Below are 40423 nucleotides of genomic sequence, written 5' to 3' on the forward strand. Positions count from 1 at the left end.
AATCTAAACATTAGGAAGTTAAGGGTAGTTAAGAAATCAATTAAAACACCTTAACCTTTCTTAAGGCCTTAATGATAGTTATGACAGTGATCAAATTAATCTAAGCATTAGGAAGTTAAGGATAGTTAAGAAATCAATGAAAATAACTTAACTTTTCTTAATACCTCATGTTAGTTGCCAACCCAATCAAAACATTTAGGTTATTTGAGATGCAGATACTTCATCTTCCATTAAAAAACATTATATTTAATTGATCTTCCATAACACATCCCTTTTAATAAATCTATTATGACTAAAAGGGAAATTACTGAATTATCTTATGCCATCACTGGCTGTGCAATTAGGGTTCATAAGAATTTGGGACCTGGCCTATTGGAAAGTGTTTATGAAAAATGCCTTAAATACGAGTTAGAAAAAGAAGGATTCATGGTTCAACAGCAACTCAATGTTGAGCTGTTCTATGATGATCTGATAATAGATACTGCTTTAAGAGTAGATCTCTTTGTCAATAATTTGGTAGTGATTGAACTTAAAACCGTAGAGAGAATAATGCCTGTTCATGAGGCTCAATTGATGACCTACATGAAATTATTAGTTGCCCCACAGGGATTACTTATTAATTTTTATACTGACAATATCTCCAAATCACTTAGAGCTCTTGTGAATGATTTCTTTAAAATCTTACCTCCATAAAAAAAGTCCCAACTTTTGGTTGGGACTTTTTACGATTTATGTAATTGAGTTCTATTAAGCTACTTTAACATTTACCGCGTTTAGGCCTTTTCTACCTTCTTCTACGTCGTAGGTTACGGTATCATTCTCGCGAATGTTGTCGATTAAGCCTGAAGCATGAACAAAGATTTCGCTATCACCGTTAGCCGGTACGATAAATCCAAAACCTTTAGTTTCATTAAAAAATTTTACTGTTCCTTGTTGCATTATATTGTATTTAATTTGTACAAAGGTAGCTTTAAATAAATCGGAAACCTACTAATAAATGTATTGTTTTTTCAAATGTGCCATAAAAGACAAATGGAGGGTATTTTGCCTCTTGATTTAGGCCATCTGCGCTCGATTTATTACCTGCTTTAATGAGCAAAGCCCTTTCAAAACAGGCCTTTGCATCAGATATTCTGCCTGAAAACTGCAAATCACAGCCCAGCATACCATTACCATGATAAACGAAAGGATAGAGGCCAAATATCTTTGCAAAATCTTTGATTGCAACTCCATACCTATTGTAAAGCATAATGCCTGCCCAGTAATTGGCTGGTGTATTTTAGGGGCTAATTTCAGAATGCTTGTGTAGTGTCTTGTATCGATGGCCTGACGCTAAGAGCCCAAATGGCCAAATTTCGAAAAATTAGCTACAAACCAATTCTTCGCTTCTTTCGTAATTAATTACCAAATCACTTGTCATCTGCAATAAAAAAGGTTCGTTTTCTTCTAACAAATCATAACTTAAAACCAATGCATCAGCAATAATTTCATGAAGCACCAACTTTGGGCTGGTATAAGTAAGCGATACTACGTGTGCACCCTTATTCATTAAATCGGAACTACAAATCTGAAATTCAGCATGATCAAATAAAATAGATTGTCCCTCTTTATTCTTCAAATTTGGCATCTGGTTTTCTAAAGCTTCAATGCTATTTATTACAGCATTATTCAATTTATAATTTAAGGAGATGGCTTTTTCATTGTAATCGCACATTTGTGCAAACGTGTGTAAGCGCTGGTTTAAACTATAGACTTTAGATTTCTTTTGAAACTCACGGTAACTATCATGGAAAATTCGTCTTTCAAATTCGGTTTTACACATAAAATTGAAATATTGTTTCGTGCTAATGTTGATGTAAGCTAAAGCCATAATATTCGGTTTTTATTGCTGATTCAAATATGCTTAGTTTATAATTTTAAATTTATACTTTATCGGTAAACAATGTTTATCTATCGGTAAATAGCGAAACTAAAAGCTAATGATGAAATTCTGATGAATAACCAATAGCGGCGATGTTCATTCTTTTTTAAAACCGTTTAAATTTCAGTCGGTTAATCCTATAACAGAACATTTTTAACTTAAATTTTACCGATATGGAAACCAGAAGTTATAACGCCTTAATCCAAACTTTATTAGATTGTGCTTTAGCCTGCGAACACTGCGCATCCTCCTGCTTAAAAGAGGAAGATGTAAACATGATGGCTAATTGCATTAAGATGGATAGAGACTGTGCGGATATCTGCTTACAGGCTGCACGATTATTACAGCGAGACTCGGTAATTGCACATCAATACCTGCTCTTATGTGAGGAAATTTGCAGGTTATGTGCAGAAGAATGCAGTAAACACGATCATGAGCACTGTAGACAATGTGCTGCTGCCTGTGAAGACTGTGCGGAAGCCTGTTACCAAAATCATGAGCCTATAGATCAGGATTAGGCAAAAAAAAACGCCTCCGGGTGTCGGAGACGTTTTTTTTTATTCGAACATCATTATTGAGCTGGGAAGCTGAAATTGAAAGTTCCTTGTGCACTAACACCAGACATGTAAATCATGTTATTTCTGGTTTGAGGCAATGCTTTTTGTACATCAGCTACGCTGTTTACAGGCACCCCGTTTACTTTAGTGATGATTAAACCTTTTTCAACACCAATGTTATCAAAAGCTTTTCCAGTAACCACTGAGCTTACAACCACACCACTGTTGATACCGAATTTAGTTTTTTGTGCTGCAGTTGCAGGAACAAAGGTAGCACCAAGTTTGGAAACCTCTACAGCTTTGGCTGTATTTGCAGCTACCACACCTACACTCGATTCACCTTTTAAAGTAATGGCATAATCTTTTAACGAACCTTCTCTTAAAACGGTCAATTTAACTTTATCACCAGGATTTAATCTTCCGATTTTTTCCTGAAGATCTGGGGAATCAAAAACAGTAACACCATCTACTTTTTTAATGATATCGCCTGCTTTAATCCCCGCTGCTGCTGCTGCACCATTTGGAACTACGTCGCTAATATATAAACCTGTAGTTTCTGTCGTTTTAACATCTTTATTGTTGTAATCGCCACCCAGAGGAGCAAAACTTACACCGATATAACCTCTTTTAACTGAGCCATATTTCATAAAATCATCAACAATTTTTCTGGCCAGGTTAACTGGAATAGCAAATCCATAACCTTGATTATAACCACTTTGCGAAGCAATTGCAGAGTTAATACCAATTAATTCTCCATTGGCATTAACTAAAGCACCTCCACTGTTACCAGGGTTAATCGCCGCATCTGTTTGAATGAAAGACTCAATACTGCTGTTCATGGCCGAAGCAGGTAATTTTCCTGTGCGGTTAAACTGCTGTACTTCTTCTTCAGAAAGGTTTTCTAATTGTTCTTGTTGTTGCTCACGACCAATAATTCCAATGCTACGCGCTTTCGCACTCACAATACCAGCCGTAACAGTAGTATTTAAATCTAAAGGATAACCTACTGCCAAAACCCATTCTCCAACCTGCACATTATCAGAGTTACCCATTTTTACAACAGGCAAATTTGTTGCATTTACTTTAATTAAAGCTAAATCGGTATTTGGATCACGGCCAATTACTTTAGCTTCCACCTTGCGTCTGTCAGTTAAAATAACTTCTACCTTATCTGCATTTTCTACTACGTGATTATTCGTAACGATATATCCATCCTGACTAATAATTACACCAGATCCTGATGCCGCTCTTGGCTGTCTTTGTTGTTGACGACCACGGCCACCAAAAAAGTCATCAAACATCTCAAAGGGAGATGAACCACCACCCTGCCCACCTTTTGCAGCATATGTAGTTTTAATGTGAACTACCCCTGGTGCAACCGCAGCGGCAGCCTGGGTAAAATCTGCTGTTCCAGCCGATGATATTTTTAATGGGTTATTGGCAAAATACAAATCTTGTTTTTCAGAAATTGTCCCACCAATCTGGTTACGTTCAAATAATTTGTAACCCCCGACTGCTGCTGCACCACCTATAAATGCAGCTAACACTGTAATTCCTAATATTTTTTTCATGTGTCTTGATATTTATTCTTTTTTAAAAAAGATTGCGAGAGCATATTATTCTCTTTGATTTAAGCAGATTGCTCTGGCAGTTTTTATCTGCTCAAATTTTCTTTATTTAGTTTATTCAAATTTAATACCATATAAACGATATTTGCATATCTAAAGCACTCAGTTTGGTGTTAAAAAATGTTAAATTACAAAACCCCATCCGCATAATGCTTTTTTGCAACTCAAATATTGCATTTTAAAATGAAGATTAAATGAAAATTAATTTCTTTAAATACCAGGGCGCCGGCAACGATTTTATCTTAATAGATCACACCGAAAGCCCCATAAAAAACATTGACAATGAACTTGTTGCGAATCTTTGCCACAGAAGATTCGGAATTGGTGCAGATGGATTAATGTTCCTTACCGCACATGATCAATATGATTTTGAAATGCACTATTTCAATGCCGATGGGAATTTGGGCAGTATGTGCGGTAATGGTGGCAGATGTATCGTTGCCTTTGCTAAACACCTGGGTATCATCAACAAGGAAACAAACTTTTTGGCAGTTGATGGTCCACACTATGCCAGAATTTCAGAAAACGGTGAATGGGTTGACCTACAAATGATTGATGTAGCTACCATTGACAGAGATAAGGAAGCATACGTATTGAATACAGGTTCGCCGCATTACGTGGCCCTGAAAACTGATTTAAAGAACCTTGATGTTTTTCAGGAAGGTAGAAGTATCAGGTACAATGAAACCTATAAAGAAAAGGGCATCAATGTAAACTTTGTGGAAGACAAAGGCGATCATCTTTTTGTACGCACCTACGAGCGTGGTGTAGAAGATGAAACCTATGCATGCGGCACAGGAGTTACAGCGGTAGCCATGGCCATGGCCAAACACAACGAACAAACTGGTCACGTTAAAACGGATATCAAAGTTTTAGGCGGAGACATTAAGATCGAATTTGATTACGATGGAGAAACCTTCAGTAATGTATTTTTATGTGGCCCCGCTAAACTCGTATTTGAGGGCGAAGTTGACTAAGTCATATACTGCCGAAAACAAAGCGCCCTGCTTAGTGTGTAAAAAGGACACTAAGCAGGCTGGTTTAGTATACAATAACCCACAGTTTAGTGTGAATAAAACTGAACATTCCTAGCGTTCTTAACAGGTTTTAACATCTGTCTCAATATATTTACACTCCCATTTTTACTAAATAAAACACACATACAAGCCTCTGAAAGAGCTATTTAGACTCCAAACAACCATTTTTCAATCAAAAAATAAATCAATCGATTGATTAAATGACAGAATTTGGACAGATTTATTTTTTTTTAGGCGCTATTTTTGGGCGGTTATTTCGAGATCAGATCCCCATTCCTTGATAGCGCTTTTAACCTCAAAAATTTAATTTAAACAGACAAGAATAATCCATGAGAAAAGTAAAAACTCTCTTATTTAGCTTAAGTATAGGCATGCTATTGGCATCGTGTGGAAACAATGATGAGGCAAAAAAAGCCGCTGCAGCAGCTGCCGCAGGTCCACAGGCCTATCCGGTTTTCACCGTAACTGCACAATCAACAGAACTTAATTCAGACTACCCTGCTACCGTAGAAGGTATACAAAATGTAGATATCCGCCCTAAAGTAGATGGTTTTGTAGAAAAAATATTCGTTGATGAAGGTGCCATGGTAAAGAAAGGACAACTACTTTTCACTATCAATGCTCCACAATATGAACAACAGGTTAGAACTGCTAAGGCTGCAATTAGTAGTGCAGAAGCAGATGTAAACGCCGCACAACTTCAGGTAAACAAAACCAAGCCACTGGTAGAAAAAGATATCATTAGCAAATATGATTTACAAGCTGCTCAATTAACATTACAGAGCAGAAAAGCGGCCCTGGCACAAGCCAAAGCCGAACTGGTAAATGCTCAAGTTAATTTAGGATATACTAGAATTACCAGTCCGGTGGGTGGAGTTGTAGGTAGTATTCCTTTTAAAGCGGGTAGTTTAGTAAGCAGCAGCAGCACAGAACCTTTAACTACCGTTTCCAATATCTCGAAAGTATATGCATACTTTTCTTTAAACGAAAAACAGCTGTTAGATTTTTCTAAAACCTATAAAGGCAAAACACTTGCCGAGCAAATGAAAAATATTCCTGCGGTAAGCTTAGTACTTGCTGATGGAACACCATATGCCCAAAATGGTAAAATAGAATCTATCATCGGACAAATTAACACCACTACCGGTTCTGTTAGATTAAGAGCAACTTTCCCTAACCCAATTGCCTTGTTAAAAAGTGGTGCCAGTGCATCTGTTCGCATTCCAAAGGCTGTAGAAAATGGGATTTTAATTCCTCAAAAATCTACAATGGATTTACAGGGAAAGAAATTCGTTTACGTTTTAGGAGATTCGTCTAAAGTGATCAGTACTGAAATTGAGATCATGGATTTGGCTAAAGATAAGTTCTATGTAGTTACGAAAGGCCTTAAGCAGGGTGACAAGGTAGTACTTGAAGGTTTCCAATCACTAAAAGATGGAACTAAAATTAAACCGGAAGAGCAGAGTGCAGATGCCGTTTATGCTGATTTAAAGAAATAATATCCGAACATACCGATGAATACGTCGGAAGAAATGAACATATATGTTTAAAAAATTTATAGAAAGACCCGTTCTATCAACGGTAATTTCAATTATCATAGTTATCCTAGGGGTACTCGGTTTAGCCACTTTACCGGTATCTCAATATCCTGAAATCGCGCCACCAACGGTTCAGGTTTCTACCTCTTATCAGGGTGCAAACGCTGATGTGGTAATGAACAGTGTGGTTGTTCCGCTCGAAGAGCAGATAAATGGTGTTGAGGATATGACTTACATGACCTCAACTGCCAGTAATGATGGTTCGGCAACGATTACAGTAAACTTTAAACTGGGTACAAATCCCGATCTGGCCGCGGTAAACGTTCAAAACAGGGTAGCCAGGGCAACAAGTTTATTGCCTGCAGAGGTAACAAAATCTGGGGTAATCACTGCTAAAAGACAAGCGAGTAACGTATTGATCTTCGCCATCTATAGCGATGATCCTTCTTACGACCAAACATTCCTACAGAATTACGCCAACATTAACATCATTCCGCAAATTAAACGTATTAACGGTGTGGGTGATGCAAGTGCTTTTGGTACGCTGGATTACACCATGAGGATATGGTTAAAACCCGATGTAATGGCCACATACGGTTTGGTTCCAAATGACATTAACGTTGCTTTAGCCGAACAAAATATCGAAGCTGCACCAGGTCAATTCGGTGAACAGGGCAATCAGGCATTCCAATATACCCTTAAATATACCGGAAGACTAAAAGATGAAGTAGAATTTAGTAACATCATCATTAAAGCAGATGCGAATGGCCAGATTTTACGTTTAAAGGATGTTGCGAGAATTGAGTTAGGTGCTCAAAGTTACGCCAGTTCTGTTAAATTTAATGGCAAGCCTGCATTAGGTATTGCAATTAACCAAACTGCTGGTTCAAATGCGAAGGAAGTTATCGAAAACTCGATCAAAACTTTAGATGAGGCACAAAAATCTTTCCCTAAAGGAGTTCATTATACCACCCTGGTAAACGTAAACGACTTCCTGGATGCCTCTATTGAAAAGGTAATTCACACCCTTGTCGAAGCCTTTATATTGGTATTCCTTGTAGTTTTTATCTTCTTACAGGATTTCCGTTCAACATTGATCCCAGCGATAAGTGTTCCGGTAGCCATTATTGGTACTTTCTTCTTCCTGAGTTTATTTGGCTTTACCATTAACTTACTTACCTTATTTGCTCTGGTACTGGCCATTGGTATTGTGGTGGATGATGCCATTGTTGTGGTGGAGGCCGTACACGCCAAACTAGATGCGGGTTATAAAGATGCCAAAAAAGCAACTATCGATGCGATGGATGATATTAGTGGAGCCATTATTTCGATCACACTCGTAATGGCTGCCGTATTTATCCCGGTGAGTTTTATTCAGGGATCTTCGGGGGTATTTTATAAGCAATTTGGTTTAACACTTGCGATCTCGATTATCCTTTCGGCAATCAATGCCTTAACTTTAAGTCCGGCACTTTGTGCGCTTTTCTTAAAACCACATCAGGAAGATCACCAAAAGTCGAAGAACTTCTTACATCGTTTTTATGATGCATTTAACACCTCTTTTGATGCTGTAACTGCGAAATATAAAAAATCAGTTAGTTTTCTATCCAAAGCTAAATGGGTGGTGGGGCTAATTATCGCATTCTTTACTGTAGCCTTAATCTGGACCATGAATACTACGCCTAAGGGTTTCGTTCCGAATGAGGATTTAGGAACTGTTATGTCGGATATTTCATTACCAGCCGGAACATCACAGGAAGAAACCAATGTCATTATCTCAAAAATTGACAGCGTTGCCAAAACTGTTCCGGAAATCAAGTATGTACTTCGTGTTGTTGGAAGAAGTATGATTAGTGGTTCGGGTAGTTCTTATGGTATGGTTATCGCTCGTTTAACCCCTTGGAATGAAAGAAAACGTGATGTTAAAGCAATTATTGGAGAGTTATTTGCAAAAACTGCAGGTATAAAAGGTGCCAGAATCATATTCTTTGCGCCGCCAACTATTCAAGGTTTTGGTACCAGTGGAGGTTTTGAATTTCAGCTACAAGACAAGACTGGTGGCGATATCAAAAAATTCAATGAAATTGGTAATGGATTCTTAGCTGCATTAAGTAAGCGCCCGGAAATTCAATATGCTTCAACTTCCTTTAACCCTAATTTCCCTCAATATCAAATTGAAGTAAATGTAGCCAAAGTAAAACAGGCTGGTTTAACTGTTAATGATGTTTTAGGTGTGTTACAGGGTTACTATGGCGGTGTTTATGCTTCTAATTTCAATAAATTCGGTAAACAGTTTAGGGTGATGTATCAGGCAGATGCCCAATATCGTGCTAATCAGCAAAGTTTAACCAGTATTTTTGTAAGAACAACGACAGGCACTATGGCTCCGGTTTCAGAATTTATTACTTTAACTAAAGTTTACGGACCGCAAGCCATATCTCGTTTCAACTTATTTACATCCATTTCGGTTACGGGTAACCCTAATCCAGGATATAGCTCTGGTGATGCTCTGGCAGCAGTACAAGAAGAAGCAGCAAAACACTTGCCTGCAGGATATGGTTATGAATTCTCTGGTTTATCCCGTGAGGAGATGAGCAGTGGTAGCCAAACAATTTTTATCTTCTTACTTTGTGTAATATTCGTTTATTTCTTGTTAGCGGCGCAATATGAAAGTTATATCCTACCGTTAGCGGTATTAATTTCATTACCTGTAGGTTTGGCAGGTGTGTTTGTTTTCGATAAAATATTTGGTATTGATAATAACATTTATACACAGATTACGCTCATCATGTTGGTTGGACTACTGGCCAAAAATGCGATTCTGATTGTAGAATATGCCGTAGACAGAAGGAAGAAAGGAATGAGCATTGTGAATGCGGCGATTGATGGGGCAACTGCTCGTCTTCGTCCAATCTTAATGACCTCTTTTGCCTTTATCTTAGGTTTATTACCATTGATGCTTTCTTCAGGTGTAGGTGCTTCCGGTAACAAATCAATTGGTACAGGTGCCGTTGGGGGGATGTTAATTGGAACGATCTTCGGGGTATTCGTAATCCCGGCATTATTTATCGTTTTCCAAACTTTACAAGAAAAAGTGAGTAATAAATCTCCTTTCGAAGAAGGTATAGACCGTGAGCAAACAGAAGAAGAGTATGAATTAGCTGTTAATCGCGAACATTAATTTTAAAAACATGAAATTCAGATATAAGCATTCATTTTTAATAGGTTTTGCCATCCTGAGCTTAAGCGCATGTGTAACTAAAAAATACAACCGCCCTCAAGTAACCAGCGAAGGTCTTTACCGAGACAACAATACCAGCGATACCGCAACAATGGCTGATATTCCCTGGAAAAGTCTTTTTTCAGATACTACATTACAATCCCTTATCCAGGAAGGTATTAATCAGAACCTGGATTTAAAGCAGGCTATAGAACGCATTAAGATCTCTGAAGCTACCCTTCGACAAAGTCGTGCAGCCTTTTTGCCAAGCTTACAGGGCGATTTATCGGTTACGGATGCAAAACAATCCGCTGCAGCATTAAACTTCCCGCCGGGGATTAATATTAATCTGGAAACACAAACCTACAGGGCCCAGTTAAGTACAGCCTGGGAAGCCGACATTTGGGGTAAATTAAGCAGTGCGAAGCGCGCTGCATACGCCACCCTAATACAAAGTGATGCGGCCAAGAGAGCTGTTCAAACGCAGTTAATTGCAACGATTGCAAATAGTTATTATACCCTTCTTGCTTTAGACAAGCAATTAGCGATTACACAAGAAACCATTAAAATTCGTCGTAAAGATGTAGAAACCGTTAAAGCCTTAAAAGAGGGTGCTGTGGTTAATGGGGCGGCTGTTGTACAAAGCGAAGCCAATTTGTACGCTGCAGAGGTAAGCTTACCTGACCTTAAACGCAGTATTAAAGAAGCGGAAAACGCTTTAAGTGTAGTTTTAGCGAAGGCACCTGGGGCCATTAACCGTACAACCATCGATCAGCAGGTTCCTTATTCCAATTTGCAAACTGGTATCTCGGCTCAATTGCTACAAAATCGTCCTGATGTAATTGCGGCTGAGTATGGATTCAGATCAGCATTTGAGAACACCAACGTTGCTAAAACCTATTTCTATCCTGCTTTAACTTTAACTGCATCAGGGGGTTTATCCAGCCTCCAGTTGAAAAACTTTTTTGACAACTCTATCTTTTATAATTTAGTTGGCGGAATTACTCAACCCATTTTTGCTAAAGGACAAAATAAAGCCCGCTTAAAAACGGCACAGGCTCAGCAGCAACAAGCTTTTTATACTTTCCAGCAAACCTTGTTAACTGGTGGACAGGAAGTTTCCAATGCTTTGTATGCGTATCAAACAGCAGTTGAAAAAGAGGAAGCAAGAGCAAAACAAATTGCTTCTTTAACTAAAGCGGTAGATTTTACGAAAGAATTATTGCGCTATAGTTCGGCAACGAATTATACTGACGTTTTAACTTCTGAACAAAGTTTACTTACAGCTCAATTGAGTGGTATAAACGATAAATTACAAAAACTCCAATCGGTGGTTAACCTTTACCGTGCCCTTGGTGGCGGTTGGAAATAACTTCTTACCTCCCATAATTTTACTTCGGCATCCTGATTTCAGGGTGCCGTTTTTGTTTATAATGAATCTCATTATTGACCAAGCTTTTTTACTATTTTTGCCGCCATGATATCATTTTTCGAAGCCTCGCTAAAACACCTTTCCATTCACCATACGGGTAATAAATTAGTAGAAGAGTATTATAAACTGAGTGATGCTCCCTTAAAAATAGAGGATGAGTTGCTGGGAAACCTTCTAATGCAATATTTTCTTAAACCCTTCGAAAAAGTAAATGAAGTCTATCATCTTTATCACCCCAACGATAATTTGAATCTCAATGAAGTATATCATTTCGTTCATGAAATTTTCGAAAACAACGCTCTTTTTCATGAAGATTCTCAACAGCTTGCCAAGCACTTATATGAGGTAGCCAACCATCCCAAAATTAAATCGGGAGAACTTTATGTGGCCTACTTTGAAAAAGTTCAGATAGAAGGAGAACAATTGGATGTAATAGGGATTTTTAAATCAGAAAATAAAGATACCTACCTTAAAGTTTATCCGGAACAGGATGGCTTTGGGATGAGTTACGAGCAGGAAGCCATTAGCATTAATAAACTCGACAAAGGCTGTTTGATTTTTAATACCAACGTTGAGGAGGGGTATAAAGTTGTGGTAATTGACCAAACGAAAAGCAATAATGAATCGGCTGTTTACTGGAAGGATGAATTCCTAAAACTCAGGGTTCGAAATGACAGCTATAACCAAACGAACAATGTGCTAGGCGTTTATAAAAATTTCGTCACTCAGAAACTAGACGATGAGTACGAGATTAGCAAAGCTGATAAAATCGACCTTTTAAATCGCTCAATGAAGTATTTCAAAGAGAAGGAAACATTTGATATTGAAGAATTCGGCCAGGAAGTTATCGGTAATGATGAAGGCATAGAATCTTTTAAAAACTTCAAAAAGAGCTACGAGCAAGAATTTGATAGCCCCATTGCAGATAGCTTTGAAATCGCCGAGGCCGCTGTTAAGAAGCAGGCGAGGGTTTATAAAACTGTATTAAAGCTCGACAAAAACTTCCACATTTACATTCATGGCAATAAAGAACTGATTGAAAAGGGCTATGATGATGACAAATCTATGAATTTTTATAAGGTGTATTTTAGGGAAGAGGAGTAATTTAGTCCTGAGTCTGGAGTCTGGAGCCTCCAGTATAGCGTATCAGCAATCGACTTAGGACTGAGGACTTTAGACTCCGGACTAAATTCAATCCTGTCCGTCGAGTTCCGCAGGAGTTCTACGGATTGTTTAATGGAGAGAGTCTTTGACTCGGTTTAATTAATGTTGAGTTATGAAACTCAACGCTATGTTGTAATCCGTAGAGGCGCTGCGCTTAACTCTACGGACAGGCTAGGGAGTAGTTTAGTTCTGAGTCTGGAATCTGGAGCCTCCAGTATAGCGTATCAGCAACCGACTTATGACTGAGGACTTTAGACTCCGGACTAAATTCAATCCTGTCCGTCGAGTTCCGCAGGAGTTCTATGGATTGTTTAATGGAGGAGAGTCTTGGACTCGGTTTAAGTAATGTTGAGTTATGAAACTCAACGGTATGTTGTAATCCGTAGAGGCGCTGCGCTTAACTCTACGGACAGGGTAGTTAAGCACGTACTTTGATGAGACTCAGGACTAATTACTTCAGACTCCAGACTAAATTCATTCGGTCCTCAGTCTGGAGACCAATCTAGCGTCTCTTATCTCATATCTCACATCTAAAAAACACTAAATCCGCTGTCTGGCTTTAAGTGCCAAATATTCGTTAACCACATTAACAGTTAGATCTTGCGGTGCTGTGAGCAGGCTTAAAATGCCATGTTTAGCTAATTCTTTAACCATTACCTTTTTCTCATAAGCAAATTTTTCAGCTATAGTTTTAATATAGATTCCTTCCACATCTGCCGCAGGTTCCTGGCTTAGCGCCTTTAATGTTGTATTCTCAAAAAATACCACTAAGAGCAAGTGGAATTTGGCAATTCTTTTTAAGAAGGGCAATTGTCTTTCCAAGGCAGACATACTTTCGAAATTGGTAAAGAAAACCACCAGGCTTCTTTGCTTTAGTGTTGACCTTACACTCATGTACAGTGCCTCCATATCTGTTTCTAGATATCTTGTTTTCTCCTTGTACAGCACCTCCATAATTCGGTTGAGCTGCGTAGGTTTTCGATCTGCAGGCACAATACTTCCGGTTTTTTCAGCAATAGTAATCAGTCCTGCTTTATCTTCCTTAACCAAAGCTACACTACTTAAAATCAAGCTGGCGTTAATGGCATAATCCAGCAATGATAATCCCTCAAAAGGCATTTTCATTGCCCTCGATTTATCAATCACACAATAAATATGCTGGGCCTTTTCATCGGTATAAGAATTAACCATCAAATCGCCTTTTCTGGCCGTTGCTTTCCAGTTAATGGTACGGTAATCATCTCCGGCTACATAATTTTTAACCTGATCGAACTCCATGCTATGCCCTATTCTCCGGATTTTCTTTAGCCCAATCTCTGTTAACCGGTTAGAAACGGCTAATAATTCATATTGCCTCAATTTCAGGAAAGAAGGATATACGGGAACCGTTTTGTAAACCCCAATATTAAATCTTCTGTTGATTAATCCAATAGGCGATTGAACATACAATCTGGTCTGGCCAAACTCGTACTCGCCCCGCTTGGTTGGTTTTAGCTGATAGCTGATTGTTTTATTTTCTCTGGCCGCGAGCGAAGTGGAAAACCACAAATCCCGTTTTTGAAACTGGAAGGGAATTTCGTCGATAATTCCAATTTTCACCTCAAAAGCATAAAAATTTTCCAGATAGATTTTCAGCTCATTATCATCCCCATTGCTTAAACGCTCGGGAATCTCCCTACGCAAGAAAACAGCCTTTTCTGTACAATACAATAATAAAAGATCAACGCAGAGCAGGATGAGCAGTACGCCAAAAAAGAAATAGGGAAGATCGCCCAAAAAAGGCATGAAAAAAGAAAATACAAACAGGGTAACGCATGCGCCAAGCCCTATAAACAAGCGCTTGTTTAAAAATAAATCTGTATAATATTTTCTAAAAAATGATTTCATCTTCTATCTCGGCACTTCAATTTTCTTGATAATCTGAGCAACGATATCGGATGGGGTAAGACCTTCCATTTCCTTTTCCGGGCTCAGCATAATCCGGTGAACCAAAACAGGGGTGGCCACTTTAATAATATCGTCTGGCGTTACAAAATCTCTTCCAGCCATGGCAGCAATGGCCTTTCCGGCATTAATTATGGCTAAAGAAGCGCGTGGTGATGCACCTAAATATAACGACTTATTATTCCTGGTTTCGTGTACAATTTGGGCAGCATAAGCTAATAACTTAGGTTCTACAAATAATGCTTTTATGGTAGCCCTTAAGGTTTTTATCTGCTCAACACTTAATACGGCAGCAATCTCCTGAAGCTGGTTTTCTGTACGTTGCTGGTGCTGATTGGTCAAAATTTCTATCTCTTCTTCGAGTGTAGGATATTTCACCTCAATTTTAAATAGAAAGCGATCTAACTGTGCTTCAGGCAAACGATAAGTTCCTTCCTGCTCAATTGGATTTTGTGTAGCCAACACCATAAAAGGCTCTTCTAAATGGTAAGTATGGCCATCTACAGTGATTTGGCGTTCTTCCATAGCCTCAAACAATGCCGACTGTGTTTTAGCAGGTGCACGATTGATTTCATCAACAAGAATAATATTTCCAAAAATTGGACCTTTTCTAAATTGAAATTCAGCTGTTTTTGGGCTGAATACGGCTGTACCTAATACATCAGAAGGCATTAAATCTGGTGTAAACTGAATCCTGGAAAATACTGCAGAAATACATTTCGCAATTAATTTTGCCGATAAAGTTTTGGCAACTCCCGGTACACCTTCCATCAAAAGATGTCCATCTGCCAGCAAGCCGGCAATCAATAAATCAATGGTATCCTTTTGTCCAACAATCACTTTACCTAAAGCTTCTTTAATCTGCTCTACTGCAGCATTTAATTGGCTTAGATCTGTACGCTGGCTAAACATTTCTTGTTCCATATCTATTGGTCTTCTTTGTAAAATTGTTCTATTGTTTTATTAAGCGCTATCAGGTCATCATCACTCCACACCTGTAGATTTTGTAATTTACTTATGGTAATGCTTAACTGATTAACTGTTTCTGCCGATGCTCCCGAAACTCTACTTAAATGCAGTTTAAATTCTTCATCGAGATTTAGGGTTCGCATTCGGTATTTGTTGCGGATATATTCTAAAAAGTAGTTGACTTTTTTCTGTGCGATATCCTTATTATTACGTTGTTGATAGTAAACACGTCCTACCGTTTTGACAAATTCTACCGATGTATTAGTGGGACGGGATATTACAGGGATTACGCGTTGACGGCGTTTTATTTCGAACAACACGAAAGCCAGTAAACCAAAAAGCGAAAGCAGGTAAGCCCAGCGCAGCTGGTCATATTTAAATACAAGCCGCAGCGGGGAGGTATCTACGGTGGATGGGCGCGTAAAATGTTCATCCCATATTAAATATTTGCCTTTTGGGAGATAGGAAAGTGCCTTCGAAACATAATCCGATCCGGCCGGTTTAAGCAAACTATAATTGGTAAACAACTGAGGATTAGGCAAAATAAACAAACTGCCCTTACCGAAATTATACTGAATAAAATTCGCCTTCCCACTGTCATTTGTTCCTAAAACAGTAGCTTTTGCGGTATCAATCTTTGAAAAATATTGCCGACTGATTCCTCTATCAAAATTATAATTCTTATCTGCCTTTAACGAAGGATTTTTAAAATTAATCGTTGTCTTGTTTTTATTATTAATACCAAAATCAGATGAAATTGTAAGCTTTAAACCCTTTAGCAGTTCATGATCAGCACCAAAAGCAGCTATAAATACATGATTCCCTCTTTCTATAAACTTGATCAGCTCTTTATAATCCAGTTTATCTGCCTTAACTTTCGATGCAATAATCAGATAGTTTACTCCTGTGGCAGGACTTTCCTTTATCGTATTGTAAATGGGATGCTTTGATTTTTGAATCTTTACATCAGGAAAAACATCTTTTATCCGCTGATGCAAAATATAGGTGCCAAATGGGATCTTATCTTCTGTGAGATAGCTTGGAGCCCAGTTAGTGGCTTTGGGCTTGAAGTATTGAGCCACTAAGTAAAGGACCAAAAGAACGGCACTAATAATGAAGTACTTTTTCAATCCGCTCATACCTTCGAAGAATTAAATTGTTGAAAGGATTGATGAACAGACTCGAAAGTATTTTTATCTATAAAAAATTCGCCATACCAGATATACTCAAATTGCAATGTCAAATCAGAAAAAACCTCTCTTTTTTGCACATCCTGAATTTCGGAAACATAGGCCCGATTGGTCTTATCGGGTAACCACGAAATAATCTTTTGATCACTCAATTGCTTCAATGTTTTCAAATAAAGCAAACGAACAGCCAGCCTGTAATTATAGCTCTGTAAGGCTAATTCCAACTGCTCATCAAAGTTAATTTCATGAATATTCTCCAGTGTTTCTTCAAATGGAATATCTAAAGCCTTAGATTGCCCGGTCAATACCTTGTAATCTAATCCAACTAGCTTAATAACCAGAAAAATAACAATTACAATCACTAAACCGAGAAGTACATATTTAATCAATGAACCACTTACCTTGTTTCTAAAGGCTCTTCCTATTAAATCCCATAGCCAATTCCAAAATCTATCCCAAAGGCTTAAACTTTCGGGTGGCACATCATCATAAATAAAATCTCTCTGCTTGCTATAAGCACTAACCTCAGCTGTATCTATTTTCCTGATTTCAACTTTGCCACTGTCTATTTTTACAACTTTTGCTGGCTTTTTACTTAATTCTTTCTGGCCAAAGCACAGCCCTGTCATTAAAACCAAATTAATCAATAGAAAGAAGAGAAACCTTAACTGCATATCAATATTCTTCTTCGGAATGATGTCTTTCAGCAGCGTCTGCGCCCAAACTTTCAATTCTACTCATTAGGCCGGTGCTTTCCTTGCGTTCAACCAGATTGAAATAAATCAGCGCAGAAGCAATAATTGGGATAATAAAAAAGATATAAGATAAATACTGACCCGTAGCGCTCAAAATAATGTAAGCATTGCTAATGGGTTGCTCTGTATGGGTAATTGCACTAAACATCATGATAATGGCAGCCGGAATTTGAATAACCATAGACATAAAATAAGTAATGATCCAAACGACCAGCAGGATTGCTGCCGTTATCCACCATTCATTTTTCACCAACTTGAAAGAACGATCAAAAGAATGTCCTAAGGTCTCATTTTCCATGATGATTATGGGATAAAACAATGACATGGCGGGGAAGACATATATACCAGGTATAATACAGCAAATAAAACAGATTACCATAAAAATACCTGCAACAAAGGAACTTCCCAATATCCTAAAAAAATAATATTTATAGTAACCCCACACCTCCTGAGTACTTGGAGCGATATTGCCCTTTTCAATGTATAATATGATGTAGCTTAATACGCTTACATAAATAGCATTATAAAAGAGCATGACGAAAATGATCAGCAATAAATACTGGCCTACAAAATCACTGATGCGGGCATAACTGCTGGTATAAATGGGCGCTATTTTCATTCCGCCGGTTTCACGAAACATATTTAACTGAACCATTATTGCAGTAAGTAATCCTGCGAGCATAAAAAAACCACAGAAATAAATAAAGGTTTTTAGTAAAGGGTTGAAATTCTGTTTAATGAAAAGAAAGGTATCTCCAATAACTTCTCCAAAATCACGTACCTTTTTAAATTCTACTTGTTGCGCCATTGGTAATAGGTTGAGTGCGTTTAATTAATTGATTAGGGTATAAAATAACATACCAGATAATAAAATATAAAGATCCGGCAAGAATACTGATGCTTAGCCAGAGTGGCATCTCTGTATGCCTGGTAACAAAGCTTTCGAAGAAGGCTGCCAGCAAGATAATCGGAATAATTCCGAGGGCAATTTTTGAGGCCGACTTAGCATTATTTTTAAAGGCTTCCAAACGGGTATAGGTTTTAGGGAATAGGATTCCGTTCCCAAGTACCAATCCTGCTCCTCCGGCAATAACCGCACAAGCAATTTCCAGTGTACCATGAATCCAGATCACCAAAATCGATTGGGCACCTAAGCCCTTGCTAAAAAAGAAATATTCAAAGGCTCCAATCATAATTCCTGTCCGCAGGAGATAGAAAACCGGTCCTAAAGAGAGGAAAACACCACTAATAATCATCAGCAACATTACCCAAACATTGTTAGAGGCGATTTGCAGAAACATCATAAACTCACCTTCCTGCTTGTAAACTCCAAAAGGATCGCCTTTGGCAATATTTTCATTGGTCATATTAACATAGCTATCGCCAAAAAACATACGCAGAAAAGAGTCGTCATATTTGGCAGAAAGTATGCCTATAGCAATGGATATCACAAAGAAAATAAGCGAATAGAGCAACTGTTTTCTATATTCATGAAATTTAACCGGAAGTTCATACTTCCAGAACCTGGCGAAGCGACCTTTTTCTTCCTTTTTATTTTTATAAATAGCCTGATGAAGAACCGAGGCGATTCCATTTAGATAAGCCGTAGTTCTGGATTTTGGATAGAAAGTTTTAGCGTAAGCCAGATCGTTCGTAATATCGATAAAACGCTGGGCTAATTCATCGGGATTATCGGTTTGCAAGATCTCATAGCCCTTCCACTTTTCAGAATTCTGCTTTACAAACAACGCTTCTCTCATATCAATAGTTCAGTCCGGCTTAAATTTCTGTTAAAATAGAAACAAAAATTTTATCAGTCAACAAAAATTAAAAAAGCTTATGATATATTTGAGTAACCATGGAAACTATTAAAGTAAGTACAAGCCAGCATGTTGATATAGATTATGCTGTTGCCGGATTAGGCGAAAGAGTTGCAGCCAGATTAATTGATTTCGGATTATTTGTGATTGTATTTCTTATTTTCCTTTTCTTTTTCACCTTAACCGGATTTGTAGATTCTGGAGGTACCACCTTAATTGTACTCCTGGTGATTTATGCCGCCGGTTTTGTCTTCTACGACCTGATCTGCGAAATATTCATGAACGGCCAGAGTATTGGAAAGCGACTGCTGAAAATCAGGGTAATCAGCCTGGATGGCAGCCAGGCCACTCTGGGTCAATACTTTATGCGTTGGGTATTTAGAATTGTAGATTTCACGCTTACCTCCTGGGTTGGAGGCTTAATCTGTGTAGCGGTAACAGAGAACAAGCAGCGAATCGGAGACCTGGTTGCAGGAACAACCCTGATCAAAACAGAACCCCCAACGGCCTTTAATCAAATAGCCTTCCACCCCCCGGTTGAAGAATATACCCCGGTTTTCGATGCGGTTCATCACCTAACGGATAAAGATTTAGAATTGGTACATGAAGTAGTTTCTACTTATTACAAAACAGGTAATCATACCCTAATCTATCAAATGGCAGCAAAACTCTCTAACCACTTACAGATTGCTATCCCTGAAAACATGAATGAATTGAACTTTTTAGAAACCATTGTTAAAGACTACAATCACATCACCGCAAGGATAGATTAGATTTAAAGATGAACGTGAGTAAACATCTTCAGAAAATAGCTGAGCAAAACAAAATTTCCGACTAATAAAACCAGAATTCTAAAAACAAGCGGTTGCTTTTTGAAAGGAAATCTGGCAGTAACTCCCGCAAAAATAAATAAAACCAATAATGGAATAAGCGGAGGGTAGAAAAACCAGCTCTTCGCGAAATCACCTTGTAATAAGGCAACAAAAGATCTTTGAAAGCCACATCCCGGGCAATCAATTCCTGTTAGTGCCTTAAATGGGCAGGGGATTAAATGATTTTGCAGCCAATCAAAAACACTGATTAAGCTGCAAAATACATTAGAAAATATCATTAACATCGATTAAACAACAGGTGGAGGCGTGTTGTTCGGTGTATTAGGATTATTAAATGGGTTGTTTGGATTGTTGAAAGGATTATTTCCAAATCCATTTTGAGCCTCTGCGGCTGATGGCCCTAAGTACTTTGCAGGTCCAAATCCCAAAATCGGCCAAAAAATAAAAGAGAGCAAAATTAATCCAACGGTAAATCCTTCTGTTTTACCGAAGCTTTTGCTGATTAAGTTTGTGAGCCAAATTCCAAAAACGATATTACTACATGGTAAAAGCAACCATAAAATCCAAATCATTGGTTTTCCAACAATTTCGAGCATAATAATGGTGTTGTAAATAGGAATAATAGCTGCCCAACCTGGTTTACCGGCTTTTTCAAATACTTTCCACATAGATGCTACCATCAGCACCCAAATAATAAGAATAAAAACAAAATAAGCGCCTAAAAACGCGGCAAAGAAGCCGCCGCCGGCTGATTCATAGTAATCTGAGTTTTCCATAGAATTAGTTTAATTTAAATGTTTAAACTAAAATTAGAAAAATAAACTAATAATCAATCGACTGATTAAAAATTATTTCAATCTGGAGAAAACTTTAGGGCATATAGCTTGTGCCCAGGCGGCATACATCTTCTCACTTGGATGCAAACCATCTGTAGCTACTAAACCCGCATCAACCCTGGCATTTCTCGATTCAGGCGTGATATCGGTATAACTTACCCCTGCCTGATTGGAGATTTCCCGATTGGCCGCATTAAAGGCATCAACTTCTGCAGCTGTAGTTTCTAAATTGCGGCCAGATTGCTGCCCAAAGGGAGTTGCCCCCCAATCTGGAAAAGAAATAACAAATACCCTCGTCTTATCACCCTGAGCAAAAGTAATTGCCTGATTAAGCAGTGATTCGAACTCCTTTTTATATTGAGCCAGCGGATAACCCCGGTATTGATTATTTACACCGATAAGTAAGGTTACAAAATCATACTTAGGATCAATCTGCGATTTATTTATAGCCTCCTGAAGTTCATCTGTTGTCCAGCCCGTGGTTGCAATAATTCTTGGACTGCTTACATTTAAGCCTTTTTCATTTAACAGCTGCTGGAGTTGATATGGAAAAGACGCTGAAGTTTCAACGGCCTCTCCTATAGTATAAGAATCACCTAGAGCCAGATAAGTTTGGCTTTGCTTTATAGAAGCAGGCATATTTTTTTCAGAAACAGATGTGTCTGGCATATATTGAGTTTTCGTACAAGACGGGATTAAGAAAGACAATAAGAGAGAAATCAATAACTTCATCTCTAATTTACGGATTTTTTAAGGCTGGAGATCCATTTTAAAAAGTTCGGCAATGTGTTTTTTGAGTTTCCCTTTCACTTCTTCCATATCCAGCGTTCTCCCCAATTCGGCAGCTAAAGAGGTTACAGCCTTATCGTCAATTCCACAAGGAACTATATTTTTAAAATAATCTAAATCAACATTTACATTAAAGGCAAAACCATGCATGGTAACCCAACGGCTGCAGCGAACCCCCATAGCACAAATTTTTCTGGCCTTTTCATTATCTGCATCCAGCCAAACGCCGGTATACCCAGGATATCGCCCAGATTCTATGCCATAATCCTTTAAAGTTAAAATCACTGCTTCTTCCAGCTTTCTCAAATAAAGATGAATATCAGTAAAAAAATTATCCAGGTCCAAAATAGGGTAACCTACAATTTGTCCAGGGCCATGATAGGTGATATCTCCACCACGGTTAATCTTATAATATGTAGCCTGCTTATCCTTCAAACCTTGTTCATCAAGCAATAAGTTTTCCGGGTGCCCACTTTTTCCAAGGGTATAAACGTGCGGATGTTCGTTAAAGATAAGATAATTAGGTGTAGGCAAATGAGTTCCATTAACTCTATTTTCCGTTTTTAACGCAACAGTTTTGTTTAACAACTCCTCCTGCCTGTCCCAGGCTTCCTGATAATCTGTAAGTCCCCAATCCAAAAATTGAGTAGGAACTAATCCAACCGAAAGCGTTTGATCTTCTTTACTGTTCATTTTCTTTATTAATTGCTCACCACATAACCCAACATGTAACCATCATCTGTTTTAAAATAGTTAACCGTTAGCGCTCTCGTTCCAGTTGGCAGTTCAACTATTGCATTTAAACACCCTTCGGCTTTCAGTTTAAATGGCTTAATGTGAATATGCTGTTTAAATTCCAGTCCCTTTTTACCATGCCATTTGTAAATAGCTTCTTTTGCACACCAGGCTACATAAAGCCCCTCCGTATTATCGCCTATTTGCTTTTGAGCCAACTCAATATCGCTTAAAAACTTATGCTTAATGCTCTTAATCTTGTGTTTAATAAGCTCGATATCTACACCTACAGCAGATGTTTTACTCATCATTACCGCTGCATAATCATAGCTATGACTTAAGGAAATATGATAGTCAAAGTTAACCAGATAAGGCTTACCATCTTCATCAAACTGGCAATCAATATATTCTTTGGTATTGAGCATGGTTCGAAGCAACAACCTCGTACTCAGCCAATGGAGCAATCTTTTCCCGTTATTGAGTGATGAAATAATATCTAGTTCATGCTGTTTAAGCTGCAATCCGGCCAACAGGTCTTCCTCGGTTTCTGTAATTTTCCAGATAGCCAGAACGGTATGTTCGTCAATATTTTTGTTATAAACTATGGGCATTTATAAAAATGGCGTTTACATGCAAAACTATCTTAAATAAATGATAATTTAGGCCAAAAATACGCATAAAAATGATATTATCGGATAAAAGGATTTTAGAAGAAATTGACAAAGGCACCATTATTATTGAGCCGTTTAAACGCGAAAGCTTAGGAACGAATTCTTACGATGTACATTTAGGAAAATATTTAGCCACCTACAAAGACAGGGTTCTTGATGCCAAGAAGCATAACGAGATCGAACATTTTGAAATCCCTAAAGATGGTTTCATTTTACAACCAGGAACATTATACCTTGGTGTAACCCTCGAATATACTGAAACACATGGTCACGTTCCCTTTTTAGAGGGGAAAAGCAGTACAGGGCGACTAGGGATTGACATTCATGCCACTGCGGGCAAGGGAGATGTTGGTTTCTGCAACACCTGGACTTTAGAAATATCTGTTGCTCAACCGGTTAAAATTTATGCAGGAATGCCAATCGGACAATTAATTTACTTTGTTGTGGAAGGCAGTATCGAAACCATGTACAATACAAAAGGCAATGCCAAATACAATAATAAAACCACAAGACCAGTAGAAAGTATGATGTGGAAGAACAAATTCTAGTATTTTAAAATTCAGAATAACTTCATCAAAATATGCCTCAGGTTTTGTACCTTGAGGCATATTTTATTTACATAAAGCCACAAATGAAGCTCAAAATTACTCTCGCACTCAGCATTATAGCTGTTTTAATTGGTTTTTCGGCCTTTAAAATGGATGATGATCCTTTTACAACCCTATTAAAAAAATTAGACGAGTACACCGCTAAATATCCACAGGAAAAAGTACACCTACATTTGGATAAGCCATACTATGCCATTGGCGATGACATTTGGTTCAAAGCTTATGTAATGAACACGAAAACTTCTGCACCTTCCAACATCAGCAAAATTTTGTACGTAGAACTGATTAACGAGAAAGACTCGTTAAAAAAACAACTCAAACTGCCGTTAATGAGCGGCATTACCTGGGCTGACTTTAAACTCACCGATTCCCTGGCAGAAGGAAATTATAGAATCCGGGCATATACCAACTACATGCGCAACTTTGGCACCGAGTTCTTTTTTGATAAAACCATAAAGATTGGTAATAGCTGGGCCAATAAAGTCTTTACGCAAACCCAATATAACTTCAGCAAAGAGAACGGTGCTGACAAGGTTACCGCTACCATACACTTTGAAGACAAAAATGGTATTGGATACAAAGAAAACGAGGTAAGCTATGATGTTCAACTCGACTACAGGAGTGTAGCCAAGGGAAAAACTAAAACCGATTTAAAAGGAGATGCTATCATCAATTTTGTAAATAGTCAGGCATTCCAAAACAAGAAGGGTAAAATAGTGGCTACGCTAACTTTGGACAATAAGGAAAAAGTAATTAAATCTATTCCCATCACCTCAACATCAAATGATGTAGATGTTCAATTCATGGCTGAGGGAGGAACTTTGATCCAGGAATTGCCCCAAAAAATAGCAGTAAAAGCAGTAAACGCTACAGGCCATGGAGAAAGCGTACAAGGAGCCATAGCAGATGAAACGGGAAATGAAGTAACTTCCTTTAGTACAAATGCTTTGGGGATGGGGAATTTCGTTTTCAATGCACAAACAGATAAATCATATTCGGCAAAGGTGAAGTTTAAAGATGGTTCGGAAAAGAGCTTTAAATTACCCGTAGCAGCCAAAAGTGGATACGCTTTGAATTTAAACAACCTTGATACAGGCAAAGTTTCCCTTAAAATAATGGCTTCCGAAAATTTAGTAAATGGCGCAGAACTTAAAGTTGTAGCTCAGCAGGGAGGAAATGTATATTATGTTTCTAAAGCAAAAATGGACAAACAAGTTTTAGTGGCCAGCATTGCGAAAAAGAATTTGCCAAATGGTATTGTTCAATTCACCCTATTTTCTCCAGACAATCAACCACTTGCAGAACGTTTGGTGTTCATCAAAAATAATGCAGACATTATTGACCTGAATCTTAAAGCCAACGATGTATCCTCTGCCAGAAAAGGAAAAACAACATTCAGCTTTGATGCCACCAACCAGCAAAAACCGGTTTTAGGAAGTTTTTCTGTTTCCGTAACTAATGCCACCAAGGTAAGCCCGGATGTTGATAATGAAAGTAATATTTTCACTTCCCTTCTGCTCACTTCAGATTTAATGGGCTACGTGGAAAAACCAAACTATTACTTCTTAAAAGATGATATTCAAACACAAAAAGACTTAGACAACCTGATGTTAACACAGGGTTGGAGAAGATTTTTATGGAAAAACATCATGAATGATCTTAGTCCAAACATTACCTACAAACCAGAAGAATCCATTTCTATAAGTGGTACGGTTATGAAAGGCGGTAAACCTGTTGTAGGTGGAAAGGTAATGCTCATGGCTACAAAAGGTACCGCATACATTTTAGATACCGTAACCAATGCAGAGGGAAGGTTTGTATTCGATCGCTTAAGTTTTTCTGACAGTACCAAGTTTATCGTACAGGCGAGAACAAAAACAGAAAGAAAGTTTGTTGACATCAACCTTGATGTAGTGCCGGGACAGATTGTAACCAAGAACAAAAATGGTGCAGATGTTGATATCAACGTAAACAATACCTTGATGAAATACATTAAAGAAAGCGACAATTACTTTAATGAAATGGCCAGATTAGGTTTATTAGAAAAAACCATCAAGCTTGATGAGGTTACCATTACAGAAAAGAAAAATCCTGCCAAAAACTCTTCCAATTTAAATGGAGCAGGCAGGGCAGACTTTGTGTTAACCGCCGATCAGCTATCTACCTGTATTACCTTATCACAATGCTTACAAGGAAGGCTCCCTGGCGTTATTTTCAGAGGTAATGTCCCTTATTTAATGCGCAGTCAGGATACACCAATAGCGATTGTGGTAGATGGAATGCAAATGGATGCCGATTTCTTAGATAACGTTGTTCCTAACGATGTTGAGTCTATTGAGTTATTAAAAAGTATTGGTAATACCGCCATATATGGATCAAGAGGCGGAGGTGGAGTAATTATCATTACCACTAAACGTGGAGATGGAGGCAGAAGCTACGACAGGTATGCACCTGGAATATTGACTTACAACCCTAAAGGATTTTCCGCTTCAAGAGAGTTTTATGCTCCAAAATACGATGCCAATACAACAAGCAGCAGGGCAGATTTAAGAACCACCATCTACTGGAATCCTCAGGTAGTGGCCGGTAATGATGGCAAGGCCAACTTCAGTTTTTATAATGCTGATGAGCCCGGAACTTATCGTGTGGTAATTGAAGGTATTGATGCGCTTGGCCATCTGGGAAGAAAAGTATATACTTACGAGGTTAAATAATTATCGGAATGAATACAATTAAAGTAAGCGTTAAAGACAGGCTCGCAACAATAACGTTAGATAGAGGAAAATCAAATGCATTGAACCGTGAACTGATTACGGAACTCGATGAAATGCTCCAAAATATTTCGGCAGATGATAATGTTGGCGGCGTAATCTTAACCGGTACAGCCCCGTTTTTCTCGGCAGGCCTCGATCTGATTGAACTCTACGATTATAACGAAGAAGAGGCCAAGTCATTTTGGACATTATTTTTAAACTTTACAGCAAATATGGTTGCCTTCAAAAAGCCCATTGTTGCGGCCATTAGCGGGCATAGTCCTGCGGGTGGTTGTGTAATGGCCCTAGCCTGCGATTACCGCATCATGGCAGAAGGACAATACATCATCGGGCTAAATGAAGTGCCTGTTGGGATAATCGTTCCGAACAGCATTTTTCAGCTATATTCATTTTGGATCGGCAAGGCCGAAGCATCCAGAAGCTTGTTAACAGGGAAATTATACAACCCGGAAGAAGCACTAAAAGCAGGACTCGTAGATGAATTGGTTAAAAGCGAAAGCCTGCTAACGGCTGCCGAACGCAAAATCAAGAAATACATGGAGCTTGAAGGTAATACCTGGTCGCAAACCAAACTCAATATCCGCGAAGAGCTAATTGCAATCACTAGAAAGGATCAATCGGCCGAATTAGAAAAAATGCTCGCCCAATGGTGGTCACCATCAACACGCCACATATTAAAAACCATATTGGCAAACTTGCAAAGAAAATAGCCGCAATATTGAGGAAAAAGATCAAAAATACCTACTTTGTCTAAATCACATAAACCGATTAACCCTTAAAGAAAATGCTTGCATATAATTCACCAATGCTTCGGGAAGATGCCTTAAAAGGCAAAACCATCGTAATTACCGGTGGAGGAACCGGATTAGGTAAGGCCATGGGTATCTATTTTTTAAAACTGGGTGCAAATCTGGTGATTACCAGCCGAAAGCAAGATGTACTCCAAAAAACTGCTGATGAAATGGAGGAAAAAACTGGGGGAAAAGTACTCGCTGTAGCTTGCGATGTTAGAGATACAGATCAGATTGATCATCTCCTGGCCAAAACAATTGAAACGTTTGGACGAGTAGATGTTTTATTGAACAACGCTGCCGGTAATTTTATTTCTCCAACAGAAAAATTATCTGCTAATGCTTTCTCTTCCATTATTGATATCGTACTAAAAGGAACAGTGAACTGTACTTTAGCCTTCGGAAAACATTGGATTAAAGAAAAACAAGCCGCAACAGTGCTCAATATCATCACTACATATGCTTTTACGGGCTCGGCCTATGTTGTTCCTTCTGCATGTGCAAAAGGAGGCGTATTGGCTTTAACACGCTCTTTGGCTGTAGAATGGGGCAAATATGGCATTCGTACCAATGCTATCGCTCCGGGGCCATTTCCTACTAAAGGTGCCTGGGAAAGACTTCTTCCCGGCGATTTGGCTAAAAAGTTTGACTTCAAAAATAGAGTGCCACTAAAAAGAGTGGGCGATCATCAGGAACTGGCTAACCTGGCGGCATTTTTGGTGAGCGATTTTTCAGGCTACATTAACGGAGAAATAATTAGTATTGATGGTGGCGAATGGCTGCAAGGAGCAGGACAATTTAATGGACTCGAAGCCATACCAGACGAAATGTGGGATATGTTAGCCCAAATGACCCGCAACGCAAAATAGACTAAAATTTGACTTGTAAAGGTAACGCCCCCTTACAAGTCAAATTGCTTAAAACCAATATTATCCCTTTCAGGTACTTTTCACATTTTCCCTCCCACATCTTACATTTTAATTTATCTTTGCCCCTATGAATATCTTACTACTAGGTTCAGGCGGCAGAGAAAGTACATTCGCTTGGAAAATCAGTCAATCTTCGCTTTGCGACAAACTCATTATTGCACCAGGTAATGGAGGCACAGGAACTTATGGCACCAACATCAATGTAAGTGTTAATGATTTTGACGCTATCAAAAAAATTGTCCTGGCAGAAAACATTGACATGGTTGTGGTAGGACCAGAAGAACCACTAGTGAATGGTATTCATGATTTCTTCCTTAATGATAGCACCATTGCACACGTTCCGGTTATCGGGCCCAAGAAAGAAGGGGCTATTTTAGAAGGTAGTAAAGATTTCTCCAAGCAGTTTATGCAGCGCCATAATATCCCTACTGCGGCTTCAAGATCTTTCACACCAGAAACTTTAGAAGATGGTTTAGCCTACTTACAAGACCATGCCTTACCTGTAGTTTTAAAAGCTGATGGTTTAGCTGCCGGAAAAGGAGTTTTAATCTGTACAGAAACTATCGAAGCGCAGGAAGAATTAAAATTAATGCTGGGCGGAAAATTCGGTGCGGCAGGCGCAACTGTTGTAATTGAAGAATTTTTGAGTGGAATAGAACTTTCTGTATTCGTTTTAACAGATGGAGAAAACTACATCACCCTACCTGAAGCTAAAGATTATAAAAGAATTGGCCAGGGAGATACTGGCTTAAATACCGGTGGAATGGGTTCTGTATCTCCAGTACCATTTGCCACAAAAGAATTTTTGGATAAAATTGATGAGCGCATTATAAAACCTACCGTTAACGGATTAAAGGCAGATGGCATTGATTATACCGGCTTTATCTTTTTCGGTTTAATTAAGGTTGGAGAAGAGCCTTACGTAATTGAGTATAATGCCCGCATGGGAGATCCGGAAACAGAAAGCGTAATCCCTCGAATTAAAAATGACCTGGTAGAGCTTTTCGTTGCTACTTCCAAAAAACAATTAAATCAAGTTAGATTAGAAGTTAGCGAAGAGGTTGCGGCGACAGTGATGATTGTTGCTGGTGGTTACCCTGGTGAATACTTAAAAGGTAAGGCCATGTCTGGCATCGAAAACTTACGTCATTCTTATGCATTTCATGCCGGAACGCTCATAGAAAATGATGTAGTAAAAACGAACGGTGGCCGTGTTATTGCCATCACAAGTTTACAAAAAGACTTATTTACAGCATTACAATCAGCAACTGCTGATGCCGGCAGAATTTATTTCGATGGCAAATATTTTAGAGAAGATATTGGTTTTGATCTAGTATAAACCAATTCTATAATAAAAAAGAAAGCCGCGATTGATTTACAATCGCGGCTTTCTTTTTTATGTAATTTCTTATTTAGATTTACTTCCCAATAATTCTTGAAGTTTATCTTGCAAAGCTTGCTCTCTAAGTCCTTTAGCAATAATTTTACCAGTTGGATCAATTAAAAAGTTTGCAGGAATAGAACGAATGCCGTACATCTTGGCTACTTCATTGTCCCAGAATTTTAAATCTGAAACATGTGTCCAGGTTAATTTATCATCTGCAATTGCTTTTAACCAAGCTTCTTTTTGCCCAGGGCGGTCTAAAGATACACCCAAAACCGTAAAGCCTTTATCTTTAAACTTGTTGTAAGCGGTTACTACGTTAGGGTTTTCTCCGCGACAAGGACCACACCAGGAAGCCCAGAAATCAACCAGCACATACTTACCTTTAAAGTCTGATAATTTAACCGGTTTGCCATCTGGATCATTTTGAGTAAAATCCATTGCCAAAGCACCAACAGCAGTTTTTCTACCTGCATCAAATAATTGTGCCAGCTTCTTTCCAGATGGAGAAGCTTTTAAATCTGGAGACAAAGCAGTAAAAGCTTTCTCTGCCTCAACAGCCTGATCAGGGTCACCGGCCAACTGGCTGATAGAAGTTAAACTGATAAATGACTTTGGATTAGTTTTAGCAAAATTTAAAAATATTGGCGCTAAGCCTGCAGATGCTTTCTCATATCTTGCACCCAATGCTTCCACTAAAGCTCTATCCTTTTTTTGCTCGGGTGTAAATTTGGCATACTCGGCATTAATTAATGCTAACTGATCATTAACAGGCTTGGTTAGCACCTTCAATTTTTTAGCATCCTCATTAACAGGAGATCCAGTAACACCAGCATTCTTAAGTGAATCTGCAGCAGTAACTTTTAACGCTCCTGGTTCAACGTAAAAGGATAATGCATCTAATTTTTCACCTTGTGCCGGGCGTTTTACATAAGGATTTTTATTTAAAAACAAGTTTGCCTGTACAGGGCTCACTAAATTACCCTTAAATGCAAAAGCACCATTGGTAACCAATGTAGAATCAGTTATAGTTTGTCCATCATTTTGATAAACAAGATAAATCTTATCGCCAGTTTTTAAACCTTTAACGTCTCCCGTAAGGGCAAAGGGCTTTTGAGCCAAAGCTGCTAAGGGCAATATAGCCAATGCAGACAATAATATTTTTTTCATGAAAGTCAGTTTATAATTCAAATATAAAATAATGTACGCCTAAAACGTAAATACCTGTGTAAAATTATGATAGCTTTTGATAAGTCCTCCACCACAAATCGGGCATATCGCCATTCACGGCAGTCTGATAGTCATCATAGCGGCACGGCACCAGGTGATAACGTTCATTTTTCGACTGTCCTGAAGGATAGGGAACCTGCATCCACCAACGATCTGATTTTTTGCTCTTCACAAAAGTCATTTCGCCAGAACCATCCTTTAAGCTTGTTCGGTATATAATAAACTGAGATTTTGGGCTCAACGGAAAATCCTTTTTACGGGCATAAAAGCCATCAACAAAGTACCAAACCATTTGAGCTAATAAGAAAGCCGTTTGTCCATTACTATCGTAAGCCGGGTTAAACTCATAAAAACCGATGGAACTTAGCTTATCGTTCATTCCTGCATATCGAGCAAGCCTGCAGGCCTCCTCTCCATCAAAGCCATTAGGGGTAGTATTGGCATTTCCCGCTGCATCTGCAGAGCGGATAGCCCCCATATCGAAACTGATCATATTCGCATTGCGAATAATGGGTTCTGTTAAGGTGATATCCTGTGCAAACTCTCCTAGCCGGTGTACATCAAAATAAAGCTTATCCATTACACTCAGGCTTTCCTGATTAACAAAATAAGTTTGATAGCCAATATTGCTGAAATTGAAAAGATAGTTCGGCTGATGTAAGAAAATTTTATTCAGGTAACAATCAGAACGCGTGGCGATTCCATCTTCATTATCATCATCAATATCAAATTGATTATCTACAATAACCAGATCCACCTTTTGCTCTAGATCCTCGTATCCCATATATTGGGCATAAGTCAGATCCTGTCCTCCGCCAATTATAATCGGAATAATATCCCTTTTAACCAATTCTGCAACCGCCATCTTAACAGCAATGTAAGTATCCGCTATTGTTGCACCATGTTTAATATTTCCTAAATCAACAATCCGGCAGCTGAAAGCACCTTCATTGAGCTTGTAAAACTTTTCCCGGAAGTAATCCGGGCCTAAAGCACAACCTTCGTTATTAACAGCACTTCTTCCGTCAAGCACTCCAAAAATGGCCAAGTCAAAAGTTTCTTCCTCTAAATCGGGGAATGATTCGGTAAAAATCTGTGCCCTCATCCCTAATTGGCTGGTTAGAAATCCTCGCTTAGGTGTAAAACTTTCCGGATTAATGGGTGAAAAGAAATCTGTTAATGACATATATTTAAAACTATCGGCTCAAATATCTATTTTTGAATGCGTATTTCCACACATAGCTCAAAAAAAATATAAATGATACTGGTAACAGGCGGAACGGGATTTTTAGGTTCCGAACTTATTAAACAGTTAACCGACAATGGCTTAACCGTTATCGCCCTCAAAAGGGAAAAGTCGAAAGTACCAGCTATACTACAAGACAATAAGCTGATCAATTGGGTGATAGGTGACGTTAACGATCCTGCTACCCTTGAAGATATCTTTAACGCTGTAACCCTGGTTTACCACTGTGCAGCATTTGTATCCTTAAATCCTAAAGATAAAAAAAAGCTTTTTCACGTCAACATAGATGGCACGGCTAACATCGTTAATCTCTGTTTGGAAAACAACTGCAGATTGCTTCACGTGAGCTCCATTGCCGCATTGGGCGAAGCCAAAAAAGGGAAAAATATCACAGAAAAAGATCTTTGGGAATATAATTCAAAAGCGCATGCCTATGCACTTTCTAAATATGAAAGTGAGATGGAAGTATGGCGGGGTATTTCTGAAGGATTAGAGGCCATCATTGTAAACCCATCAGTTATTATTGGCAAGAATGCAGGTTTCGAAGGAAGTGGCTCAATTTTTAAGTTAGTTAAAAATGGCTTCCCATTCTTCACCAGGGGTGCAATAGGTTTTGTAGATGTAACAGATGTAGCCAAATCAATGATCCAGTTGATGAATTCAGAGATTAGTGCAGAAAGATATATCATTTCCTCAGAAAATTATCACTACAAACAACTTTTCACAGAAATTGCTGAGGGCTTTGGGGTAAAAGCCCCGACAAAAGAAGCTAAACCCTGGATGCTCGGAATGGCATGGCGGGCTTTAAAATTCTTTTCTATCTTTACAGGCAAAGAACCATCGATAACTAAAGACACGGCCGAAAGTAGCACAACACTAAGTTATTACGACAATAATAAAATTATAAAACAAACAGGTATAGTTTTTAAACCTATCAGTAACAGCATAACAGAAATTACACAATACTTAAGATAATGCCCAAACAAAAAGCATATTACATTATCGATTTCGATAGCACATTTACACAAGTAGAGGCTCTTGATGAACTTGCCCGCATCTCTCTTAAAAAGCATCCTGAAAAGGAACTCATTTTCCAAAAAATCGAAGATTACACCAACCTGGCGATGGAAGGAAAACTCTCTTTTTCTGAAAGCTTAGCTCAAAGGGTTAAGTTACTCGAAGCAAACGAAGAGCATTTAAAGCAATTGATTAAGCACTTGAAGAAAAAGGTATCGACATCATTTTCCCGAAATGCAGATTTCTTTAAGAAACATGCTGATGAAGTGTTGATTGTTTCAGGAGGGTTTAAAGAATTTATCACTCCGGTGGTCAGTCAGTATCACATCAAAAAGGAAAATATCTATGCCAATACTTTCGTAACTACTGGCGATGGCAAAATTATCGATTATGACCATGCTAATCCATTGAGTGAAGAAGGGGGGAAAGTAAAACTCCTGCAACACCTCAAACTGGAGGGTGAGCTTTTTGGTATTGGTGATGGTTATTCTGATTTCCAACTACGCGAAAGTGGCTTGATTAATAAGTTTTTTGCTTTTACAGAAAATATTGCCCGTCAAACAATTATTGAAAAGGCAGACCACATCACCCCAAGCTTTGACGAGTTTTTATATGTTAATAATCTGCCAAGAGCGATTTCATATCCTAAAAACAGAATTCTCACCCTGGTAATCGGGGATGTCGACCCTAAAAGTATAGCCCTGTTAAAAAATGATGGTTTATCAATCAGACATAAAACTTCTTTTGAAGAAAAATATGTAAAAGATGTAGGTGTAATCCTTTTAGCAGATGGAGAAAAATTAAGTAAAGAGCAATTAAAGGCAGCCGTAAAACTAAAAACCATTGGTTACCTTGGAAACACAAAAGGTAAAATAGATACAGATCTATGTACGAAAATGGGTATTGTGGTTTTTGACGATCCAAAAAACAATCCTCGTAATATCGATTTTGTTCCTAAAAGAATGATCGATTTTATGAATACCGGCGCAACCTATCTGAGTTCTAACTTCCCGAATTTGCAACTTCCTAAAATAGATAAATCGCATCGACTGATACACATCCATAAAAACGTACCTGGAATTATGGCGAAAATCAACACCGTTTTTGCGAAACACAACATTAACATTGTGGGACAATTCTTAATGACAAATGCAGAAATCGGCTATGCCATTACAGATATCAATACGGAATACGATAAACAGCTGTTTAAATCATTGAAGAAAATTGAGCAGACCATTAAATTTAGAGTGCTTTACTAAATTGATTAACATTGATCATTCTCTTTTCTAACGGGAATGATCAATGTTTTTAAAATATCCCCTAAATGGACAGTTAGGTGAGATAATTACCTTAAAACGAAACCTATCGTCTTTTCAAAAGCAAATGTTTAGGGCTTCCAATGCTTTGAGAGCGGTATATTCCGGTATGGCCGGAAAATAAATAGGCGGCAACGCAGGCTAATGCAACATACATGCCTGATGCGGTACCAAACAATTCCATTCCCATCAATATACAAGCCAATGGTGTATTGGCAGCTCCGGCGAAAACAGCAACAAAGCCCATTCCTGCAAGTAATCCGATAGGTAATGGAATAAAAACACTCAGGAAACTCCCTAACGTAGCACCAATAAAAAATAAGGGCGTTACTTCTCCCCCTTTAAATCCAGCACTCAGGGTTAGCGCAGTTAAAGCAAGTTTAATAGCAAATACATAGTAGGCCTGTTGTTCTGCGAAGGATACCGAAATGGTGGGAATACCCAGGCCAATATACTTGGTGGTACCCATTAAATAAATAATGGCGACCAATATTAATCCGCCTATTACAGGTCGAAATGGAGGATATTTTATTTTGGAAAAAAGATTGGTCAAGCCATGGTTAAGTGCCGAGAAGCTTCGGGCAGCCCATCCAAAAATAACCCCACAGCCTAAGGCCAAAAGAATGTTGAAGGCATTCATCTCCGGAATTTGACCAATAGCATAATGAGTATGACCAACTCCCCAAGCCAAACATACATAATGGGCAAATACAGCAGTGATAAAAGCAGGTAGAATCGCGCTATAAACCAGGCTGCCAACAACAAATACTTCCAACCCAAAAACTGCACCCGCCAGCGGAGTACCAAAAACAGAAGCGAACCCTGCACTGATTCCACAAATCAATATGATTTTTCGGTCACGGGGTTTAAATTTAAAAACTCGGGTAAATTGATCGGCAAGTGCACCACCAATCTGAACCGCTGTACCCTCCCGCCCAGCCGAGCCTCCGAAAAGATGGGTTACAATCGTTGCACCATAAATTAATGGAGCCATAATTAGTGGAATAATGTCTCTGGGTTGCTGCAATTCCTCAATCAGGAGATTATTCCCCTTAACTACCGATTTTCCCCAATAATAATAGCAAAGGCCAATAATTAATCCAGCCAGAGGCAATAGAGAAATAATCCACACATGGCTTTCTCGCCACTGCGTAACCCAATTCAAACTCACCAGAAAAAATGCTGAGGCAGAACCTATCAGACTACCCAATAAGGCTGAAAACAATAGCCATTTCAGTGTATTTAAAAAAACTACGCCAAATTCTATTTTCAGAAACTGGTAAGAAGGCAATAGAAAACCTTCTGTGACTCTTTTAACAGGCATTTTAAATCAATTATAAATAAATTGTAGGAGTCATCAGCCTGTTTGGCGGTTTTGGCGGCACCCCATCGCCATTATCCAAATGTATAAATTTTAGTATTTCCCGCAAAATCTTTGTCAACTTTGCGGCACCATCTCAGACTGAAAATTCTCAGCCTACAAGCATCCACATGATTAAGATAAGACCACTGCTTAGTGTACTTAAAACACTCAAAAACAAAGATTAATATTTGAAAAGACTATAAAAAAAGCGCCTTTTTTGCTAGTTTTGCACTATAATAATTTAATGACAGAATGATTGAATTCTGAATGACCGAATAACCATTTGATCATTCAAAATTTACGCATTCAAAATTTCAATAGTATGACCGAAACATTAGACATAAAAATCACCAAAGCTGATCAAACACGTTTGACGGTTACTGATTTTTCACAATTACCATTCGGTAAAGTTTTTACCGACCATATGTTTACCGCTGACTACGAAGATGGCGAATGGAAAAACCTACAGGTCTTACCTTACGGTCCAATCTTGATGAGCCCTGCTATCTCTGCATTACATTATGGCCAAGCCATTTTTGAAGGGTTAAAAGCATATCGCCAGCCAGATGGTAGAATTAGTGTCTTCCGTGCAGATAAGAACTTTGAGCGTTTTAATAAATCAGCAGCAAGAATGTCTATGCCGTCTATACCTGAAGATATCTTTATGCAAGGCTTAGCTACATTAATTCAAGCTGATGAAAAATGGGTTCCTTCTCAAGAAGATTACGCCCTTTATATCCGTCCGGTAATGTTCGCTACCGATCCATATTTAGGCGTTAAGGCTTCTGATACTTATAAATTTGCTTTATTAACTACACCTACAGGCCCGTATTACAGCAATGCATTAAAAGTTAAAATCGAAACGGAATACACCCGTGCAGATGATGGAGGTGTTGGTTATGCTAAAACAGCTGGAAACTATGCCCGCTCTTTGTATCCTTTCGAAGAAGCTAAAAAAGAAGGCTTTGATCAGTTAATCTGGACTGATGCATCAACGCATGAGTTTATTGAAGAAGCTGGCACAGCAAACCTTATTTTCGTAATTAACGGAAAGCTGGTTACACCTTCGGTTAGAAGTACAGTATTGGATGGTGTTACAAGAGATACCATCATCAAACTTGCTAAAAAGGCTGGTGTAGAGGTAGAAGAAAGAAGGGTTTCTGTACAAGAAATTATTGCCGGAATTAAAGATGGTAGTTTAACTGAAGCTTTTGCCGCAGGTACAGCCGCTACAGTTACCCACATCGGTGAGATTGGTTACCAGGGAGAACTTTACACCTTAACTGATCCAGCTACGAGAAGCATCTCTAATGGAATCGCTAAAAAACTAAATGATATCCGCTACGGATTAACTCCTGATGAATTCGGTTGGAACTGGGTTCTTTAGTTAGGATTTACAGATAAAAAGAAATCCCGATGCTTTACTGGATCGGGATTTCTTTTTTATATGGGTTCATTAGTTCATTAAGCACAAATAGATGCTTATAAACCAGCTTATTGTCTTCTATGCCTACTTACTCCGCGGCCCCGTTTAAATGAAAGTAAAATAATTTTGCCACGGAAACACGAGATTTATGGGGTAAGGAAAAATTGACAAGAAAAAATTTGAACGAGCAACTGAGCTGCCTAAGGCGGTTAAATCAATGCAGGTTAAGACCGCTCTTAATTTTCCTCAAGCTGTTATTACTTATCAAGAATGACTACGCCCTTCGCTTCAAATGCTAATTCTTTTTTCGGATCGGTAATTTTAGCCACCTCCTCAGGAGATTTCTTTGCATCCTCAGCGTAATGTCTCAGCGTTTCAACGGAAATAGTTTGTCTCTTTGCAATACCATCTAAAACAACTCTTTTACCAGCAATATCTTTAGGCATAAAAAAAGCATAGTCCTTAAATGTTACCCTCATCGGCTCGCCATTAGGCATTTCCAAAGTCATCCAACAGCCCTTTTTCTGACATACATCAACCACCTTACCTTCAATCTTCATATCTACAGATTGCTGATCGCCCATTGCGCTTTCCATTTTAGCAGCAGGCTTAACATTCCCGGCTTTAACGCCTTCTCCAAATTGCTGCCCTTTGAAGTCTGTTTGTGCAAAGCCTAATACGGCTGTTAAACAAAAACCTAAAATTAAGATGATCCTTTTCATAGTGCTATGATTTTAGTTTCCTTTAAACGCTATCTAAGATCAAATTTATTCAAATTTTCCGAATAAGTAACTATAGGTAGAGGGTTACCGATTATCAATAACTATTGCCACATTTGGCTCCCTGCAATAAAAAAACATTCCAATTTTGTTTAGCTCTTGTTTTTGTAACAAACATGTTATAATTTGTAGAAACTAAACAACCAAATATGATAGAGAAATATAATTTAATCGCGGGTTCAGTCACCATCCTCATTAGCATTTGTCTGTTGTTCTATTTATGCAAACCAGATGGAAAGCAAAGACTGCATTAGGTAAAGTGGCGTCAATTGGAAAATGTTATTAATCAGTTCCCAATTGATGCCCTGACAAGCCAGTTGTTCTATTATCGCTTAAAAAGTTGCTACGCCTTAAATAAGTTAGGGCTAAATCTCTTCTCTACACACCTGAATAACAAATCCAGGTAAACAAATTGGTTACTTAACCGTTTATGTTATAACCATTATGGCATAAAATTTTAAATAATCAAATCACATGACAGCGAAAGCATTAATTATTGTTGGCGTAACTATAGGGATTGTTTCCTTTTTTGGTTTGCAAAAAATAATCAGAAATCAGCGGGCTATCTCTGGGGCAGAGAATTAAGTAAAGCAAAAAAAATCCCCGCTAGCTACTGCTAGCGAGGAAAATCATCCCTATTGTTATAGATCACATCCCATGACATACAACATTATACATTAGGCAATTCTTAATCCAAAGTATCATACCAGCAGAACTACTCAGTAACAGGCTGTATTACAAATGATTATAAACAATCAAAAACAACTCTCAATTTTCATTTAATAGCAACTGGGGAATTACGGGGAAATACTGTGGATATTTGGGGAAATAATTACCCATATTATCAAATTAAATTAGCCGAATATGAGGTTAAAAACTTCCTCAATCTTGCTAACGGCCTTGACTTCCAGCTGATATTTTTCCAATGCCAATCCCTTAAGGTTATATTTTGATATATAAATGGTTTCGAAGCCTAACTTATCAGCTTCAGCAATCCTTTGCTCAATTCTATTTACAGCCCTTATCTCCCCCGATAACCCAACTTCAGCGGCAAAGCAGTTTTTCGATGATACAGGAATATCTTCATGCGAGGATATAATCGCAATAAGTACGGCAAGATCTATAGCAGGGTCTTCTACCCGGATGCCTCCGGCAATATTTAAAAATACATCCTGCGTGCTCAATCGAAAGCCACAACGTTTTTCCAATACAGCAAGCAACATATTCATTCTTTTGGTATCGAAGCCCGTAGCCGATCGCTGAGGCGTTCCGTATGCTGCATGACTAACCAAGGCCTGCGTTTCTATTAGCATTGGTCTGGCGCCTTCTAACATTGCTGCTATAGCAATTCCACTAAGCTCTTCCTCACGCTGCGAAAGTAAAATTTCAGAGGGGTTAGAAACTTCCCTTAAACCGCTCCCCTGCATCTCATAAATTCCTAATTCTGCAGCGGCACCAAAGCGATTTTTAATTGACCGTAAAATACGATACACATGATGCCGATCACCTTCAAATTGCAAAACGGTATCTACCATATGCTCCAGGATTTTAGGACCTGCAATAGCCCCATCTTTCGTTATATGGCCAATTAAGAAAATGGGCGTTCCTGTTTCCTTTGCAAAACGCAACAACTCGGCTGTACATTCCCTTACCTGAGATACACTGCCTGGTGTAGAATCAATATGCGAGGAGTGGAGGGTCTGGATGGAATCGACAATCAGGATTTCAGGTTCTAAAATCTCAATCTGCTTAAAAATATTTTGTGTAGACGTTTCAGTCAAAATATAGCAATCGGCCGAAGGATTTTTTACTATTCGCTCTGCACGCATCTTGATCTGCTGCTCACTTTCCTCTCCAGAAATGTACAGCAATTTTTTACCTTTCAAACTCAGTGCAAGTTGCAGCATAAGTGTAGACTTCCCAATGCCAGGCTCACCGCCTATCAACACTAACGATCCTTCAACCAAGCCTCCACCCAGTACCCTGTCTAACTCCTGGTCACCTGTTAAAATTCTGGTTTCAGTTGAGGCCTGAATTTCATTTACCCGACTTGGCTTGCTTACCCGGCGACTGCTGGATGATTCGGTTTTCCATGTGGGTATAGCAGAAGTACTCTTCTCTACTACTTCTTCTACAAAAGTATTCCACTGACTGCATGAGGGACATTTACCCAGCCATTTGGCTGATTCATAGCCGCAGCTCTGACAGAAATATGCTGTTTTCGATTTTGCCAATTGATTTTATTTTTGATATACGAATTTAGATTTTCATTATTGAAATCGACAGATAACTTTTGAACATTGAGGATTTCAAAGCCTCCAATATCGAGTAGGAAGATAGGGATTAGTTCCCTACCTGTCCTCTCACACCACTGTACGTACCGTTCGGTATACAGCGGTTTGCTAGAATAACTTCGTTTGGTGTGTCGTTTTCCAATAGTAATAATTAGCGAATCCATCTAATCCCAGACCAGTGAAGAACTTTTTGTCCAGAGTTGTAAGTAGTATTGGGCTGTTTGCAG

35 protein-coding genes and 1 riboswitch are annotated in these 40423 nt (G+C 38.5%); of the genes, 16 read left to right on the top strand and 19 right to left on the bottom strand.

Translation table 11 applies throughout. From position 1 onward, the window contains the following. The first annotated feature begins 288 nt into the window (after positions 1 to 288). Entirely contained in the window at positions 289 to 693 is a 405-nt protein-coding gene (locus BMX11_RS04980) for a GxxExxY protein (RefSeq protein ID WP_090882054.1), read from the top strand. A gap of 54 nt (positions 694 to 747) precedes the next feature. Here BMX11_RS04980 and BMX11_RS04985 read toward each other — a convergent pair whose 3' ends face one another. Together BMX11_RS04985 and BMX11_RS04995 are read right to left on the bottom strand one after the other, a co-directional pair. Then, entirely contained in the window at positions 748 to 939 is a 192-nt protein-coding gene (locus BMX11_RS04985) for a cold-shock protein (RefSeq protein WP_090882055.1), read from the bottom strand. Between the two features lie 424 nt (positions 940 to 1363). Next, positions 1364 to 1870 (bottom strand): hypothetical protein, encoded by a 507-nt coding sequence (locus BMX11_RS04995; protein WP_090882059.1) that lies wholly within the window; start codon positions 1868 to 1870, stop codon positions 1364 to 1366. 224 nt (positions 1871 to 2094) lie between these two features. On the opposite strand from BMX11_RS04995, the gene BMX11_RS05000 reads away from it, so the two are divergent. After that, the gene (locus BMX11_RS05000) at positions 2095 to 2439 is read left to right on the top strand and encodes a four-helix bundle copper-binding protein (protein WP_090882061.1); all 345 of its coding nucleotides are present in this window, start codon (positions 2095 to 2097) and stop codon (positions 2437 to 2439) included. Positions 2440 to 2492: 53 nt separating this feature from the next. Here the strand turns inward: BMX11_RS05000 and BMX11_RS05005 are convergent, their stop codons facing one another. Further along, entirely contained in the window at positions 2493 to 4049 is a 1557-nt protein-coding gene (locus BMX11_RS05005) for a S1C family serine protease (RefSeq protein ID WP_175474472.1), read from the bottom strand. A 251-nt stretch (positions 4050 to 4300) separates the two neighbouring features. Between BMX11_RS05005 and dapF the strand changes: the two genes are divergently transcribed. The 5 genes from dapF (at position 4301) to BMX11_RS05030 (ending at position 12437) form a co-directional block, all read left to right on the top strand. Beyond that, positions 4301 to 5083: a diaminopimelate epimerase gene (gene dapF / locus BMX11_RS05010; protein WP_090882065.1), complete on the top strand. Its 783-nt coding sequence runs from the start codon at positions 4301 to 4303 to the stop codon at positions 5081 to 5083. Positions 5084 to 5472: 389 nt separating this feature from the next. Then, a complete protein-coding gene (locus BMX11_RS05015; RefSeq protein WP_090882067.1) occupies positions 5473 to 6642 on the top strand; it encodes an efflux RND transporter periplasmic adaptor subunit in 1170 nt (389 codons plus the stop codon). A 43-nt stretch (positions 6643 to 6685) separates the two neighbouring features. Continuing rightward, the gene (locus tag BMX11_RS05020; RefSeq protein ID WP_090882070.1) at positions 6686 to 9862 is read left to right on the top strand and encodes an efflux RND transporter permease subunit; all 3177 of its coding nucleotides are present in this window, start codon (positions 6686 to 6688) and stop codon (positions 9860 to 9862) included. 10 nt (positions 9863 to 9872) lie between these two features. Continuing rightward, positions 9873 to 11273, top strand: coding sequence for an efflux transporter outer membrane subunit (locus BMX11_RS05025; protein ID WP_090882072.1), 1401 nt, complete (start codon positions 9873 to 9875; stop codon positions 11271 to 11273). Positions 11274 to 11378: 105 nt separating this feature from the next. Beyond that, positions 11379 to 12437, top strand: coding sequence for a nucleoid-associated protein (locus tag BMX11_RS05030; RefSeq protein WP_090882074.1), 1059 nt, complete (start codon positions 11379 to 11381; stop codon positions 12435 to 12437). Between the two features lie 600 nt (positions 12438 to 13037). Here BMX11_RS05030 and BMX11_RS05035 read toward each other — a convergent pair. The 6 genes from BMX11_RS05035 to BMX11_RS05060 are packed head-to-tail and all read right to left on the bottom strand — an operon-like array spanning position 13038 to position 19115. Then, on the bottom strand, positions 13038 to 14384 hold the full coding sequence (locus BMX11_RS05035) for a DUF58 domain-containing protein (protein ID WP_090882077.1): 1347 nt from the start codon (positions 14382 to 14384) through the stop codon (positions 13038 to 13040). A gap of 3 nt (positions 14385 to 14387) precedes the next feature. Continuing rightward, positions 14388 to 15365, bottom strand: coding sequence for an AAA family ATPase (locus tag BMX11_RS05040; RefSeq protein ID WP_090882078.1), 978 nt, complete (start codon positions 15363 to 15365; stop codon positions 14388 to 14390). A 2-nt stretch (positions 15366 to 15367) separates the two neighbouring features. Beyond that, positions 15368 to 16549 carry a DUF4350 domain-containing protein gene (locus BMX11_RS05045; RefSeq protein ID WP_090882080.1) on the bottom strand — a complete coding sequence of 394 codons (1182 nt, stop codon included), beginning with the start codon at positions 16547 to 16549 and terminating at the stop codon, positions 15368 to 15370. After that, positions 16546 to 17229 carry a DUF4129 domain-containing protein gene (locus BMX11_RS05050; RefSeq protein ID WP_090882082.1) on the bottom strand — a complete coding sequence of 228 codons (684 nt, stop codon included), beginning with the start codon at positions 17227 to 17229 and terminating at the stop codon, positions 16546 to 16548. Before BMX11_RS05050 ends, BMX11_RS05045 begins: the two co-directional genes overlap by 4 nt. A 46-nt stretch (positions 17230 to 17275) precedes the next feature. Further along, positions 17276 to 18163, bottom strand: coding sequence for a hypothetical protein (locus BMX11_RS05055; protein WP_090882084.1), 888 nt, complete (start codon positions 18161 to 18163; stop codon positions 17276 to 17278). Beyond that, positions 18141 to 19115: a stage II sporulation protein M gene (locus BMX11_RS05060; protein WP_090882086.1), complete on the bottom strand. Its 975-nt coding sequence runs from the start codon at positions 19113 to 19115 to the stop codon at positions 18141 to 18143. The genes BMX11_RS05055 and BMX11_RS05060 overlap by 23 nt, the downstream gene beginning before the upstream one ends. A 98-nt stretch (positions 19116 to 19213) precedes the next feature. Here BMX11_RS05060 and BMX11_RS05065 point away from each other — a divergent pair, with 98 nt between their 5' ends. Next, entirely contained in the window at positions 19214 to 19948 is a 735-nt protein-coding gene (locus BMX11_RS05065) for an RDD family protein (RefSeq protein WP_090882088.1), read from the top strand. A 2-nt stretch (positions 19949 to 19950) separates the two neighbouring features. On the opposite strand, the gene BMX11_RS24795 is transcribed toward BMX11_RS05065, so the two are convergent. The 5 genes from BMX11_RS24795 to BMX11_RS05090 form a co-directional block, all read right to left on the bottom strand. Continuing rightward, positions 19951 to 20292, bottom strand: coding sequence for a DUF2752 domain-containing protein (locus tag BMX11_RS24795; protein ID WP_090882090.1), 342 nt, complete (start codon positions 20290 to 20292; stop codon positions 19951 to 19953). A 3-nt stretch (positions 20293 to 20295) separates the two neighbouring features. Next, positions 20296 to 20784: a DUF5684 domain-containing protein gene (locus BMX11_RS05075; RefSeq protein WP_090882092.1), complete on the bottom strand. Its 489-nt coding sequence runs from the start codon at positions 20782 to 20784 to the stop codon at positions 20296 to 20298. 72 nt (positions 20785 to 20856) lie between these two features. Further along, a complete protein-coding gene (locus BMX11_RS05080) occupies positions 20857 to 21513 on the bottom strand; it encodes an SGNH/GDSL hydrolase family protein (RefSeq protein ID WP_245738584.1) in 657 nt (218 codons plus the stop codon). Positions 21514 to 21594: 81 nt separating this feature from the next. Then, positions 21595 to 22326: a lipoyl(octanoyl) transferase LipB gene (gene lipB, locus BMX11_RS05085; protein WP_090882096.1), complete on the bottom strand. Its 732-nt coding sequence runs from the start codon at positions 22324 to 22326 to the stop codon at positions 21595 to 21597. An 8-nt stretch (positions 22327 to 22334) separates the two neighbouring features. Further along, complete coding sequence (locus BMX11_RS05090; protein ID WP_090882098.1) at positions 22335 to 22979, bottom strand: 4'-phosphopantetheinyl transferase family protein; 645 nt, start codon at positions 22977 to 22979, stop codon at positions 22335 to 22337. Positions 22980 to 23050: 71 nt separating this feature from the next. Here BMX11_RS05090 and dcd point away from each other — a divergent pair, with 71 nt between their 5' ends. The 5 genes from dcd (at position 23051) to purD (ending at position 29480) form a co-directional block, all read left to right on the top strand. Then, positions 23051 to 23587, top strand: coding sequence for a dCTP deaminase (dcd, locus tag BMX11_RS05095; protein ID WP_090882100.1), 537 nt, complete (start codon positions 23051 to 23053; stop codon positions 23585 to 23587). A gap of 83 nt (positions 23588 to 23670) precedes the next feature. Continuing rightward, positions 23671 to 26361, top strand: a complete 2691-nt coding sequence (locus tag BMX11_RS05100) for a carboxypeptidase-like regulatory domain-containing protein (protein ID WP_175474474.1) — start codon at positions 23671 to 23673, stop codon at positions 26359 to 26361. An 8-nt stretch (positions 26362 to 26369) separates the two neighbouring features. Next, positions 26370 to 27131, top strand: coding sequence for an enoyl-CoA hydratase/isomerase family protein (locus BMX11_RS05105; protein WP_090882102.1), 762 nt, complete (start codon positions 26370 to 26372; stop codon positions 27129 to 27131). A gap of 74 nt (positions 27132 to 27205) precedes the next feature. Then, positions 27206 to 28081: an SDR family oxidoreductase gene (locus BMX11_RS05110; protein ID WP_090882103.1), complete on the top strand. Its 876-nt coding sequence runs from the start codon at positions 27206 to 27208 to the stop codon at positions 28079 to 28081. Positions 28082 to 28208: 127 nt separating this feature from the next. Then, the gene (gene purD / locus BMX11_RS05115; protein ID WP_090882104.1) at positions 28209 to 29480 is read left to right on the top strand and encodes a phosphoribosylamine--glycine ligase; all 1272 of its coding nucleotides are present in this window, start codon (positions 28209 to 28211) and stop codon (positions 29478 to 29480) included. Positions 29481 to 29549: 69 nt separating this feature from the next. Here purD and BMX11_RS05120 read toward each other — a convergent pair whose 3' ends face one another. Both BMX11_RS05120 and BMX11_RS05125 read right to left on the bottom strand, forming a co-directional pair. Beyond that, positions 29550 to 30695, bottom strand: coding sequence for a TlpA disulfide reductase family protein (locus BMX11_RS05120; protein ID WP_090882105.1), 1146 nt, complete (start codon positions 30693 to 30695; stop codon positions 29550 to 29552). Between the two features lie 64 nt (positions 30696 to 30759). Continuing rightward, positions 30760 to 31941, bottom strand: a complete 1182-nt coding sequence (locus BMX11_RS05125) for a formimidoylglutamase (protein WP_090882106.1) — start codon at positions 31939 to 31941, stop codon at positions 30760 to 30762. A gap of 72 nt (positions 31942 to 32013) precedes the next feature. Between BMX11_RS05125 and BMX11_RS05130 the strand changes: the two genes are divergently transcribed. Then, positions 32014 to 32976, top strand: a complete 963-nt coding sequence (locus tag BMX11_RS05130; RefSeq protein WP_090882108.1) for an SDR family NAD(P)-dependent oxidoreductase — start codon at positions 32014 to 32016, stop codon at positions 32974 to 32976. Further along, entirely contained in the window at positions 32976 to 34277 is a 1302-nt protein-coding gene (locus tag BMX11_RS05135; protein ID WP_090882110.1) for an HAD-IB family phosphatase, read from the top strand. The genes BMX11_RS05130 and BMX11_RS05135 overlap by 1 nt, the downstream gene beginning before the upstream one ends. A 103-nt stretch (positions 34278 to 34380) precedes the next feature. Here the strand turns inward: BMX11_RS05135 and BMX11_RS05140 are convergent, their stop codons facing one another. Then, complete coding sequence (locus BMX11_RS05140; RefSeq protein ID WP_090882113.1) at positions 34381 to 35658, bottom strand: voltage-gated chloride channel family protein; 1278 nt, start codon at positions 35656 to 35658, stop codon at positions 34381 to 34383. A 17-nt stretch (positions 35659 to 35675) separates the two neighbouring features. After that, positions 35676 to 35737: riboswitch (Fluoride riboswitch) on the bottom strand. A gap of 282 nt (positions 35738 to 36019) precedes the next feature. On the opposite strand from BMX11_RS05140, the gene BMX11_RS05145 reads away from it, so the two are divergent. After that, positions 36020 to 37084, top strand: a complete 1065-nt coding sequence (locus BMX11_RS05145) for a branched-chain amino acid aminotransferase (RefSeq protein WP_090882115.1) — start codon at positions 36020 to 36022, stop codon at positions 37082 to 37084. 296 nt (positions 37085 to 37380) lie between these two features. On the opposite strand, the gene BMX11_RS05150 is transcribed toward BMX11_RS05145, so the two are convergent. Then, positions 37381 to 37845 carry a DUF4920 domain-containing protein gene (locus BMX11_RS05150; protein ID WP_090882117.1) on the bottom strand — a complete coding sequence of 155 codons (465 nt, stop codon included), beginning with the start codon at positions 37843 to 37845 and terminating at the stop codon, positions 37381 to 37383. A gap of 911 nt (positions 37846 to 38756) precedes the next feature. After that, the gene (radA, locus tag BMX11_RS05155) at positions 38757 to 40136 is read right to left on the bottom strand and encodes a DNA repair protein RadA (protein WP_090882119.1); all 1380 of its coding nucleotides are present in this window, start codon (positions 40134 to 40136) and stop codon (positions 38757 to 38759) included. Positions 40137 to 40423 lie beyond the last annotated feature (287 nt).

Origin of the sequence: Pedobacter rhizosphaerae (assembly GCF_900111155.1) — a bacterium.
Lineage (GTDB): Bacteria > Bacteroidota > Bacteroidia > Sphingobacteriales > Sphingobacteriaceae > Pedobacter > Pedobacter rhizosphaerae.

Excerpts from the sequence above, each read along its gene's own strand:
- BMX11_RS04980 (WP_090882054.1), top strand. The coding sequence starts at position 289 with ATGACTAAAAGGGAAATTACTGAATTATCTTATGCCATCACTGGCTGT.
- BMX11_RS04985 (WP_090882055.1), bottom strand. The coding sequence starts at position 939 with ATGCAACAAGGAACAGTAAAATTTTTTAATGAAACTAAAGGTTTTGGA.
- BMX11_RS04995 (WP_090882059.1), bottom strand. The coding sequence starts at position 1,870 with ATGGCTTTAGCTTACATCAACATTAGCACGAAACAATATTTCAATTTT.
- BMX11_RS05000 (WP_090882061.1), top strand. The coding sequence starts at position 2,095 with ATGGAAACCAGAAGTTATAACGCCTTAATCCAAACTTTATTAGATTGT.
- BMX11_RS05005 (WP_175474472.1), bottom strand. The coding sequence starts at position 4,049 with ATGAAAAAAATATTAGGAATTACAGTGTTAGCTGCATTTATAGGTGGT.
- dapF (WP_090882065.1), top strand. The coding sequence starts at position 4,301 with ATGAAAATTAATTTCTTTAAATACCAGGGCGCCGGCAACGATTTTATC.
- BMX11_RS05015 (WP_090882067.1), top strand. The coding sequence starts at position 5,473 with ATGAGAAAAGTAAAAACTCTCTTATTTAGCTTAAGTATAGGCATGCTA.
- BMX11_RS05020 (WP_090882070.1), top strand. The coding sequence starts at position 6,686 with ATGTTTAAAAAATTTATAGAAAGACCCGTTCTATCAACGGTAATTTCA.
- BMX11_RS05025 (WP_090882072.1), top strand. The coding sequence starts at position 9,873 with ATGAAATTCAGATATAAGCATTCATTTTTAATAGGTTTTGCCATCCTG.
- BMX11_RS05030 (WP_090882074.1), top strand. The coding sequence starts at position 11,379 with ATGATATCATTTTTCGAAGCCTCGCTAAAACACCTTTCCATTCACCAT.
- BMX11_RS05035 (WP_090882077.1), bottom strand. The coding sequence starts at position 14,384 with ATGAAATCATTTTTTAGAAAATATTATACAGATTTATTTTTAAACAAG.
- BMX11_RS05040 (WP_090882078.1), bottom strand. The coding sequence starts at position 15,365 with ATGGAACAAGAAATGTTTAGCCAGCGTACAGATCTAAGCCAATTAAAT.
- BMX11_RS05045 (WP_090882080.1), bottom strand. The coding sequence starts at position 16,549 with ATGAGCGGATTGAAAAAGTACTTCATTATTAGTGCCGTTCTTTTGGTC.
- BMX11_RS05050 (WP_090882082.1), bottom strand. The coding sequence starts at position 17,229 with ATGACAGGGCTGTGCTTTGGCCAGAAAGAATTAAGTAAAAAGCCAGCA.
- BMX11_RS05055 (WP_090882084.1), bottom strand. The coding sequence starts at position 18,163 with ATGGCGCAACAAGTAGAATTTAAAAAGGTACGTGATTTTGGAGAAGTT.
- BMX11_RS05060 (WP_090882086.1), bottom strand. The coding sequence starts at position 19,115 with ATGAGAGAAGCGTTGTTTGTAAAGCAGAATTCTGAAAAGTGGAAGGGC.
- BMX11_RS05065 (WP_090882088.1), top strand. The coding sequence starts at position 19,214 with ATGGAAACTATTAAAGTAAGTACAAGCCAGCATGTTGATATAGATTAT.
- BMX11_RS24795 (WP_090882090.1), bottom strand. The coding sequence starts at position 20,292 with ATGTTAATGATATTTTCTAATGTATTTTGCAGCTTAATCAGTGTTTTT.
- BMX11_RS05075 (WP_090882092.1), bottom strand. The coding sequence starts at position 20,784 with ATGGAAAACTCAGATTACTATGAATCAGCCGGCGGCGGCTTCTTTGCC.
- BMX11_RS05080 (WP_245738584.1), bottom strand. The coding sequence starts at position 21,513 with ATGCCAGACACATCTGTTTCTGAAAAAAATATGCCTGCTTCTATAAAG.
- lipB (WP_090882096.1), bottom strand. The coding sequence starts at position 22,326 with ATGAACAGTAAAGAAGATCAAACGCTTTCGGTTGGATTAGTTCCTACT.
- BMX11_RS05090 (WP_090882098.1), bottom strand. The coding sequence starts at position 22,979 with ATGCCCATAGTTTATAACAAAAATATTGACGAACATACCGTTCTGGCT.
- dcd (WP_090882100.1), top strand. The coding sequence starts at position 23,051 with ATGATATTATCGGATAAAAGGATTTTAGAAGAAATTGACAAAGGCACC.
- BMX11_RS05100 (WP_175474474.1), top strand. The coding sequence starts at position 23,671 with ATGAAGCTCAAAATTACTCTCGCACTCAGCATTATAGCTGTTTTAATT.
- BMX11_RS05105 (WP_090882102.1), top strand. The coding sequence starts at position 26,370 with ATGAATACAATTAAAGTAAGCGTTAAAGACAGGCTCGCAACAATAACG.
- BMX11_RS05110 (WP_090882103.1), top strand. The coding sequence starts at position 27,206 with ATGCTTGCATATAATTCACCAATGCTTCGGGAAGATGCCTTAAAAGGC.
- purD (WP_090882104.1), top strand. The coding sequence starts at position 28,209 with ATGAATATCTTACTACTAGGTTCAGGCGGCAGAGAAAGTACATTCGCT.
- BMX11_RS05120 (WP_090882105.1), bottom strand. The coding sequence starts at position 30,695 with ATGAAAAAAATATTATTGTCTGCATTGGCTATATTGCCCTTAGCAGCT.
- BMX11_RS05125 (WP_090882106.1), bottom strand. The coding sequence starts at position 31,941 with ATGTCATTAACAGATTTCTTTTCACCCATTAATCCGGAAAGTTTTACA.
- BMX11_RS05130 (WP_090882108.1), top strand. The coding sequence starts at position 32,014 with ATGATACTGGTAACAGGCGGAACGGGATTTTTAGGTTCCGAACTTATT.
- BMX11_RS05135 (WP_090882110.1), top strand. The coding sequence starts at position 32,976 with ATGCCCAAACAAAAAGCATATTACATTATCGATTTCGATAGCACATTT.
- BMX11_RS05140 (WP_090882113.1), bottom strand. The coding sequence starts at position 35,658 with ATGCCTGTTAAAAGAGTCACAGAAGGTTTTCTATTGCCTTCTTACCAG.
- BMX11_RS05145 (WP_090882115.1), top strand. The coding sequence starts at position 36,020 with ATGACCGAAACATTAGACATAAAAATCACCAAAGCTGATCAAACACGT.
- BMX11_RS05150 (WP_090882117.1), bottom strand. The coding sequence starts at position 37,845 with ATGAAAAGGATCATCTTAATTTTAGGTTTTTGTTTAACAGCCGTATTA.